General features: G+C 74.8%; 54 protein-coding genes and 1 pseudogene (2 of these 55 running past the window's edge). 24 read left to right on the top strand and 31 right to left on the bottom strand.

Annotation, left to right across the window (positions count from 1 at the left end; genetic code table 11):
• The 15 genes from EBO35_RS07875 to mraZ all read right to left on the bottom strand — a co-directional run.
• Positions 1-690: the 5' portion of a YggS family pyridoxal phosphate-dependent enzyme gene (locus EBO35_RS07875; protein WP_122817231.1), read on the bottom strand. 42 nt of this gene lie to the left of the window's left edge; the window shows 690 of its 732 coding nt (coding positions 1-690); its start codon is at positions 688-690; the stop codon falls past the left edge of the window.
• The gene (pgeF, locus tag EBO35_RS07870; RefSeq protein WP_122817230.1) at positions 687-1,403 is read right to left on the bottom strand and encodes a peptidoglycan editing factor PgeF; all 717 of its coding nucleotides are present in this window, start codon (positions 1,401-1,403) and stop codon (positions 687-689) included. The genes EBO35_RS07875 and pgeF overlap by 4 nt, the downstream gene beginning before the upstream one ends.
• 4 nt (positions 1,404-1,407) lie before the next feature.
• Positions 1,408-2,712, bottom strand: coding sequence for a cell division protein FtsZ (ftsZ, locus tag EBO35_RS07865; protein WP_122817229.1), 1,305 nt, complete (start codon positions 2,710-2,712; stop codon positions 1,408-1,410).
• Between the two features lie 170 nt (positions 2,713-2,882).
• Positions 2,883-3,650: a cell division protein FtsQ/DivIB gene (locus tag EBO35_RS07860; protein ID WP_241153916.1), complete on the bottom strand. Its 768-nt coding sequence runs from the start codon at positions 3,648-3,650 to the stop codon at positions 2,883-2,885.
• Positions 3,634-5,061: a UDP-N-acetylmuramate--L-alanine ligase gene (murC, locus tag EBO35_RS07855; protein WP_122817227.1), complete on the bottom strand. Its 1,428-nt coding sequence runs from the start codon at positions 5,059-5,061 to the stop codon at positions 3,634-3,636. The genes EBO35_RS07860 and murC overlap by 17 nt, the downstream gene beginning before the upstream one ends.
• Positions 5,058-6,170 (bottom strand): undecaprenyldiphospho-muramoylpentapeptide beta-N-acetylglucosaminyltransferase, encoded by a 1,113-nt coding sequence (gene murG / locus EBO35_RS07850; protein ID WP_122817226.1) that lies wholly within the window; start codon positions 6,168-6,170, stop codon positions 5,058-5,060. The genes murC and murG overlap by 4 nt, the downstream gene beginning before the upstream one ends.
• A 10-nt stretch (positions 6,171-6,180) precedes the next feature.
• Positions 6,181-7,455: a putative lipid II flippase FtsW gene (ftsW, locus tag EBO35_RS07845; RefSeq protein ID WP_164477861.1), complete on the bottom strand. Its 1,275-nt coding sequence runs from the start codon at positions 7,453-7,455 to the stop codon at positions 6,181-6,183.
• Between the two features lie 87 nt (positions 7,456-7,542).
• A complete protein-coding gene (locus EBO35_RS07840) occupies positions 7,543-8,583 on the bottom strand; it encodes a Mur ligase family protein (RefSeq protein ID WP_122817225.1) in 1,041 nt (346 codons plus the stop codon).
• Positions 8,584-8,602: 19 nt separating this feature from the next.
• A complete protein-coding gene (gene mraY, locus EBO35_RS07835; RefSeq protein WP_122817224.1) occupies positions 8,603-9,679 on the bottom strand; it encodes a phospho-N-acetylmuramoyl-pentapeptide-transferase in 1,077 nt (358 codons plus the stop codon).
• A 124-nt stretch (positions 9,680-9,803) separates the two neighbouring features.
• Positions 9,804-11,279 (bottom strand): UDP-N-acetylmuramoyl-L-alanyl-D-glutamate--2,6-diaminopimelate ligase, encoded by a 1,476-nt coding sequence (locus EBO35_RS07830; protein WP_241153915.1) that lies wholly within the window; start codon positions 11,277-11,279, stop codon positions 9,804-9,806.
• Between the two features lie 87 nt (positions 11,280-11,366).
• A complete protein-coding gene (locus EBO35_RS07825; protein WP_241153914.1) occupies positions 11,367-13,160 on the bottom strand; it encodes a peptidoglycan D,D-transpeptidase FtsI family protein in 1,794 nt (597 codons plus the stop codon).
• 62 nt (positions 13,161-13,222) lie between these two features.
• Positions 13,223-13,885, bottom strand: a complete 663-nt coding sequence (locus EBO35_RS07820; protein WP_122817222.1) for a hypothetical protein — start codon at positions 13,883-13,885, stop codon at positions 13,223-13,225.
• Positions 13,882-14,847 carry a 16S rRNA (cytosine(1402)-N(4))-methyltransferase RsmH gene (gene rsmH / locus EBO35_RS07815; RefSeq protein WP_122817221.1) on the bottom strand — a complete coding sequence of 322 codons (966 nt, stop codon included), beginning with the start codon at positions 14,845-14,847 and terminating at the stop codon, positions 13,882-13,884. Before rsmH ends, EBO35_RS07820 begins: the two co-directional genes overlap by 4 nt.
• Positions 14,848-14,855: 8 nt before the next feature.
• Positions 14,856-15,038 (bottom strand): hypothetical protein, encoded by a 183-nt coding sequence (locus EBO35_RS07810; protein ID WP_127480406.1) that lies wholly within the window; start codon positions 15,036-15,038, stop codon positions 14,856-14,858.
• A gap of 200 nt (positions 15,039-15,238) precedes the next feature.
• Positions 15,239-15,667, bottom strand: coding sequence for a division/cell wall cluster transcriptional repressor MraZ (gene mraZ, locus EBO35_RS07805; RefSeq protein WP_122817219.1), 429 nt, complete (start codon positions 15,665-15,667; stop codon positions 15,239-15,241).
• A 414-nt stretch (positions 15,668-16,081) separates the two neighbouring features.
• Here mraZ and EBO35_RS07800 point away from each other — a divergent pair, with 414 nt between their 5' ends.
• The 3 genes from EBO35_RS07800 to EBO35_RS07790 are packed head-to-tail and all read left to right on the top strand — an operon-like array spanning position 16,082 to position 20,680.
• Positions 16,082-17,065 carry an AAA family ATPase gene (locus EBO35_RS07800; RefSeq protein WP_122817218.1) on the top strand — a complete coding sequence of 328 codons (984 nt, stop codon included), beginning with the start codon at positions 16,082-16,084 and terminating at the stop codon, positions 17,063-17,065.
• A 7-nt stretch (positions 17,066-17,072) separates the two neighbouring features.
• Positions 17,073-18,365, top strand: coding sequence for a DUF58 domain-containing protein (locus EBO35_RS07795; protein WP_122817217.1), 1,293 nt, complete (start codon positions 17,073-17,075; stop codon positions 18,363-18,365).
• Positions 18,362-20,680, top strand: a complete 2,319-nt coding sequence (locus EBO35_RS07790) for a transglutaminase TgpA family protein (RefSeq protein WP_122817216.1) — start codon at positions 18,362-18,364, stop codon at positions 20,678-20,680. Before EBO35_RS07795 ends, EBO35_RS07790 begins: the two co-directional genes overlap by 4 nt.
• Before the next feature lie 54 nt (positions 20,681-20,734).
• On the opposite strand, the gene EBO35_RS07785 is transcribed toward EBO35_RS07790, so the two are convergent.
• From EBO35_RS07785 to EBO35_RS07770, 4 genes are all read right to left on the bottom strand, one after another.
• Complete coding sequence (locus EBO35_RS07785; protein WP_122817215.1) at positions 20,735-21,178, bottom strand: DUF3040 domain-containing protein; 444 nt, start codon at positions 21,176-21,178, stop codon at positions 20,735-20,737.
• Between the two features lie 211 nt (positions 21,179-21,389).
• A complete protein-coding gene (locus EBO35_RS07780; RefSeq protein ID WP_122817214.1) occupies positions 21,390-22,100 on the bottom strand; it encodes a methyltransferase domain-containing protein in 711 nt (236 codons plus the stop codon).
• Between the two features lie 45 nt (positions 22,101-22,145).
• Complete coding sequence (locus tag EBO35_RS07775; RefSeq protein ID WP_122817213.1) at positions 22,146-22,601, bottom strand: SAV_6107 family HEPN domain-containing protein; 456 nt, start codon at positions 22,599-22,601, stop codon at positions 22,146-22,148.
• A 175-nt stretch (positions 22,602-22,776) separates the two neighbouring features.
• The gene (locus EBO35_RS07770) at positions 22,777-23,286 is read right to left on the bottom strand and encodes a hypothetical protein (RefSeq protein ID WP_122817212.1); all 510 of its coding nucleotides are present in this window, start codon (positions 23,284-23,286) and stop codon (positions 22,777-22,779) included.
• A 57-nt stretch (positions 23,287-23,343) separates the two neighbouring features.
• Between EBO35_RS07770 and EBO35_RS07765 the strand changes: the two genes are divergently transcribed.
• The 3 genes from EBO35_RS07765 to EBO35_RS07755 are packed head-to-tail and all read left to right on the top strand — an operon-like array spanning position 23,344 to position 25,493.
• Complete coding sequence (locus tag EBO35_RS07765; protein WP_122817211.1) at positions 23,344-23,817, top strand: YbaK/EbsC family protein; 474 nt, start codon at positions 23,344-23,346, stop codon at positions 23,815-23,817.
• The gene (locus EBO35_RS07760) at positions 23,814-24,179 is read left to right on the top strand and encodes an ArsC/Spx/MgsR family protein (RefSeq protein WP_241153913.1); all 366 of its coding nucleotides are present in this window, start codon (positions 23,814-23,816) and stop codon (positions 24,177-24,179) included. Before EBO35_RS07765 ends, EBO35_RS07760 begins: the two co-directional genes overlap by 4 nt.
• On the top strand, positions 24,180-25,493 hold the full coding sequence (locus tag EBO35_RS07755) for a phytoene desaturase family protein (RefSeq protein ID WP_122817209.1): 1,314 nt from the start codon (positions 24,180-24,182) through the stop codon (positions 25,491-25,493).
• A gap of 14 nt (positions 25,494-25,507) precedes the next feature.
• Here the strand turns inward: EBO35_RS07755 and metF are convergent, their stop codons facing one another.
• Positions 25,508-26,398, bottom strand: a complete 891-nt coding sequence (gene metF, locus EBO35_RS07750; protein WP_122817208.1) for a methylenetetrahydrofolate reductase [NAD(P)H] — start codon at positions 26,396-26,398, stop codon at positions 25,508-25,510.
• 62 nt (positions 26,399-26,460) lie between these two features.
• On the opposite strand from metF, the gene EBO35_RS07745 reads away from it, so the two are divergent.
• Positions 26,461-27,552, top strand: coding sequence for a polyprenyl synthetase family protein (locus EBO35_RS07745; protein WP_241153912.1), 1,092 nt, complete (start codon positions 26,461-26,463; stop codon positions 27,550-27,552).
• Positions 27,553-27,617: 65 nt separating this feature from the next.
• Here the strand turns inward: EBO35_RS07745 and EBO35_RS07740 are convergent, their stop codons facing one another.
• Entirely contained in the window at positions 27,618-27,839 is a 222-nt protein-coding gene (locus tag EBO35_RS07740) for a hypothetical protein (protein WP_122817206.1), read from the bottom strand.
• Between the two features lie 112 nt (positions 27,840-27,951).
• A complete protein-coding gene (locus tag EBO35_RS07735) occupies positions 27,952-28,323 on the bottom strand; it encodes an Rv2175c family DNA-binding protein (protein ID WP_122817205.1) in 372 nt (123 codons plus the stop codon).
• 216 nt (positions 28,324-28,539) lie between these two features.
• Here EBO35_RS07735 and pknB point away from each other — a divergent pair.
• The 7 genes and pseudogenes from pknB to EBO35_RS19945 form a co-directional block, all read left to right on the top strand.
• Positions 28,540-30,336 (top strand): annotated as a pseudogene (pknB, locus tag EBO35_RS07730) (Stk1 family PASTA domain-containing Ser/Thr kinase); the annotation flags it as partial.
• Between the two features lie 3 nt (positions 30,337-30,339).
• Positions 30,340-30,549 (top strand): PASTA domain-containing protein, encoded by a 210-nt coding sequence (locus tag EBO35_RS20415; protein ID WP_455429450.1) that lies wholly within the window; start codon positions 30,340-30,342, stop codon positions 30,547-30,549.
• A 19-nt stretch (positions 30,550-30,568) separates the two neighbouring features.
• Positions 30,569-31,483: a deoxyribonuclease IV gene (locus EBO35_RS07725; protein ID WP_122817203.1), complete on the top strand. Its 915-nt coding sequence runs from the start codon at positions 30,569-30,571 to the stop codon at positions 31,481-31,483.
• Positions 31,484-31,546: 63 nt separating this feature from the next.
• Positions 31,547-33,235 (top strand): alpha/beta-hydrolase family protein, encoded by a 1,689-nt coding sequence (locus tag EBO35_RS07720; RefSeq protein ID WP_122817202.1) that lies wholly within the window; start codon positions 31,547-31,549, stop codon positions 33,233-33,235.
• A 132-nt stretch (positions 33,236-33,367) separates the two neighbouring features.
• Positions 33,368-34,414 (top strand): 3-deoxy-7-phosphoheptulonate synthase, encoded by a 1,047-nt coding sequence (gene aroF, locus EBO35_RS07715; protein ID WP_122817201.1) that lies wholly within the window; start codon positions 33,368-33,370, stop codon positions 34,412-34,414.
• A 385-nt stretch (positions 34,415-34,799) separates the two neighbouring features.
• Positions 34,800-35,600, top strand: a complete 801-nt coding sequence (locus EBO35_RS07710) for an NADase-type glycan-binding domain-containing protein (protein ID WP_164477860.1) — start codon at positions 34,800-34,802, stop codon at positions 35,598-35,600.
• Positions 35,601-35,718: 118 nt separating this feature from the next.
• The gene (locus EBO35_RS19945; protein ID WP_122817199.1) at positions 35,719-37,269 is read left to right on the top strand and encodes a methyl-accepting chemotaxis protein; all 1,551 of its coding nucleotides are present in this window, start codon (positions 35,719-35,721) and stop codon (positions 37,267-37,269) included.
• 51 nt (positions 37,270-37,320) lie between these two features.
• Here EBO35_RS19945 and EBO35_RS07700 read toward each other — a convergent pair whose 3' ends face one another.
• The 4 genes from EBO35_RS07700 to EBO35_RS07685 form a co-directional block, all read right to left on the bottom strand.
• The gene (locus EBO35_RS07700) at positions 37,321-38,007 is read right to left on the bottom strand and encodes a helix-hairpin-helix domain-containing protein (protein ID WP_164477859.1); all 687 of its coding nucleotides are present in this window, start codon (positions 38,005-38,007) and stop codon (positions 37,321-37,323) included.
• Positions 38,008-38,348: 341 nt separating this feature from the next.
• Positions 38,349-39,341 carry a threonine aldolase family protein gene (locus EBO35_RS07695; protein ID WP_122817197.1) on the bottom strand — a complete coding sequence of 331 codons (993 nt, stop codon included), beginning with the start codon at positions 39,339-39,341 and terminating at the stop codon, positions 38,349-38,351.
• A complete protein-coding gene (locus tag EBO35_RS07690) occupies positions 39,338-40,681 on the bottom strand; it encodes a class II 3-deoxy-7-phosphoheptulonate synthase (RefSeq protein WP_263457645.1) in 1,344 nt (447 codons plus the stop codon). Before EBO35_RS07690 ends, EBO35_RS07695 begins: the two co-directional genes overlap by 4 nt.
• Positions 40,682-40,764: 83 nt before the next feature.
• On the bottom strand, positions 40,765-42,225 hold the full coding sequence (locus EBO35_RS07685; protein WP_122817196.1) for an APC family permease: 1,461 nt from the start codon (positions 42,223-42,225) through the stop codon (positions 40,765-40,767).
• Between the two features lie 91 nt (positions 42,226-42,316).
• On the opposite strand from EBO35_RS07685, the gene EBO35_RS07680 reads away from it, so the two are divergent.
• From EBO35_RS07680 to EBO35_RS07670, 3 genes are read left to right on the top strand one after another with little or no spacing between them, the layout of a single operon-like run.
• Complete coding sequence (locus EBO35_RS07680; RefSeq protein WP_122817195.1) at positions 42,317-43,657, top strand: hypothetical protein; 1,341 nt, start codon at positions 42,317-42,319, stop codon at positions 43,655-43,657.
• Complete coding sequence (gene murD, locus EBO35_RS07675; RefSeq protein ID WP_122817194.1) at positions 43,644-44,978, top strand: UDP-N-acetylmuramoyl-L-alanine--D-glutamate ligase; 1,335 nt, start codon at positions 43,644-43,646, stop codon at positions 44,976-44,978. The genes EBO35_RS07680 and murD overlap by 14 nt, the downstream gene beginning before the upstream one ends.
• Positions 44,975-45,706 (top strand): hypothetical protein, encoded by a 732-nt coding sequence (locus EBO35_RS07670; RefSeq protein ID WP_122817193.1) that lies wholly within the window; start codon positions 44,975-44,977, stop codon positions 45,704-45,706. The genes murD and EBO35_RS07670 overlap by 4 nt, the downstream gene beginning before the upstream one ends.
• A 19-nt stretch (positions 45,707-45,725) precedes the next feature.
• On the opposite strand, the gene EBO35_RS07665 is transcribed toward EBO35_RS07670, so the two are convergent.
• From EBO35_RS07665 to EBO35_RS07655, 3 genes are all read right to left on the bottom strand, one after another.
• On the bottom strand, positions 45,726-46,754 hold the full coding sequence (locus tag EBO35_RS07665; RefSeq protein WP_122817192.1) for a 6-phosphofructokinase: 1,029 nt from the start codon (positions 46,752-46,754) through the stop codon (positions 45,726-45,728).
• An 82-nt stretch (positions 46,755-46,836) separates the two neighbouring features.
• Positions 46,837-47,496, bottom strand: a complete 660-nt coding sequence (locus tag EBO35_RS07660) for a hypothetical protein (protein WP_122817191.1) — start codon at positions 47,494-47,496, stop codon at positions 46,837-46,839.
• Between the two features lie 30 nt (positions 47,497-47,526).
• Complete coding sequence (locus tag EBO35_RS07655) at positions 47,527-48,798, bottom strand: MFS transporter (protein WP_241153911.1); 1,272 nt, start codon at positions 48,796-48,798, stop codon at positions 47,527-47,529.
• Positions 48,799-48,870: 72 nt separating this feature from the next.
• Between EBO35_RS07655 and EBO35_RS07650 the strand changes: the two genes are divergently transcribed.
• Together EBO35_RS07650 and glpK are read left to right on the top strand one after the other, a co-directional pair.
• Positions 48,871-49,692 (top strand): DUF1028 domain-containing protein, encoded by an 822-nt coding sequence (locus EBO35_RS07650; protein WP_122817190.1) that lies wholly within the window; start codon positions 48,871-48,873, stop codon positions 49,690-49,692.
• Entirely contained in the window at positions 49,689-51,164 is a 1,476-nt protein-coding gene (gene glpK, locus EBO35_RS07645) for a glycerol kinase GlpK (protein WP_122817189.1), read from the top strand. The genes EBO35_RS07650 and glpK overlap by 4 nt, the downstream gene beginning before the upstream one ends.
• A gap of 37 nt (positions 51,165-51,201) precedes the next feature.
• Here glpK and EBO35_RS07640 read toward each other — a convergent pair whose 3' ends face one another.
• Complete coding sequence (locus EBO35_RS07640; protein ID WP_122817188.1) at positions 51,202-51,561, bottom strand: TfoX/Sxy family protein; 360 nt, start codon at positions 51,559-51,561, stop codon at positions 51,202-51,204.
• 103 nt (positions 51,562-51,664) lie between these two features.
• Here EBO35_RS07640 and EBO35_RS07635 point away from each other — a divergent pair, with 103 nt between their 5' ends.
• The 4 genes from EBO35_RS07635 to EBO35_RS07615 all read left to right on the top strand — a co-directional run bounded on the left by EBO35_RS07635 (position 51,665) and on the right by EBO35_RS07615 (position 54,646).
• A complete protein-coding gene (locus tag EBO35_RS07635; RefSeq protein ID WP_122817187.1) occupies positions 51,665-52,354 on the top strand; it encodes an NADPH-dependent F420 reductase in 690 nt (229 codons plus the stop codon).
• Between the two features lie 164 nt (positions 52,355-52,518).
• Positions 52,519-52,986, top strand: a complete 468-nt coding sequence (locus EBO35_RS07630; protein WP_164477858.1) for a hypothetical protein — start codon at positions 52,519-52,521, stop codon at positions 52,984-52,986.
• Between the two features lie 192 nt (positions 52,987-53,178).
• Positions 53,179-53,754, top strand: a complete 576-nt coding sequence (locus tag EBO35_RS07620) for a carboxymuconolactone decarboxylase family protein (protein WP_122817184.1) — start codon at positions 53,179-53,181, stop codon at positions 53,752-53,754.
• A 10-nt stretch (positions 53,755-53,764) separates the two neighbouring features.
• Complete coding sequence (locus EBO35_RS07615) at positions 53,765-54,646, top strand: RNA polymerase sigma-70 factor (protein ID WP_122817183.1); 882 nt, start codon at positions 53,765-53,767, stop codon at positions 54,644-54,646.
• 4 nt (positions 54,647-54,650) lie between these two features.
• On the opposite strand, the gene EBO35_RS07610 is transcribed toward EBO35_RS07615, so the two are convergent.
• Complete coding sequence (locus EBO35_RS07610) at positions 54,651-55,427, bottom strand: MOSC domain-containing protein (RefSeq protein ID WP_164477857.1); 777 nt, start codon at positions 55,425-55,427, stop codon at positions 54,651-54,653.
• Between the two features lie 236 nt (positions 55,428-55,663).
• Here EBO35_RS07610 and EBO35_RS07605 point away from each other — a divergent pair, with 236 nt between their 5' ends.
• On the top strand, positions 55,664-56,237 hold the start of the coding sequence (locus tag EBO35_RS07605) for an HNH endonuclease signature motif containing protein (RefSeq protein WP_122817181.1). 674 nt of this gene lie beyond the right edge of the window; only the first 574 of its 1,248 coding nucleotides appear in the window; the start codon lies at positions 55,664-55,666; its stop codon lies beyond the right edge, outside the window.

Genomic DNA, 56,237 nt, shown 5'->3' with positions numbered 1-56,237 from the left:
GCGGACGTGTGTCGCACCGGCGCGCACGGCCTGCTCCAGGTCCCCGCTCATCCCGGCCGAGAGCCAGGTGGCGTCCGGGAAGGTGGCGCGCAGGTCGCGGTGCACCTGCGCGAGCCGGCCGAACGCCGCCTCCGGGTCGCCCCCGAGCGGCGCGACGCCCATCAGTCCGCGCAGCCGGAGCGCGGGCGCCTCGGCGACGGAGGCCGCGAGCGCCGGCACGTCGGCCGGGTCGGCCCCGGCACGGCCGACCGCCCCGGGCGGGTCGAGGCTCACCTGGAGCAGCACGTCCACCGGGGCGTCCCGGCCCTGGGCGCCCCGGTCCAGCGGGCGCACGAGCTTCGAGCGGTCGACCGACTCCACCACCTGGGCGTACGCCGCGACCGCCGCGGCCTTGTTGCTCTGCAGGCCGCCGATGAAGTGCCAGGTCAGACCCAAGTCGGCGCACTCGGCAGCCTTCGCCTCGGCCTCCTGGTGGCGGTTCTCCCCCACGTGGCGCACGCCGAGGTCGGCGAGCAGCCGCACGTCGGAGGCGGGGAAGAACTTGGTGACGACGACCAGGGTCACCTCGTCGGCGTCGCGGCCGGCGTCCGCGCACGCGCGGGCGATCCGCTCGCGCACGGCGGCGAGGTTGGCCGCCAGCTCCTGGCGTCGCTCCGCGGTGCTGACGTGCCCCTGCGGTCCGGTGCTCATGCACGCCTCCGGATGAGCGCTGCGAGCCGGCCGGCACGAGCGCCGTCGCGGCGGTGAGAGTAGAGGTCCGGGGACTCGCGGGTGCAGCGCGCCGCGTCGACGACCGTGACCCCGTCCCGCTCGAGCTGGGCGCGCACCCCTGCCCCCAGGTCCAGGGCCGGTGTCCCCCACGAGGTCGTCGCCGCGGCGGCCGGCTCGAGAGCGACGATCTCGGCCGCCAGCTCCGTCGGCACCTCGTAGCACGAGCCGCACACGTGCGGACCGATCCAGGCCGTCACGGCCCGCGCACCCCGCTCCCGCATCGCCCGCACCGTCGCCGGCACGACACCGGCGGCGACGCCGGCCCGACCGGCATGGGCCGCCGCGACGACCCCGGCGTCGGGGTCGGCCAGCAGCACCGGGACGCAGTCGGCCACCCGGACCAGGAGCACCACGCCGGCTCGGTCGGTGACCAGCGCGTCGCCGGCGGGCCGCTGCGGCGGGGTCGCGCCGACGGCGACCACCTCGCGCCCGTGCACCTGGCGCAGCTCGGCCAGCCGGTCGCCGGGGGCGAAGTCCTTGAGGACGCGGCGCAGGTTCTCGGCGCGGGCCTGCGGGTCGTCGTCGCCGACGAGAGCGAGGTTGAGGGAGTCGAAGGGGTCGGCGCTGACCCCGCCGGACCGGTCGGTGAAGGCCAGGTCGACGGGGCCGAGGGAGGCGCGGAAGGAGTACAAGCGACTACTTCAGGAAGTCCGGGACGTCCAGGTCGTCGTCGTCGAACTGCACCGGTCGTGGGGCGGACCTCGGCGCCGGGTGGGTCGGCTGGGCCGACGGGGCAGCAGGGCTGCCCTGGCCGGCCTGACTCCCCTGTCCGGCCTGCCCGGCCTGTCCGGCCTGGCCGGACTGGCTCGACTGGCCGGCCGGCGCGGACCGACCGTTCTCGCCCGAGGTCGGCTGGCCCGCCCCGGCACCCGCGGGCACCCGCTCGGCGCGCGGCGCCCGCTCCTCGCGACCCGGCATCGCGGGCCGGGCCTCCTCGACCGCCCGCGGCTTGGTCTCGCGGCGCAGCACGGTCCCCTCGTCGCGGCGCTTGGGGGTGCCGCCGTCGAAGCCGGCGGCGATGACGGTCACGCGGACCTCGTCGCCCAGGGCGTCGTCGATCGTGGCGCCGAAGATGATGTTGGCGTCGGGGTGGACGGCCTCGGCCACCAGCGCGGCGGCCTCGTTGATCTCGAACAGCCCGAGGTCCGAGCCACCAGCGATCGAGAGCAGCACACCGTGGGCACCCTCGATGGAGGCCTCGAGGAGCGGGCTGGAGACGGCCACCTCGGCCGCGGCCACGGCGCGGTCCTCGCCACGCGCGGAGCCGATGCCCATCAGCGCGGAGCCGGCATTGGCCATCACCGACTTCACGTCGGCGAAGTCGAGGTTGATCAGGCCCGGGGTCGTGATCAGGTCGGTGATGCCGGAGACGCCCTGGAGCAGCACCTGGTCGGCCTGCTTGAACGCGTCGAGCACCGAGACGTTGCGGTCGCTGATCGAGAGCAGCCGGTCGTTGGGGATCACGATCAGCGTGTCGACCTCCTCGCGGAGCCCGGCGATGCCCTCCTCCGCGGAGTTCGCGCGGCGGCGTCCCTCGAAGGCGAACGGACGGGTCACCACGCCGATGGTCAGGGCGCCCAGCGACCGGGCGATCCGGGCCACGACGGGTGCACCGCCGGTGCCGGTGCCGCCACCCTCACCAGCGGTCACGAACACCATGTCGGCGCCCTTGATGACCTCTTCGATCTCCTCGGCGTGGTCCTCGGCGGCGCGAGCACCGACATCGGGGTTCGCGCCGGCACCGAGCCCGCGGGTCAGCTCCCGCCCGATGTCCAGCTTGACGTCGGCGTCGCTCATCAGCAGCGCCTGAGCGTCGGTGTTGATCGCGATGAACTCGACGCCCTTGAGGCCGACCTCGATCATTCGGTTGACGGCGTTCACGCCGCCGCCACCGATGCCCACGACCTTGATGATGGCCAGGTAGTTCTGCGCTGCTGCCACGGCGAATTGCCTCTCGCTGCTCGGGTCCGGGTCGACGGGCGGGAACTCTGACCCTCAGGCTGAGGGTTATAGTTATGTCAACCTCGTCGTGACTACGACCCTAGGCAGCAGTACGCCGTCACGGCGTCCGACACGCCGGTCGCGCCGCGTCCGAGAAAAGTTCTCGGACCTCAGTCGCGGGTGGTCGGCCGTCCCGGGACGCTGACGTCGTAGGTCCGCGCCCGGCGGGAGATCAGCCGCTCCAGCACGTCGGCCTTGCGGGCGGAGTCCTCGGCGCTCCCCCACACCACCCGGCGCCCGTCGCGCAGGACCAGCGCGATGCGGTCCACGGTGCCGACCTGCACGTGGTCGATGCGCACGGCCAGGTCGTCCGGGAGCGCGGCCACCACCTGGGCGCTCTCGGTGAGCGCCTCGGCGTCGATGACGCCGACCGCCTCCACCCGCGGTACGCCGGCCGGGGCCCGTCGGTAGGTGCGGAAGACGACGCCGTCCTCGTCCATGCCTCGCACGGTCCCGCCCAGCTCCACGACCGCCACGGTCTCGCGCTCCTCGACCTCGACCAGCACGCCGTCGGGCCACTGGCGGGTCACGGTGGCGGAGGCCACCGCGGCGAGGGCCTCGACCCGGGCCTCGACGGCCGGCAGGTCGACGGTCGCGAGCGCGGTCCCGTCCGGGACGTCCGCGGCCGCGCGGACGGCGTCCGCGGTGAGCACCTCCACGCCGCGCACCCGCACCTCGGAGACCGCGAGCCAGGAGGAGAACCACACGGCGTAGCCGCCGCCTGCCAGGACCGCCAGCACCAGGACGCCGACCCCGACCCGACGCCACGCCAGCCAGCGCCGGCGCCACTGGCGCCGGGCGAACGCGCGCCGGGTCCGCTCGGCGGCGGCGGTGTCGGCGCGGTCGGCGGGGTCCGGCCGCTCAGTCCTGGTCGGCACCCGCGCCTCCCAGGAGCTCGAGGACCCGGGGACCGACAGTGGTCACGTCGCCTGCGCCGAGAGTCAGCACCAGGTCTCCGGGACGGGCCCGGGCCGCCAGCTCGCGGGCGGCGTCCTCGAGACCGGACGCGAACGCCACGCGCTGCGGCGGGAGCGGCACCGCGGACGCCACCAGCTCGCCGGTGACCGCGGGGTCGGCCTCCTCGCGGGCCAGGTAGACGTCGAGGACCACTACCTCGTCGGCAGCGCCCAGGGCCTCGCCCATGGCCGTGCCGAAGATCCTGGTCCGGGAGACCAGGTGCGGCTGGAAGGCGACGATCAGGCGTCCCTCCCCCGCGACGGCCCGGCCGGCCTGCAGGTCCCCGGCGATCTCGACGGGGTGGTGGGCGTAGCTGTCGTAGACCCGGACCCCGGCGGCCTCGCCCTTGCGCTCCATCCGGCGGCGGGTGCCGGTGAAGCCCTCGAGCCCGGCCCGCAGGCCCTCGAACGACAGCCCGAGGCGGAGCCCGGCGGCCAGGGCGGCCAGCGCGTCCAGCACGTAGTGGCGGCCCGGGATCTGCAGGGTGACCCGGCCCAGCTCGACGTCGCCGTCGAGCACCGTGAACGCGGACGTCGTGCCGACCAGCTCCAGGTCGATCGCCCGCACGTCGGCGTCGGCGGACTCGCCGACCGTGACCACTGTCCGGCCGCGGGCCCGGGTGGCGCGGGCCAGGTCGGCCGCGCCCTCGTCGTCGACGACGCAGACCAGGAACCCGGCGGGGTCGACGTGCTCGGCGAACTCGGTGAACGCCGCCCGGTAGGCCTCCTCGGTGCCCCAGTTGTCGAGGTGGTCGGCCTCGACGTTGGTGACGATCGCCGCCCACGGGCGGTAGACCAGGAAGGCGCCGTCGCTCTCGTCGGCCTCGGCGACGAAGAGGTCGCCCGTGCCCTCGCCGGCGTTGCGGCCGGTCTGGGCGAGGTCACCGCCCACGGCGTACGTCGGGTCCGCGCCGGCGGCCTGCAGGGCGACTGTCAGCAGCGAGGTGGTCGTGGTCTTGCCGTGGGTGCCGGCGACCGCCAGCACCCGGCGCCCGGCCATCAGCGAGGCGAGCGCCGCCGAGCGCGGCAGCACCCGCAGGCCTCGCCGGACGGCCTCGAGGTACTCGGGGTTGTCCTCACGGACCGCCGTGGAGACCACCACCGTGTCCGCGTCGCCCAGCTGGTCGGCCGCGTGCCCGGCGTGAACCCGGGCGCCGAGCGCCCGCAGCCCCTCCAGCGTCGGGGAGTCCACCCCGTCGCTGCCGCTGACCGGGATGCCGCGCGCCAGCATGATCCGGGCGATCCCGGACAGGCCGGCGCCGCCGATGCCGACGAAGTGCACCCGGCCGAGCCGGTCGGCGGGCAGGATCTCCTCGGGAACCGCGACCTTCACCGGGCCGCCTCCACGATCATCGCGGCGAGCCGGTCGTCGGCGTCGCGCGGGACCAGCCCGGCGGCGGCCACGCTCATCGCGTGCAGCCGGTCGGGGTCGGTGAGCAGGCCGGGGACGTTCGCGACCACCCACTCCGTGGTCAGCTCGGCGTCGGGGACCAGCAGGCCGCCGCCGGCGGCCACGACCGGGCGGGCGTTGCGCTCCTGCTCGCCGTTGCCGATCGGCAGCGGCACGAAGACCGCCGGCAGGCCGACCGCGGCCGCCTCGCTGACGCTGCTGGCGCCGGCGCGGCAGACCACCAGGTCGGCCGCGGCGTAGGCGAGGTCCATCCGGTCGATGTAGTCGAGCACGACGTACGGCACGACGTTCGCCACGACGTCCGAGGCCGGGTTCGCCGCGGAGCCCACGGGCAGCGCGGGCTCGGCTCCCCCGTGCTTGCCCTGGGCGTGCAGCACCTGGGCCCCGGCCTCGGCCAGGGCTCCGGCGGCGCCGGAGACTGCCTGGTTCAGCCGCCGGGCGCCCTGGGAGCCGCCGGTGACCAGCAGCGTCGGGCGCTCGGCGTCCAGGCCGAAGAACTCGCGCGCCTCGGCGCGGCGGGCGGGCCGGTCCAGCCGGGAGATCATCGTGCGGATCGGCAGCCCGACGTACTCGGCGCCGTGCAGCGGGGTGTCCGGGAAGCTGACAGCGACCCGGGCGGCTGATCGGGACCCGACCCGGTTGGCCAGGCCCGGCACGGCGTTCTGCTCGTGGATGACGTAGGGGATGCCCCGCTTGCGCGCGGTGAGGTACGCCGGCAGCGAGACGTAGCCGCCGTAGCCGACGAGGACGTCGGGCCGGACCCGGTCGAAGACCGCCTCCGTCGCCCGGCGCGCCTCCTGGAGCCGGCGCGGCACGGTCAGCAGGTCCTTGCCCAGCCGCCGCGGCAGCGGGACCGGCGGGATCAGCTCCAGCGGGTAGCCCGCGGCCGGGACCACCGTGTTCTCCAGCCCCCGCGGGGTGCCGAGGCAGGTGATCGCCACGTCGGGGTCGAGGCGACGCAGGGCGTCGGCCGTGGCGAGCAGGGGCGAGGTGTGGCCGGCGGTGCCGCCGCCGGCGAGGAGTACGCGCATCGGACCAACTCTAGGGATTCGTCGAACCGGACCGACCGGCGGACAGGCCCGCCGACCGGGACCGCTTGCGCTGGGCCAGCGCCCGGGCCGCCCCGGGCTCGCGCCGGGCGAAGCCGACGAGCAGGCCGAGCGCGACCAGGGACGGCAGCAGCGAGGAGCCGCCGTAGGAGATCAGCGGCAGCGGGATGCCGATCACCGGCAGCAGCGCCAGGACCATCCCGACGTTGATCATCATCTGGCCGACCAGCCAGACAACGATGCCGAAGCTGGCGTAGCGCACGAACGGGTCGGCGGTCTCGCGGGCCAGCCGCAGCGCCGCGTAGGCGATCGTGAGGAAGAGCACGACGACCAGGAGCGTGCCGACCAGGCCGAGCTCCTCGCCGAGCACCGCGAAGATGAAGTCGGTGTGCGCCTCGGGCAGGTCGCCCCACTTCTGCTGGCTGGCGCCGATGCCCTCGCCGAACCAGCCGCCGCTGGAGAGCGCGTAGAGGCCGTGGGCCGGCTGCCAGCCGGTGTCGTGGTAGTCCTTGAACGGATCCACGAAGTTCGTGAGCCGGGCCATCCGCTCCGCGTCCAGGGCCGCGAAGCTGAGCACGACGGCGCCGATCGCGAGGATGCCGATCGTGAAGAACCGCCGGGGCGCACCGACCACGAACAGCAGGCCGACCAGGATCGTGGCGAAGACCAGGGTGGTGCCGAGGTCGCGACCCGCCATCACCAGGCCGGTCGCCGCGAGGAAGCCGGGCACGACCGGGACGATCAGGTGCATCAGGTCGCCGAGGCGGCGCTCCTTGACCGCGAACACGTGGGCCGCCCAGAGCACGATCGCCAGCTTGGCGATCTCCGAGGGCTGGATCGCGAGCGAGCCGACGCCGAGCCAGTTCTGGTTGCCGTTGACCTGCTTGCCGATGAAGACCGTGAGCAGCAGCAGCACCAGCGCGACGCCGAGGGCCGGATAGGTCAGGTTGCGGATCAGCCGCAGCGGGAGCCGGCTGGCGACCCACGCGGCGGGGAGGCCGACGGCGACCCAGAGGAGCTGGCGCTTGACGACTGCGTAGGAGTCGCCCTGCGTCTGGAAGGAGTAGACGCTCGAGGCGCTGAGGACCATGACCAGCCCGATGGTCAGCAGCAGGCCCGAGGCCCCGAGCAGCAGGTAGTACGCCGTGAGCGGACGGTCCAGGGCGTCCCGGGCGGTGGCCAGCCAGCGCAGCCGCGCGGGCCGGCCCGGTCCGGGGTCCGGGGTCCCCGAGGAGGCCGTGCGCTCCGGCCTCACGGTCGTCGTCACGCGTTCCCCTCCCGGCCCGTCGTCGAGGTACCAGTCTCGTCGGGAGGGGCCGTCGTACGGCGGATTGGCCGAAGGTGTGTTGCGGGCTCAGCGGCCCCGGCTGGCGCGCAGCCCGTCGCGGACGGCGTGCTGGCTCACCCCGTGGGCGCGCGCGAGGGCGGCGGCGGCGAGGGCGTGGCGCACCGGGTCCGGGTCAGCCTCGCCGTCGGCGTCCGGGTCCTGCCCGCCGGTGGGCGGCTGCGGGAGGACGTCGCCCAGCGATCCCAGCTCGGCGGCGCTGCTGGCCCGCTCGGCGATGAACGCGCGGTCGACGAGGAGGTCCTCGACCAGGCCCAGCATCCCCACGCCGGGCATCCCGAGGGTGATCCCGATCGCCCGGGCGCCCTCGGCGACGTCCGCCTCCCGGACCAGCTCCTCGGTGGCCGGCACCGCCGCGGCGTAGACGCAGGCGAGCCGCACGTGCTCGTAGACCCGGCCCAGGGCGGCGCGCTGCGCCGGGTCGGCAGGCACGTCCAGGACGACCGCGGACTCGGCGGCCAGGCCGCCGGCCCGGCGCAACTGGGCGGGGCTCAGCGCGACCGCCAGCACGTCGTACGACTCGGGGTCCATGACTGCCTCGACCAGCGGCAGGCCACCGTGACCGGCTCGGGCGCTGCGCAGCCCGGCCGCGCGCAGGACCTGGTCGAGCACGCGGGCGGTGCGGGCCGGGTCGGCCGGCCCGCCGGGCTCGCCGGCGGCGCACAGCCAGGGCGCCGGGTGGGCCGGATCCCGCAGCCGCCAGGCCAGGTCGACCTCGCCCCACAGCGGTACGCCGCGCCCGCGGGCCTCCTCGGGCAGCGGCGAGTCGTCCGGCCACTCGGGCGAGACGACGACCACGTCGACGGGCCCGCCCGGGAGCCGCGGCTCCACGCCCAGGCGCACGGTCGCGCCGAGGACCTCCAGCAGCTCGGCCCGCTCCGCGCGGCCGGCATCGCCGGCATCGGGGTCCAGCGCGAGGACCTCGGCGCCCAGGTGCAGCAGGTTGTCGGCCGCCGCGAAGCCCGCGGCACCGAAGCCGAGCACGACCGCACGCACCCCGGACCAGCTGTCCTGGCGCCCCAGCGAGTCGACGTCCACGGTCCCGCTCATCCCCTGCGTCGGCCGGCCATCAGGTGCCGGCCACCCATTCGGCGTAGAAGATCCCCAGCCCGGTGGCCACGCACAGGCCGGCGATGATCCAGAACCGGATCACGACAGTGACCTGCTCCCAGCCGAGCATCTCGAAGTGGTGGTGGACCGGAGCCATCCGGAAGATCCGTCGGCCCTTGGTGATCCGGAAGAACCCGACCTGCATCATCACCGACACGGTCTCCACGACGAACAGGCCGCCGAGGATGACCAGCAGCACCTCGGTGCGGGTCAGGATCGCGAACCCGGCCAGCGCGCTGCCCAGGGCCAGCGAGCCGGTGTCGCCCATGAAGATCTGGGCCGGCGAGGCGTTCCACCACAGGAAGCCGAAGCAGGCGCCGGTGATCGCCGCGGCGATCACGGCGAGGTCCAGCGGGTCGCGGACCTCATAGCACTTGCCGTAGGTGATGTCGGACTGGCCGCACCACTGGTTGTTCTGCCAGATGTTGACCAGGGTGTAGGCGCCGAAGACCATCGTGGCCGCGCCGGCGGCGAGCCCGTCGAGCCCGTCGGTGAGGTTCACGGCGTTGCTGGTGGCGGTGACGATGACCCAGATCAGGGCGAGCACCACGATCACCGGCAGCGTCCAGCTGTCGAAGTCGCGGATGAACGAGATGTGCCGCGAGGCCGGGGTCTCGCCCCGGTCGTCCTCGAGGAACGGCGAGAGCGCCAGCACGCCGAAGACGATCGCGATCACGGTCTGGCCGACGATCTTGGCCTTGCTGCGCAGGCCCAGGCTGCGCTGCTTGTAGATCTTGATGAAGTCGTCGAGGAAGCCGACCAGGCCCATGCCCACGAACAGGAACAGCAGCAGCAGCGCGGACGCCGAGGGCACGTCCCGGGTCAGCAGCTTCGCGGTGAAGTAGCCGATGACGGCAGCCAGGATGATGACGACGCCGCCCATCGTGGGCGTGCCCCGCTTGGTGTGGTGGCTGGTCGGCCCGTCGTCGCGGATCTCCTGCCCGTAGCCCCAGCGGGTGAACTGCCGGATCGCCACCTTCGTGCCGAGCAGCGAGATCAGCAGGGCCAGTCCCCCGCCGATCAGGATCGCTCTCATCGCTGCCCCTCGTCGCGCCGTTTCCCATGCCGGCGGCCCGTTCGCGCGCCGTACCCGTCGGCCCGGCATTCTTCCGCACCGGGGCCGGTCCCTCCTGCGCGCCCCGCCGGGGGCGTACTTCTCCTCACACCAGCTCCCCGAGCAGCTCGCGCACCACGACCCGGTCGTCGAAGGGGTGCACGACGCCGTCGATCTCCTGGCCGGTCTCGTGGCCCTTCCCTGCGACCAGCACGATGTCGCCCGGGCCGGCCAGCCGCAGCGCCTCCCGGATGGCCGCGCGGCGGTCGCCGACCTCGTGGACCTCGGCCGCTCCCCCGCGGGTCCCGGCCAGCACGGCCGCGCGGATCTCGGCGGGGTCCTCGCTGCGCGGGTTGTCGTCGGTCACGACCAGCACGTCGGCGAGCCGGGCGGCGATCTCCCCCATCACCGGGCGCTTGCCGCGGTCGCGGTCGCCGCCGGCGCCGAGCACGACGACCAGCCGGCCGTCGGTGAGCGGGCGCAGCGTGCGCAGCGTCGCCTCGACGGCGTCGGGCTTGTGGGCGTAGTCGACGACGACCTCGAAGTCCTGACCGGCGCTGACCCGCTCCAGGCGGCCCGGTACGCCGGCGCCGGCGGCCATCGCCGCGGCGATCGGCGCCGGGTCCAGCCCGGCCTCCGCGCAGGCCGCGATCGCCGCGAGCGCGTTGGCCACGTTGAAGTCGCCGGGCAGCGGCACGCCGGCGGGCAGGCGCAGCCCGTCGGGGCCGGCGACCGTGAACCGGGAGCCGCCGGGCTCGAGCACCACGTCCAGCGCCCGCCAGTCCGCCTCCGCGCCGGCCGCCGAGAACGTCCGCACCGGCACCGGGGCCTCGCCGGCCAGCCGGCGCCCGTGCTCGTCGTCGACGTTGACCAGCGCCCGGCGGGCCCGCTCGGGGGTGAACAGCGAGGCCTTGGCGCGGTAGTAATCCTCCACGTCGCCGTGGAAGTCGAGGTGGTCGCGGCCGAGGTTGAGGAAGACCGCCACGTCGAAGACGACCCCGTCGACCCGGCCCATCACCAGCGCGTGGCTGGAGACCTCCATCGCGCAGGCGGTCACGCCGCGCTCGCGCATCAGCGCGAACAGCCCGTGCAGGTCGGGCGCCTCCGGGGTGGTCAGCGTGGTGCGGATGTCCGCACCGTCGACCCGGGTGCCGACGGTGCCGACCACCGCGGCCCGGACCCCGGAGCCCTGGAGGCCGCTCTCGGCGAGCCGGGTGGTCGTGGTCTTGCCCTGGGTGCCGGTCACGCCGATCATCCGCAGCGCCGCCGCGGGCTCGCCGTACACGTGGGCGGCCAGCCGGCCCAGCAGCGCCCGCGGCCGCTCCACGACCAGCACGGGGACGCCGTCCGGGACCCGCGCAGCGCCGTCGGGGTCGGTCAGCACCGCCACCGCACCGGCCGCGAGGGCCGCCGGGGCGAAGTCCGCGCCGTGGGCGCGGGCGCCGGGCAGCGCGGCGTACAGGTCGCCGGGGCCGACCCGCTGGGAGCTGAGCGAGACGCCGGTCACCACGACGTCCGCGAGGTCGCCGCGGGTGCTGGTCGTGGGATCGGCGTGGGCGGTCCACGCGGCCAGCTCGGTCAACGGGACCGGCCGGGGCCGCAGCGGCCGGGTCAGGGGGTCACCTCGGTCACCGGGTGAGATTACCGTCGGCCGGGCCCGGCTCCGACCTCACCACTCCACGGGGAGGGTGGAGGGCTCGGTGCCGGTCGGCGGCACGCCGTAGCGCCGCAGCGTGTAGCTCATCAGCTTGGCGAACGCCGGGCCCGTCACCGAGCCACCGCCGCCGCCGTTGCGCGGGTCCTGGACCACCACGTAGATCGTGAACCGGGGGTCGTCGGCCGGGGCGAACCCGGCGAAGGAGACGGTGAAGCTGCCGTCGTAGCAGCCGCACTCCTCGCCCACCCGCTGGGCGGTGCCGGTCTTGCCGGCTACCCGGTAGCCAGGTACGGCGGCCTGCGGCGCGACGCCGGCCTCGGGGTCGACCACGCGCTCCATCATCCGGGCGGTCTGCTCGGCGGCGCGCTCGCTGATCACCCGGCGCGTCGTGGTGTGCTCGGTACCGACCCGGTCGCCGTCGTTGGTCGTGGCGCTGCCCTGAACCAGGCTGGGATCGACCCGGACCCCGCCGTTGGCGATCGTGTTGACCGCCGCCGCCATCTGCACGGCGTTGACCGACAGGGACTGGCCGAAGGCGATCCGGTCCTGGGCCTGGCTGGTCCACAGCGACTCCGTGGGCAGGATGCCGGAGGTCTCGCCGAGCACGCCGATGCCGGTGCGCCGGCCCAGGCCGAAGCCCTCCAGGTAGCCGCGCAGCTCGCCGTCGTCGTACTTGTCGGCGGCGAGGACGGTGCCGATGTTGGAGGACTTCGCGAGCACACCGGTGAGGGTGAGCCGGATCGTCTCGTGGTCGAACCAGTCGCCGATCGGCCGGTCCTGGCGCTCCAGTCGCGGCGGGACCGTGATCTTGGTGCGCGGTGTGACCTTGCCGGCGTCGAGGAGCCCGCCCATCGTGAGCACCTTCTGCACCGACCCGGGCTCGTAGACGTCACTGAGGGCACGGGAGATCCGGTCCGCCTTCGGCGCCTCCGCGGGCTTGTTCGCGTCGAAGGTGGGGTCGTCGGCCACCGCCAGCAGCTCGCCGGTGCGCCGGTCCATGATCACGACGAAGCCGGACTCGGCACCGGAGTCCTCGACGGTCTGGCGCAGCACCCGCTGGGTGTACCACTGCAGGTCGCGGTCGATGGTGGTGCGCAGGTCGCTGCCGTCGACGGCGTCGACCGTCGCGCTCTCGCCGAGCGGCAGCCGGTTGCCGGCGCCGACCTCGTAGCGCGCCGAGCCGTCCTTGCCGGCCAGCTGCTGGTCGAAGGCGAGCTCGAGGCCGGCCAGCGGCTGGTCGCCCTTCTCGGGGTCCGGGGTCCCGAGGAAGCCCACGAGGTTCGCGGCGACGTCGCCGGCGGGATAGGACCGCACCGGGTCGCGGCGCACGATCAGCCCGTCGAAGCCCTCCTCCCGAGCCTTGTCGACCGCGGCGGCCGCGCGGGTGGCCGGCACCTGCCGGGCGACGTACTCGTAGCGGCTGCCCTGCTCGCGCAGCCGCTCCAGCACCGTGAAGTAGTCGACGCCGAGCTCGGTGGCCAGCAGCGTGGCCAGCTCCGGCGCGTCGTCGCGGGTGAGCTGCGGGTCGGCGATCACCATCGACCCCTCGACCGACTCCGCGAGCGGGTCGCCGTTGCGGTCGAGGATGTCGCCGCGCTCGGCCGGGAGGACGACCTCGCGCAGGCCCTCGGCGGCCGCCATCGCGGCGTACGACTTGGGGTCGAAGCCCTGCAGCTGCACCAGCCGGGCCCCGAAGAGCGAGAGCACCATCGCGATCAGCACGAACCCGATCCGCAGCCGCAGGTGCGGCGAGCCGCGCAGGCTGCCGCGGGGACGCGGCGGCGGGGTTCGCGGGGTACGCGGCACGGTGGAGCTCCGGGAGGGTCGACTGGGTCTGGCTGGGACTGCTGGGTTCGGCTGGCTCCGGGTCAGCGCTGGCTGCGGCGGGCTTGCCGGGCCGCGGTGTCCCGGCCCCCATTCCTACCCTCCGCGGCGGTCCCCGCGGCGGCGCCCGCGCCGGTGTCGGCCGAGGAATCCGCGGCGGCGCCCGGGCCGGTCGCCCCGGCGTCGGTGGAGGGCAGGTCGGGCTGGGCGGGTGCCGGGACCACGACCACCCGGGCCGGCGGGTCGAGCGCGGCGGGCAGGCCCTGGGGGCGGGGGTTGACCCGCTCGCCGTCCTGCGCCGCGGCCGGCGCGGGGTTGCCCGAGACCGTGCCGTCGGCGTGCAGGAACGCGGGCGCCGGCGGGGTGCGCATGCCCTGCTTGCGGGCCGCGACCGCGAGACGCTGCGGGTTGCGCAGCTCCTCGAGCTGCGCGGTGAGCTCCTGCTCGCGGGCCTGCAGGTTCGCCGCGCGCTCCTGCAGCGTCGTCGCGGTGAAGGAGGCCTGCTGCATGGAGGTGTTGAACATCAGCAGGCCGACGACTCCCCCGAGCAGCAGGGCGCTGACCAGCAGCACGAACGGAACCCGGGCCGCCCGGGCCGCGCGGGCCCGGGGGACGACGGTGAGCCGGGCCCGCTCGACGGCGTCCCCCGCGATCCGGGGGACGCGGGACCGGGCGGCGCTGGTGGGGCTTACTGCGGGACTGCTCATGACGCCGCTCCGGTGGAAGGCAGGTGGACTCGTTCGACGGCCCGCAGCCGCACGGAGGCGGCGCGGGGGTTCTGGGCGATCTCCTCGGCGTTGGCCTTCTCGGCGCCGCGGGTGACCGTCTTGAAGGGCGGCTCGCTGCCGGCCGGGACGAATGGCAGGTCCGGCGGCACCTCGCTGCGGGTGACGGCGGTGAATGCCTGCTTGACCAGCCGGTCCTCCAGCGAGTGGTACGCCTCGACCACCACGCGCCCGCCGACGCCGACCGCGTCCAGCGCCGCCGGGAGCGCGCGCCGCAGCACGGCGAGCTCGTCGTTGACCTCCATGCGCAGCGCCTGGAAGGTGCGCTTCGCCGGATGGCCGCCGGTACGACGGGCGGGCGCGGGGATCTCGGCGTAGAGCAGCTCGACGAGGCGGGCGGAGCTCGTGAACGGCTCCTTCTCCCGCTCGCGGACCACCGCGCCGGCGATCTTCTTGGCGAACTTCTCCTCGCCGTAGTCGCGCAGCACCCGGGTCAGCTCGGCGTGGGAGTAGGTGTTGAGGACCTCGGCCGCGGTCAGCCCGGTGCTCCCCATCCGCATGTCCAGCGGCGCGTCCTCGGCGTACGCGAAGCCGCGCTCGCGCACGTCGAGCTGCATCGAGGACACGCCCAGGTCGAAGAGCACCGCGTCGACGCGGTCCAGGCCCAGCTCCGCGAGCACGTCGGGCAGCTCGTCGTAGACGGCCTGGACGCCGGTGAACCGGTCGCCGTACGCCGCGAGGCGGGCGCCCGCGAGCTCGAGGGCCGCCGGGTCGCGGTCGACGCCGACCACGCGCGCCCGGCCGAGGCGCTCCAGGACCGCCTCGGAGTGGCCGCCGAGCCCGAGGGTGCAGTCGACGAGCACGGCGCCGTCGTGGTCGAGGGCGGGCGCCAGCAGCGCGACGACCCGGTCGAGCAGGACGGGGACGTGGCGGGGGTTGGCCATCGCGCCGGTCAGCTTCCGAGCCGGAACAGCGCGAGGAGGACGAGGGCCAGGAGCCCCGAGGTCGCAGCCGAGAACGCCATCAGCGCGAGCCGCTCGCGGGCCTGCTGGCGGACCCGGGGTGTCGTCGCGGGCGCGCCCGGGACATCGCGGACGCGACCGACGTCCGCTGCTGTCACCGGTGTGCTGCTCATCTGCTCGACCCCACTCATGTGACTCATGTGCTGCTGCGTGACCTGATCCGGACTCTGGTGCTCGTGCTGGTGCTGGGCCGGATCCGCAGGTCCAGGTCCCTGCCCGCTCCCGGGGAAGTGCCGCCTGGAACCGGGGAAGTTGTCCCAGGGGGCGGGGAGCGGGCTCGAGACCTCGTCCTGCGGGTCCGTGGTGCTGGTGACTAGTTGCTGCTGGGTTCCTCGTCGAGCTCGGCGAACTTGACCTGGGCACCGGTGGAGTACTCCCGCCAGCGGGCCGGGTCCCAGATCTCGATCCGGTCCATCACGCCGATCACGACGACGTCCTTGTCGAGCCCGGCGTAGTCCCGCAGCGGGGCGGGGATGCCGATGCGGCCCTGCTTGTCCAGCGAGCCCTCGTCGGCGCCGGCGAAGAGGATCCGGGCGTACTCCCGGGCGCTCTTGACGGTCATCGGCGTGGCCCGGGCCCGCTGGGCCTCCTCCATGAAGACGTCCGTGGGCCACACGACCAGGCAGTTCTCCTGTCCCTGCGTCACCACGAGCCCCTCCGCGAGTCGATCCCTGAACTTCGCCGGGAGGAAGAGCCGGCCCTTGTCATCGAGCCGCGGCGTGTACGTGCCCATGAAGAACATCGGGCACCTCCAGCCGGTTCATCCCTCCACTTTCCACCACTCTACTCCACTCTCCCCCACCGTCAACCACCGAACGGCTCCTGCGCGCCGGTTTCCGGGGGTTTGGCGTCGCTCGCAGCGGTGAGGCGGGGCCGGGCGCACCCTGCCGCGTCCGAACCGGGCACGGCCGCATCGATGCAGGTCAGAGCGGGAGCGCCGCTCCCCCAGCCCGGCGGCGGGATCGCAACCGGGGGGTGGAGTGGGGGGAGGTGGGGGACGACGGCGCCCAGGTGGGGCGCCGGTGGAGGAACGGAAGCGACGGACGGCGGGCGCAGGCATGCGTAGGTTGAGCGCAGGCCCTACCGTGGGGTCAGTGCTGGGCGCACCCGCGAGGGCGCTCCCCGACAGGTCGCGCTAGACAGGGGAGGACCCGACGTGAGCAACCCGACTCCTGGGGGAGCCGACCTGGAGACCGTGGCCCGGGTCGTGGCCCGGGTCCGCGCGAACATCGAGCGGGTCATCGAGGGCAAGCCCCAGGTGGTGACCTCGGCCCTCGTGGTCCTGCTCGCCGAGGGCCACCTCCTCATCGAGGACGTCCCGGGCGTCGGGAAGACGATGCTCAGCAAGGCGCTGGCGCGCAGCATCGACTGCACGGTGCGCCGGATCCAGTTCACGCCCGACCTGCTGCCCTCCGACGTCACCGGGGTCTCGGTCTTCAACCAGGACACCCGCGAGTTCGAGTTCCGCCCCGGCGGCGTCTTCGCCAACATCGTGGTCGGCGACGAGATCAACCGCGCCTCGCCGAAGACCCAGTCCGCGCTGCTGGAGTGCATGGAGGAGCGCCAGGTCACCGTCGACAGCGCGACCTACCACCTCGATGCGCCGTTCATGGTGATCGCCACCCAGAACCCCGTCGAGATGGAGGGCACCTACACGCTCCCCGAGGCCCAGCGCGACCGCTTCATGGCCCGGGTCTCGGTCGGCTACCCGGTCGAGGCGGCCGAGATCGCGATGATCGGGTCCCACACCGGCGCGAGCCCGCTCGACGACCTGGAGCCGGTCACCGACGCCGCCGAGATCCGCAAGCTCACCTCGATCGTCGGTCAGGTGCACCTCTCCCCCGCCGTGCAGCGCTACGCGGTGGCCCTGACCGGGGCCACCCGCCGCACCGACGACCTCACGCTCGGCGCCTCGCCGCGGGCGACCCTGCACCTGGTCCGCGCCGCCCGGGCGTACGCCGCACTCCAGGGCCGCGACTACGTGCTCCCCGACGACCTGCAGGCACTGGCCCAGCCGGTGCTCGCGCACCGGCTGCTGCCGAGCGTCGAGGCCGCGATGGGCGGGCGGACCGCCCGCGTGGTCCTGGACGGGCTGCTGGCCTCCGTGCCGGTCCCGGACGGGCAGCGGACCGGGGGCTGAGGCGGCCATGCGAGAGGCGCTGGGCGGGCTCACGGTGCGAGGACGGTCCTTCGTGGCCGGCGGGGTCACCGCGATCGTCTGCGCGGTCCTGCTCGGCCAGCCGGCCCTGACCCGGATCGGTGTGCTGGTGCTCGCCCTGCCGCTGGTGACGGCGTACGTCGTGGGGCGCGGGCGGTACCGCCTCGCCCTGGTGCGCACGGTCTCCCCGCAGCTGGTCGCGGCCGGCCAGCCCGCGCAGGTGACGCTGACCCTGACCAACGAGGGACGCACCCCCAGCGGCGTGCTGCGCCTGGAGGACCAGGTCCCCTACGTCCTCGGCACCCGACCGCGGTTCGTCCTCGACGGCATCGGACACGGCTGGCACCGCACCGTGACCTACCAGGTCCGCTCCGACGTGCGGGGCCGCTACGAGGTGGGGCCGATGACCGTGCGCGCCAGCGACCCGTTCGGGATGGTCGAGCTCGGGCGGGCCTTCCGGACCTGCACCCCGCTCATGGTCACCCCGCCCACGGTGGCGCTGCCGTCGATCCCGCTCGGCGGGTCCTGGACCGGCTCCGGCGACGCCCGGGCCCGGGCCTTCGCGATCGGCTCGGCCGAGGACGTGACAGTGCGCGAGTACCGCCGCGGCGACGACCTGCGCCGGGTGCACTGGCGCAGCTCCGCCCGCGTCGGGGAGCTGATGGTGCGCCGCGAGGAGCAGCCCTGGCAGTCCCGGGCCACCCTGTTCCTCGACAACCGGGCCCGGGCCCACCGCGGGCAGGGCATCGCCTCCTCGCTGGAGGCGGCGGTCGCTGCCGCCGCCTCGATCGCCGTGCACCTGACCAGGCGCGGCTTCGCCGTCCGCCTGGTCACCGCCACCGGCGAGGACGCGGCCACCACCTGGCACGAGGCCGGGTCCGACCTCAACGCCGGCCCGACACTGGAGGCCCTCGCGGTCGTCGCGCCGACCACCGCGGCCCGCCTCAGCGTGGCCGGGTCCGGGGAGCACGGCCCCGGCGGCCTCACCGTCGCCGTCCTCGGCGCCGTCGACCCCGGCGACCTCCCCGCGCTGCGCCGCATGCACCACCACTCCGGTGGGGCGCTGGCCGTCGTGCTCGACGTGCGCGCCTGGGCGGATCCGCAGGCGAGCGATGCCGAGACCGTGCCGCTGCTGGGCCAGCAGGGCTGGCGGGCCGCGCAGCTGCGGCCCCGCGACCGGCTCGAGACCGTCTGGCAGGAGCTCGGCCGGGTCCAGGCGCACCGCCCGGCCCCCACGTCCGCCACCACAGCACCCGCTCCGGCACCGGGAGCGGCCCGATGAGCCGGGCCCGCGGCAGCCTGGCCGCACCGCTCACCGTGGCCGCGGCCGCCGCCGGCACCACCTGGGTCTCGACGCTGTCCTGGCGCGGGCTGACCGAGAGCCCCTCCCTGTTCCTGGGGCCGCTGCTGGTGCTCGCGGCCCTGGTGGCCGGCGTCGGCGCGGTGACCCGCTGGTGGCGCTGGCCGGGCGCGGCGGTGGTCGCCACCCAGACCGTGGTCTCGGTGCTGGTCGCGTCCTGGATGCTGGTCGGGACGCCGCTGCCGGTCGGCGCCGGGTGGCAGCTGCTGGTCGCCGACTTCGACGCGGCCACCGCCAGCGCGCGGACGTACGTCGCGCCGGTGCCCGCGAGCGTGCCGAGCGTGGCTCCGCTGCTGGTCGCCGGCGGCCTGGGCTGCCTGCTGCTGGTGGACCTGCTGGCCTGCACGCTGCGCCGGGTGACCCTGGCCGGCCTGCCGCTGCTCGCCGTGCACAGCGTCCCGCTGGGGGTCCTCGACGGCGGCCTCTCCTGGTGGGTCTTCGCCGCGAGCGCCGCGGGGTTCCTGCTGATGCTGTTCCTGCACGAGGACGAGCACCTCGCCCGCTGGGGGCGCCGCCTGGGTCCGGCCGCGGGGACCGGTGGCCGATCCGGCTCCGGGCGCACCAACGCGGGCCTGATCGGCGGCACCGCGACCGCGCTCGCGATCGCCGTCCCGCTGGCCGTGCCGACCCTGGACCTGCACGTCTTCGACGTCGGCCCGGGCACCGGGACCGGAGCCGAGATCGACCTCGAGAACCCGATGACCGACATGCGCCGCGACCTCAAGCGCGGCGCCGACGTCCCGCTGGTCCGGGTGCGCACCGACGACCCCGACCCGGCGTACCTGCGGATCGCGGTGCTGAACCGCTTCTCGGCCGAGCGGTGGACCTCGGGCGACCGCGACATCCCTGCCGACCAGGAGCCGGACGGCCCGATGCCGCCGTTGGAGGGGGTCGGGGCCGGGGTGCCCCGGGTCCAGCACGACTACGCCGTCCAGGTGCTCGACGGCTTCCGCTCGACGTGGCTGCCCACCCAGGCGCCGATCAACGCGATCGAGGCACCGGGCGAGTGGCGCTACGACGCAGGGACCATGGACTTCATCGCCGCCGACGACGGGCTCGACACCGCCGGCATCGGCTACCGGATGACGGCGGTGGAGCTCGAGCGCGACCCGAACGCGATGCTGGCCGCCCCCTCCGGCACCGGCGACGTGGGCCAGGAGTACGTCGAGCTCCCCAGCGACACCCCCGGCCTGGTCCGCGAGCTGGCGACGTCGGTGACCGGCAGCGCCACCAGCCGCTTCGAGAAGGCCGTCGCCCTGCAAAACTGGTTCCGCCGGGACGGCGGCTTCACCTACGACCTCGGGGTCGACCTCGGCAGCGGCGGGGACGACCTCGTCGCGTTCCTCTCCGAGGGCGGGCGCACGGGGTACTGCGAGCAGTTCGCCTCCGCGATGGCGGTGATGGCCCGCGCGGTCGGGATCCCGGCCCGGGTGGCCGTCGGCTTCCTGGCACCGGAGCGGGTCGGCGACCAGGCCTACGAGTACAGCTCCCACGACCTGCACTCCTGGCCCGAGCTGTTCATCCCCGGCGCCGGCTGGACGCCGTTCGAGCCGACCCCCGCGGACCGGGCCAGCGGCGTGCCGGAGTACACCCGCAATGTGGTGGCGGGCGGCCCGGAGGTCCCGCTGCCGAGCGCGTCCGCCGCTCCCGAGGACACCCCCGACCGCGGGGCCGACGCCAGCACGGCGCCCGAGCCGGCGCCGGAGGAGGACCCGGGCGCCGAGGCCGAGGCGGAGCCCGGGTTCCCGTGGCAGGTGCTGCTCGGCGTGCTGGCCGGGGCCGCCGTGCTGGTGCTCGCCCTGCTCAGCCCGCGCCGGGTGCGCCGAGCCCGCCGGGAGCGGCGGCTGGGCGGCCCGAACGGCACCGTGGAGGACGCCTGGCAGGAGCTGCTGGACACGGCCGTCGACCTCGCGGTCCCGTGGCCGCCGGACCGCACGCCGCGGGAGACGACCGGCGTGCTGCGCGAGCACGGCGCCCCCGCTGCCGCGCTGGACGTCCTGGTCGGGGCGGTGGAGCGGGACCGCTATGGCCGGCCCGGCGAGACCGCCGCGGCCGGGCCGGAGGTCCAGGACGCGGCCCGCACCTGCGTGAGCGCCCTGATGGAGGCGGCGTCGCCGCGGGTCCAGCGGCGTGCCCGGTGGTGGCCCCGCTCGGTGGTCGGGCGCGGCCGTCGTACGACGCGGCGGGCGTCGTCGGTGGAGTCGACGCCGAGCGGCGTGGTCGACCACGTCGGCTGACCCGCGAGGATCCGCGGGCGCTCGCCCGCGGGGATCCGCGGGCGCTGGTGGGACCTAGAAGCCGCCGTTCTGCTCGCGGCGGTGGCGCCAGCGCTCGTCCATGCGCTCCATGAAGGAGCCGGAGGAGGTCCGGCGCTGGCGGCGGGCGCGGGGGCGCTTGCCGCCCTCGTGGACGGTGAACCCGTGGGAGGGATGGCCCGCGGTGCGGCCGTTCGCGGCGGCGGCGACCTGCTGGCCGCGGGCGGCGTTCAGGGCCACGGTGGCGGAGCCGAGCATCACGCCGAAGCCGACGATGCCGACCGCCCAGGTGTTCGTGATCGCGCCGGTCATCAGCACCGCGACACCGACCACGAAGATCGCGGAGGCCACGATCGCTCGGCGGCGTGCGGAGCGGCGCAGCGTGGTGCCGCGCAGCGTGGACGCGAACTTGGGGTCCTCCTGAAGGAGGGCACGCTCCATCTGCTCGAGCAGTCGCAGCTCCTCTTCCGAGAGTGGCACCGTTTCCTCCAACAGTCCGCGCCGACCGGCCGATCCCGTGCCCGCTGTGGCAAGTCTAGGCAGCCGCTCTCGTTGAGGGTAGGCGAGATCGACAAAACCTCCGCACGGGTCTCAGCGAGCAGCACCCCCGCCCCCGCGGGGCGACCCTGACGGCGCCCCTGACGACGCCCCTGACGACGACAGCGACCGGGCCCCGGCGCGATCCTCGGGCTCAGCGGGCGAGCACGTGGAGCTGGGTCGCGAGCGGCAGGAACTCCGAGCGTGCGGCGACGGCGTGCTCCAGGTCGACCAGCGCCGCGGTGCTGCCGGGCTCGAGGTCGAGCAGGGAGCCGGGCACCAGGTCGGCGAAGACCCGGACGCCGTGGCGGCTGGCGACCTCGAAGCCGGCGTCGGCCAGCAGGTCGTCGAGCTCCTCCTGGGAGAACCGGCGCCCGGAGCGGCCCGCCGGGGCCTCGCCCTCGAGGAGCTGGAGGGCCTGGCGGAAGTGGCCCGCCAGGGCCCGCGCCACCACGGCGGCGTGCCGCTGGGCGACCAGGAGGCTGAGGTGCCCGCCCGGGCGGAGCACCTCGCGGATGGTGGCCAGCGCGGCGGCCGGGTCGTCGACGACCTCGAGCACCCCGTGGCAGAGCACGACGTCGGCGCCGTCGGGCCCCGGGACGTCGCTCAGCGTGCCGACGTCGCCCTGGTGGCCGGCGACCTCGACGCCGACCTCGCGCGCACGGCGGGCCAGGGACGCGAGCGCGTCGGGGCTCGGGTCGACGACGGTGACGCGGTGTCCGAGCTCCGCGACCCGCACGGCGGAGACGCCGGTGCCGCCTCCCAGGTCGAGCACGTCACCGGGTCCGCGGTCCAGGACCGGCCGCAGGACCTCCCAGACGACAGTCGTGCGGGCAGCCGCGCCGCGGCGCTCACTGATGGGCATGGGGCCACACTAAGGGGACCCCGCCCCGCCCGAGGGACCCGACCGTCACCCGGCCAGGCCGGACCGGAGGACGTGCTGCTGCGCCGGGACGTGGGGCGCCAGCCCGAGCACCTGCTCGACCAGGGCGACGAATCGCTCGGCGTCGCGCACCAGGTCGTCGGCCTCCCGCTCGGTGACGGCGTGGGTCGAGCCGGCCTCGGCCGCCGCCCGCTTGGCGGCGCCGGCGGCGAAGAACTGGGCCCACTCCCCCAGCTCGGGGGCCACCTCGGTCAGCAGCACCCAGGCGTTGCGCTGGGGCCGGCGGCGCACCGGCGCCGGACGCGCCCGCGCCGCCAGCAGGGCGGCAGCGGCCCGCAGCGCGGCGACGTGGGCGCACGCGTAGCGGGCCGGCACGTCGCGGGCGGCCCGCGCCTCGCTCAGCGACTCCGCGGCGCGGTCGAGGTAGGAATGGGTCGTCGCCGGCAGGGCGTACGGGTGCGGTGTCAGGCTGGTCTCGGACATGGGCACGACTGCTCCTTCGCGGTTCACCGACCCCGGGAGGCCCGGCGGGGACGGGGGTCGAGGTCGCCCCCACCGGACCAGTTCGAACGCTTGTTCGAACTCCGGTCAGGCTACACCCCGCCACCGACCAGTCAAGACCCTCGGGCTCCGCCTCGTCCGGGCCCGTCCGGGCCCGTCAGGCGTGCGGCTGCGGCTCCGGCGCGGGCGCGGCGTGGAGGTAGGCGCTGGTATCGCGGTGCAGGAGGAAGAACAGCAGCACGGCCTCGAGCACCAGGGCCAGCACGCCGAGCGCCACGAAGATGGCCGGCGGACCGGTGCGGATGGCCGCGACCACCGCGATCGCGACCAGGACCAGCAGCACGGCCAGCGAGATCCGGGCCCACTCGTGGCCGGCACGCACGAAGATCGCCAGCAGCCACACCAGGCCCGCAATGACGAGGAACAGCACAGCTGCGACCATCACGAACTCCGGCACCTGCACCGGCCCCTCGCGCACGGCGTCCAGGCCGCCGCTGGCCAGCCGCTCCCGTGCGGTCGCGTTGCCCTCGGCCCAGGAGCGCACCAGGTCGTCCTCGAGGACCCAGGTGAGCACGGTGGCGACCGCGCCGACCGCGAGGAACGCCCAGATCACCTGCATCATCCGGTCCAGCGAGCGCGGTCGCGACACGACCTCGGGGCCTGTCATGGATCCTCCTGATGTCTGGTTCCTGCGCCGCCGTCGGGCTGGCTAGGGTCTGTCGCCATGGACACCGAGCATCCGGCGATCACCCGCTTCCGTGAGCATCACGCCGGCCGCGGTGGTGTCGGTGAGATCGTCATTCTGCCGGATGCCGTGCACACGGCAGCACTCGCCGCCGCGGCCCTGGGCTGCGAGGTCGGCGCGATCGCCAACAGCCTGCTCTTCGAGTCGGGCGGCGAGCCGGTGCTGATCCTGACCTCGGGCGGCCACCGGGTCGACACCGCGGGGGTCGCCGGGCGGCTCGGCCTGGCGCCGCTGCGGCGAGCGACGCCGGAGTTCGTCCGGCTGCACACCGGGCAGGTGATCGGCGGGGTCTCCCCGCTCGGCCACCCGGCGCCGGTGCCGACGTACCTGGACTCCTGGCTGCGGCACCACGAGGTCGTCTGGGCAGCGGCGGGGCACCCGGCGGCGGTGTTCTCGACGACGTTCGAGGAGCTGCAGGCGCTGACCGGCGCGCGCGAGATCGAGGTGGCGTGAGCGTGGAGATCTGGCTGAACCCGGAGTGCTCGAAGTGCCGCGCCGCCGTCGCCGCGCTCGAGGACGCCGGCGTGTCGTACACGGTGCGCCGCTACCTCGAGGATCCGCCGAGCGCGGCGGAGATCGCCGACCTGGTCGCGCGGCTCGGCGTCGAGCCCTGGGACCTGGCCCGCCCCCGGGAGACCCGGGAGGCGGGCATCGACCTGCCGCGCGAGCCCGCCGCCCGCGACGCGTGGCTGGCCGCGCTGGCCGAGCACCCCCGGGCGCTGCAGCGGCCGGTGCTGACGGCGACCGACGGCACCACTGTCGTCGGCCGCGACGCCGAGGCTCTCACCAGAGTCCTCGCCCACGAGGAGCGCTGAGTGGCCCGCGTCGTCGTGGTCGGCGGCGGCCTCGGCGGCACCGCGACCGCCGCCCGGCTGGCCAAGCTGGGCCACGAGGTCACGCTCGTCGAGCGCTCCGCCGGTCTCGGCGGGGCGCTCGGCACCGTCGCCGCCGACGGCTTCCGCTGGGAGTCCGGGCCCACCTCGACGCTGCTGCCCGCCGTGCTGCGCGACCTGTTCCGCAAGTCCGGCCGGCCCCTGGAGCGCGAGCTGGAGCTGGTGCCCCTCGACGTCGTGCGCGAGCACCGCTTCGAGGACCGGACCTCGGTGCGGCTGCCGGGCGGATCCCGCGCCGCACAGCTCGCGGCGTTCGACGAGCTGGCCCCGGGGCTGGGCCGGATGTGGGTCGACCACGTCGCCACCTTCGCCGAGGACTGGGAGGTGCTGCGCCGCCACTACCTCGAGGTGCCCTGGCGTCCCGACGACCTGCCCCGCGAGGTCGCGGCCCGGCTCGACGGCCGGGAGAGCCTGCGCCGGCGGCTGCGCCGCACCCTGCGCGACGAGCGGCTGCGGATGGTCGCCGCGCACCCGTTCGTCGTCGCCGGCCACCAGCCGCGCGACGTGCCCGGCTGGGCCGGGATGGAGGCCTACGTCGAGCAGCGCTTCGGCGCCTGGACGGTCGCGGGCGGCATGCACCGCGTCGCCGAGGCCCTCGAGAACCGGCTCGCCACCCGGAAGGTGAGCGTGCTGACCGGCACCGAGGCCCGCGACGTCGTCGTGCGCTCGGGGCGCGCGGTCGCCGTCCGCACCGACGCCGGCGACCTGGACGCCGACGTGGTCGTCTGCGCCGTCGATCCCCGGCGGCTGCCCGCCCTCGCGCCGTACGTCGCCCGGACCATGCCGGCGATCCCGCCGGTCGTGTGCCACGTCGGGATCGAGGGCGAGCTGCCCGGCGGGCTGCCCGACGCGCCGTACGACGTGGTCGTGCACGGCGACCCGCTGCTCGTGGTCCGCACCGGCGGCACCGCACCGGACGGGCACCACGCGGTCACCGTCCACGGCCGGGGACACCTGGCCGAGGACCTGCTGGTCGCGCTGGCCCGACGCGGGGTGGACCTGCGCCGCCAGCTCGTCGCCCGGGTGGACCGCTCGCCCCGCGAGCAGGTGCTGGAGTGGGGCGGCTCCCCGCTCGGGGTGCTCTGGCAGGGCCGGCGCACCGTCCGGCGCCGCCTCGGGCCGCGCACCCCCGTCCCCGGCGTGTACGCCGCCGGCGCCCACGCCACCCCCGGCAGCGGGCTGCCGTTCGTCGGTCTCTCCGCCGCCCTGGTCGCCGCCGAGGTGGGGCCCGCCTGAGCGGCCGGCCGGGATCAGACGGTCATGTTGAGCGCGGCGAAGATCTCCAGTGTCGCCTTCGAGCGGTTCAGCGTGTAGAAGTGCAGGCCGGGTGCGCCGCCGGCGAGCAGCTCCTCGCACAGCTCCGCGGCGACCGCGATGCCCTCGGCCCGCAGGGCGACCGGGTCGCCCTCGTGGGCGGAGATCCGGGCCACCACGTCGGCGGGGACGTCGCAGCCGATCAGCTCACCCTGGCGCTGGATCGCGTTGAGGTTCAGGATCGGCATGATCCCGGGCAGCACCGGCATGTCGACGCCGCGGGCACGGACCCGCTCGACGAGCCCGAAGTAGTCCTCGGCCCGGAAGAACATCTGGGTGACCGCGAACTGGGCGCCGGCGCGGGCCTTGGCCACCAGGACGTCCGCGTCGTGGTCCAGGGACGCCGCGGTCGGGTGCCCCTCCGGGAACGCGGCGACGCCGACGGTGAAGTCGCCCCGGGAGCGGGCCAGCTCGACCAGCTCCGAGGCGTAGGTGAGCCCGCCCTGCGTCGCCTGCCAGGGCGCCCGCGGGCCGTCGGCGGGGTCGCCGCGCAGCGCCATCACGTTGTGGATGCCGGCCTCGGCGTAGCTGTCCAGGATGCCCTCGAGCTCCGCACGGGTGTGGCCCACGCAGGTCAGGTGCGCCATCGCGGTCATCGTGGTCTCGCGGGCGATCCGGGAGGTGACCCGCACCGTCGTGTCGCGGCTGGACCCGCCGGCGCCGTACGTCACCGAGACGAACGTGGGCCGGTACGGCTCCAGCGCGCTGATCGCGCGCCACAGCTGCTCCTCCCCCGCCTCGTCCTTCGGGGGGAAGAACTCGAAGGAGAACGACCGCCCGCCCTCGCGCACGAGATCGGCGATGCTCCGGATCCGGTCCTCAGCCATGCCGGGAGTCTAGGTCCGGGGTGATCCCAAGTCCGCACTGTCCACTGGATAGCCTCGTGCCCGTGACGGGCAGCGGATGGGACTCGACCGGCTTCCGCGATCGCGTGGAGCACGCGCTCGAGGACTTCCTCGCCGAGCAGGAGGTCCGGCTCGCGCCGCTGGGCCCGGACGCCGGCCGACTGCTGAGCGAGGCTCGCGCCGCGGTCCGCGGCGGCAAGCGCCTGCGCGCGGCGTTCTGCTACTGGGGCTTCCGGGCGCTGCGGCCCGCGCCGGAGCCGGTGGATCCCCAGGACCCGGAGGAGGCGGCCCTGGTGCGGGCCTGCGCCGCGCTGGAGCTGCTGCACGCCAGCGCGCTGGTCCACGACGACTACATGGACGCCTCCGACACCCGCCGCGGCCGGCCGGCGACGCACCGCGCCTTCGCGGCCGAGCACCGCGCCGACGGGTGGCGCGGCGACCCCGAGCAGTACGGCGCCGCCGCGGCGATCCTGCTGGGCGACCTGCTGCTGAGCTGGTCCGACGAGCTGCTGCGCCGCTGCGGCCTCCCGCTGGAGCAGGTGGCGCCGGCGCTGACAGTGCTGGACCTGTGCCGCTCGGAGGTGATCGCCGGGCAGTTCCTCGACGTCTCGGTGCAGGCGCGCGGGCGCGCGGACGTCGAGACCGCGATGACGGTGCTGCGCTACAAGTCCGCGAAGTACTCCATCGAGCGCCCGCTGCACATCGGCGCGGCGCTGGCCGGGGCCGGCGAGGAGCAGCTGGCCGCGCTCTCGGCGTACGGCCTGCCGCTCGGCGAGGGCTTCCAGCTCCGCGACGACCTGCTGGGGGTCTTCGGCGACCCCGAGGCCACCGGCAAGCCCGCCGGCGACGACCTGGTCGAGGGCAAGCGGACCGTGCTGGTCGCGCTGGCGCTCGACGCCGCGCCGGACGCGGAGGCGGCGCTCCTGGACGCGCTGCTCGGCACCGCGCTGACGCCGGCCCAGGTGACCCGGCTGCGGGCGGTCATCGAGGAGTCCGGAGCGGCCGGGCAGGTCGAGGACGTCATCGGCCAGCTCGGCGAGCGCGCCGTCGCGGCGCTGCACCGGGGCGGGTTCGACCCGCACGCGAGCGTCGTGCTCGAGGAGCTCGCGGCCGCCGCCACCCAGCGCGTGGTCTAGCCCGGCCGGCTCCCCCGAGGGGGCCGACCGCCGATCGACCGGGTCAAGGCCCGGTCAGGAACCGGTCAGAGCAGGGTCATCTTGGCGAACGGGCTGGTGATGCGCACGGTCTTGTCGCGGAAGTCGACCGACACGGCTGCGCTCTCCACCCCCACGACCCGCCCCACGCCGTAGGAGTCGTGCGAGACCAGGTCGTCGACCGCGTACTGCACGATCGTCGGCTCCGGCTTGGGCTGGAAGGGGCTGCTCGCCAGGTGTCGCGGCCGGGCTCCGGGTCGTGTCGTCATCTCCAGCAGTATGCGCGCGTTCGGGCCCAGGTGACGAACCCGCGCCACTCCTCGGGCACGTGGCGCGGCCCGAGGATGAGCCAGACGAGCGTCCGCGCAGTGTCGCGGAGGGTCAGAGCGCCATCGCCTGGGCGCGGCGCTTGGCCTCGGACCCGCGGTTCTCGCGCAGCGCGTCGATGGGCCGGCCCGGCAGGTCGGGCTGCTCGGTGTAGAGCCACGCGATGCACTCGCGGTCGTCGTAGCGGCCGTCGTGCAGCATCGTGAGCAGGCCCGGCAGGCCCTTGACCGGCAGGCCGTCCTGGATCAGGTCGGCCGGGATCTGCTGCCCGGCGCCGGGGGTAGGGACCGCGGCGGCGAGCTGGTGGTCGCGGATCATCGTGCGCACCTTGCCCACGCTCACGCCGAGCTGGCGGGCCGCCTCGGCCCAGTCGATCCAGTCGGGGACGAGGGCCGCGAGATCGGCGTCGGCGAGTCGGTCGGTCATGGGTCCATCGTCCCATCCGCCGACCGCTGGCCGAAACCCGGCGGGCTCGCGGCGGCCCCGCCGGGGCGCCCGCCCGGCCGGCACGCCACGCCGGACGCCGCCGAGCACGCGCCCCGAGGGCGCGGATCCGTACGATTGGGCCGACCGGATCCTTCCCCGTCCGGTCGCAGGAGGGTCGACGTGCACACCGATCGCCATGCCCAGTCGGGCTCGGGCGTGCCTGCGCGCGCCCGGAGCGCGGACGCGCTGACCGGGCGGCTGCTCGACGGCCGCTACCGCGTCGGGTCCCGCATCGCCCGCGGCGGCATGGCCAGCGTCTACGAGGCCACCGACATCCGCCTGGACCGCACGGTCGCGGTGAAGGTGATGCACCCGGGCCTCGGCGACGACGACGAGTTCGCGGCCCGGTTCGTGCGCGAGGCCCGGGCCGCGGCCCGGCTCTCGCACCCGAACGTCGTGGCGGTGCACGACCAGGGCCAGGACGAGGGGGTCGTCTTCCTCGCCATGGAGCTGGTCCCGGGCCACACCCTGCGCGACACGATCGCCAAGGAGAGCCCGATGCCGCCGGCGCGGGCGCTGGCGCTGCTGGAGCCGGTGCTGTCCGCGCTCGCCGCCGCGCACCGGGCCGGACTGGTGCACCGCGACGTGAAGCCCGAGAACGTGCTGATCGCCGACGACGGCCGGGTCAAGGTCGCCGACTTCGGACTCGCGAAGGCCGTCAGCACCGAGACCCAGCACACCACCGCCGGCGTGCTCATCGGGACCGTCTCCTACCTGGCCCCCGAGCTGGTCGTCGACGGCCGGGCCGACGCCCGCGCCGACGTCTACGCCGCCGGCGTCCTGCTCTACGAGCTGCTCACCGGCCGTAAGCCGCACGAGGGCGAGACCCCGATCCAGGTGGCCTACAAGCACGTCCACCACGACATCCCGCCGCCGTCGACCGCGGTCCCCGGGCTGCCCGGGTACGTCGACGCGCTCGTCGCCCGCGCGACCGCACGCGACCGCGGCCAGCGGCCGGCCGACGCCGGCGTGCTGCTGCACCACGTGCACCGGGTGGGCCACGCCCTCGCCGACGGCGTCACCGAGGACCCCGACCTGACAGCAGACCTCCAGCCGCGGGCGGTGGTCCACGACATCGGTGCCGACAGCGGCCAGCTGATCGAGCCGACCGCGCCGTACCAGCTGCTGGACCCCGACCTGCGGCCCGATCCCGGCGGCCGTGCCCCGGACTCGCCACCGACGTCCCGGCTGCCGGTCGCTCCGCGGGGCCGCCCCGAGCCCACCTCGATCCACGAGCTCGGGGACCCGGCCCCGGGCGCATCGCGGGCGCCCCGGCGCCGACGCCGAGGCCTGGCAGTGCTGCTCGCGGCGCTGCTGCTCGCCGGCGGCCTGGGCGCCGGCGCCTGGTGGTTCGGCTGGGCGCGCTACACCGACGTCCCGGCGGTGGTCAGCCTCGAGCAGGCCGCCGCGACGACCAAGCTGGAGGACGCCGGCCTCGAGGTCGAGCTCGGCGACCCGGCGTACTCGGAGACCGTCGAGCCGGGCCTGGTCATCGCCGCGGACCCGGGGGCCGGCTCCCGGGTCCTCGACGGCGGCACCGTCACGCTGACGGTCTCGCTCGGCAAGGAGCGCTACGAGCTGCCGAAGCTGGCCGGGAGCCCGCAGGCCGAGGCCGAGCAGCTGCTCGCGGAGCGGAAGCTCGCGGCCGGCACCGTGGTCTCCCGCTGGTCGGAGACCGTCCCGGAGGGCGTCGTGATCCGCAGCACCCCGAAGCCCGGCACCGTGCTCTCCCCCGGCGCCAGCGTGGACCTGGTCGTCAGCAAGGGCCGCCGGCCGATCAAGGTCGGCGACTGGGTCGGCCGTCCCTACGACGACGCCCGCGAGACCCTCGCCGAGCGCGGCCTGGAGAGCACCGTCAGCGGCGAGGAGCACTCCGACACGGTGCCGAAGGGCCGGGTGATCAGCCAGCAGCCCCGCGGCGGCACCCTGTTCCGCGGCGACCCGGTCTCCTTCGTCGTGTCCCAGGGCCCCGAGCTGGTCGCGGTGCCCGGCGGCCTGGTCGCCTCCGGTGTCGACGACGCCGTGGCCGCGCTGGAGGGCGCCGGGTTCGAGGTCGAGATCAAGAAGTCGCCGACCTACATCGGGCTGCGCTACGTCCTGCGGGTCGACCCCGGCTCGGGCACCGAGGTCCCCAAGGGCAGCACGATCACGATCTACCTGGTCTGAGCCGGTAGCCTCCTCGCTCGTGCTCGAGACCGCCCTGCGCAACCCGATCGGAACCCACGTCCAGGTCGGCAAGGGACTGGTGGCCGGCGCCCTCGCCTCCGCGGAGTCGCTCGGCTGCGAGACCCTCCAGGTCTTCGTCGGCAACCCGCGCGGCTGGGCGCTCTCGCCCGGGAAGCCCGCCGAGGACGCCGCCTTCCGCGAGGCCACCGCCGAACGCGGGATCCGGACCTTCATCCACGCGCCGTACCTGGTGAACCTGGGCTCGCCGACGCCCGCCACCTACGAGAGGTCGGTGGCCGTGGTCGCCCACAACCTCCAGCGCGCGGTCGCGATCGGCGCGGAGGGCGTGGTCGTGCACACCGGCTCGTTCGTCGACAGCACCCCCGGCGAGAGCGAGGCGCGGTACGCCGCGGCGATGCGGCAGGTGCGCGAGGGCCTGCTGCCGGTGCTCGAGACCCTCGAGGGCGACGGAGCCGACGGAGCCGACGGAGCCGACGGGGCCCCGTGGCTGCTCCTCGAGCCCACCGCCGGCCAGGGCCGCTCGCTGTGCGCCGGCGTGGAGGACCTCACCGCCTACCTCGGGGCCCTGGACTTCCACCCGCGCGCCGGGATCTGCCTGGACACCTGCCACGTCTTCGCCGCCGGCGCGCCGCTCGACGAGCCCGGTGGCGCGAGCGCGACCGTCGACCGGATCGTCGAGATCGGCGGGCCCGGACGGCTGCGGCTGATCCACGCCAACGACTCGATGGACGTGCGCGGCGCCTTCAAGGACCGGCACCAGCAGATCGGGCAGGGCCACATCGGCACCGAGGCCTTCGCCGAGCTGTTCGCGCACCCGGCGACGGCGGGCGTGCCGTTCGTGCTGGAGACGCCCGGCTCCCGCGACCCCGGCAACCCCGACCTCGCACTGCTCAAGAAGTTGCGCGACGCCTGAGCCCCCCGGGCACTAGGGTCCGAGACCCAGGGACGACCGGAGCAGCCCGGGAGCGAGGTCTCGATGTCGAGCAGTGCCGCCGCGACGCCGCTGCCGGGACCGGCGGCCCGGTGGGTGCGGGCCGCCCGGGCGCCGACGCTGCTGGGAGCCGTGCTCGGGGCCTACCTGCTCGTGCAGTCCTGGTCGCCCTCGCTGCTGGCCCGCGACTGGGTCTTCGAGGGCGTCGTCGGCGGCGTCGCGCTGGTCGTGGGCTACGCCGTCGGCACGCTGCTGACCCGGGCCGGCCACCTGGCGCGCCGGCGCAGGGGGTGGGGCTGGGCCCCGTTCGAGGAGCGCACCGACCTGCGGGTCCGGGCCGCGCTGGCGCTGGTGCTGGTCGGCCTCGCCTGCTGGGCGGCGGTCCGGGCCGTCGACGCGCACCGGTGGACCTGGGAGCGCCTCGGCTACGAGCCGGAGTCCTGGTGGCTGCTCTACGGCGGCACCCTCGCCGTCACCGCGCTGGTCGCGACGGTGCTGTTCCTGGCCGGCTGGGCCCTGCGGCTGGTCCGGGCGCGACTGGCCCGGCTGGGCCGGCGCTGGCTGCCGGCCTGGGTCGCCGGCACCCTCGCGCTGGTCCTCGTGACCTGGGTGGTGCTGGCCTCCCTGAACAACTACGTGCTCCAGCGCAGCCTGGGCGGCTTCAACGCCACCTTCGAGGCCGGTGACCTCGACGTCGGGAACGGTCCGGCACCACCCACCTCCCCGCTCCGCTCGGGGGGCCCGCGCTCGGCGGTGCGGTGGGACGAGGTCGGCGACCAGGGGCGGCGCTTCCTGACCCGGGGGCCGTCGGCCGACGAGATCGCCGAGCTCGCGCCCGCGGCGTCCTTGGAGCCGGTCCGCGTCTTCGTCGGCCGGGCCGCCGCCGACGACCTCGGCACCCGGGTCCGCCTGGCGATGGCCGAGCTGGAGCGCTACGGGGCCTTCGAGCGTGCGGCGGTGCTCGTGGTGGTCCCGACCGGCACCGGCTGGGTCAACGAGCAGATCGTGCAGCCGGTGGAGTACCTGCACTCCGGGGACGCCGCCACGGTCGCCGTCCAGTACTCCCACCTGCCCAGCCCGCTGGCCTACCTCGCCGAGCAGGAGGCGGCCGGCGACACCGGGCGGGCGCTGGTCCGGGCCGTCCGCGAGCGCCTCGACGAGATCCCGGCGGCGCGTCGCCCGGCCCTGCTCGTCGCCGGCGAGAGCCTCGGGTCCACCGGCGGCGCCGCGGCGTTCACGTCCCTGCCCGACCTGCTCGCCAGCACCGACGGGTCGGTGTGGGTCGGGCCGCCGGAGACGATGCACCTGCGCCGCGAGGCCGAGCGGTCCCGCCGGCCGGGGTCGCCGCAGGTGCGCCCGGTGGTCGGGGACGGCGGGGACGTGGTCTTCGCCAACCGGGCCTCCGACCTCGACGGGACGGCGCCGCGGTCGGTCTTCCTCCAGCAGGGCGACGACCCGATCGTGTGGTGGGACTGGGAGACGGCCCTGGAGAGGCCGGACTGGCTCGAGGAGCCGCTGGACTCCTCGGTCAACCCGGACCTGACCTGGACCCCGCTGACGACGTTCCTCAACCTCGCCGTCGACATGGCCGTCAGCAACGACTTCGACGAGGACCACGGGCACCGCTACGGGACCCAGCCGCTGGCGGCGTGGCGGGCGATCCTGCACCCGGCCGGCTGGGACGACGCCCGGGTCGAGGCGCTGCGCTCCCGGCTGGCCGACGTGTCGCGCTGACGCCGGCCGGTCCACGATCCGAAACCACTCGCGGGCGCCGGGACCCCTGGACTAGCGTCCGGAACGCACGCCCCCGGCCGCGGCTCGGGGCGTGTCGTCCGTCCGGGGCGGACGGGAACAGGAGGAAGCGCCATGGTCGTCGTGATGTCACCGGACGCCAGCGACGAGGACGTCGCGAACGTCGTCAGCCGGGTCGAGGGCGTCGGCGGGTCCGCCTTCGTCAGCAAGGGCGTGGTGCGCACGATCATCGGCCTGGTCGGGGACATCGACTCCTTCCACCACCTCAACCTGCGCACGCTGCGCGGCGTCGCCGACGTGCACCGGATCTCCGACCCCTACAAGCTGGTCAGCCGCCAGCACCACCCGGACCGCTCGACGGTCTGGGTGGGACGCGAGGGCGCCCGGGTCCCGATCGGCCCGGACACGTTCACGCTCCTGGCCGGCCCGTGCGCGGTCGAGACCGCGGAGCAGACCCTCGCGGCGGCGCAGATGGCCAAGTCGGCCGGCGCCACGATCCTGCGCGGCGGCGCGTTCAAGCCGCGGACCTCGCCGTACGCCTTCCAGGGCCTGGGCGTGCGCGGGCTGGAGATCCTCGGCCAGGTGCGCGCCGCGACCGGGCTCCCCGTCGTGACCGAGGTCGTCGACGCCCGCGACGTGCCCGTCGTCGCCGAGCACGCGGACATGCTCCAGATCGGCACCCGCAACATGGCCAACTTCGGGCTGCTGCAGGCGGTCGGCGACGCCGGCAAGCCGGTCCTCCTCAAGCGCGGCATGACCGCGACGATCGAGGAGTGGCTGATGGCGGCGGAGTACGTCGCCCAGCGCGGCAACCTCGAGATCGTGCTGTGCGAGCGCGGCATCCGCACCTTCGAGCCGGCGACCCGCAACACCCTGGACATCTCGGCAGTCCCGGTCGTCCAGGCCGCCAGCCACCTCCCGGTGATCGTGGACCCCTCCCACGCCGCGGGCCGCAAGGACCTGGTCGTGCCGCTGTCGCGGGCGGCGATCGCTGTCGGCGCCGACGGCATCATCGTCGACGTGCACCCGGACCCCGAGACCGCCCTGTGCGACGGGCCGCAGGCGCTGCTGGGCAGCGACCTGCGTGAGCTCGCCCAGGCGGTGCGCCGGCTGCCGCCCGTGCTCGGACGCGTGGACGCCGGCCAGCTCGCGCGGCGCTGACCGGGCTCCGCGGCGGCGCCGGTCGTCGCCGCCGGGGTGGGCATCGCCTACCCTGTGCGTCGCAGAGCAACGAGGGAGCAGCATGCAGCACGCGGCGGGACACGGCGACAGGAACTGCCAGGGGTGCGGGTCCGAGCTCGGCGCCGGCCGGTACTGCGCCCAGTGTGGGCGCCCGGTCGCCGGCGGGCCCCTCGGCGACCCCGGCCAGGCGCCGGCCGCCCCGCCGTCGGCTCCCCCGCTCGAGCCGCCGGACCCGCGCACCGACACCGTCGTGCGCGCGCTGCCGCCGATCCCCGCCGGCCGGCCGCCGGCCCCACCGACCGCCCCACCCACCGGCCCCCCGGCTGGCCCACCGACGGCCTCGCCGTCGCTTCCGCCGCCGCCCGTGCTGCCTCCGCCCCCGTCGGCGGCCCGCTACCCGCTCTTCGCCGACGACGCGCCGCACCTGACCGGGAGCACCGGCGCTCCCGCTCCGAGCGAGCCGGCCCACCGGTCCCGGAGCTGGCTGCCCTGGCTGGCGGTGCCGCTGGTGCTGCTGCTGGTCGCGGGCCTGGGCGGCGCGCTGCTGCTCTCCGGCGGCGAGGAGCCGACCGAGGAGGCCGCGGCCACCACGGCCCCGACCCCGCAGCCGGAGCCGCCCGCCTCGGCGCCGGTCTCCCCGACCACGCCGGCCGCCGAGCCCGCGAAGCCGGAGGAGCCCGCGGACCTGGCCCGGCTCGCGGCGGTCAGTGCGCCGGTGACCGCGCCGGCGAGCACCGACACCGAGGGCAACGTGACCCGCTACGAGGCCGGCAACCTGCTCGACGGGGTCGAGACCACCTGCTGGCGGATGCCCGGCGACGGCAGCGGCACCGAGATCGTCTTCACCCTCGACGGGCCCACCGAGATCAGCACCGTGGGCCTGATCAACGGCTACGCCAAGACCGTCGGCTCCGGCCCCCGCGCCCTCGACTGGTACGCCGGCAACCGGCGGGTCGGCGCGGTCGAGTGGGTCTTCGACGACGGGACCGTGGTCCCCCAGGAGCTCGAGGAGATCCGCACGATGCAGGCCACCGAGGTCGACCCGGTGACCACGACCACTGTCACGCTGCGCCTGGTCGAGGTCAGCGCCCCGGGCCAGGGCCGGGCGCGGCGCGACTTCACAGCGCTCAGCGACGTCACGCTGGTCGGCGTACCACTCCCCTGACCGCCCGGGGCCGGCACCGCAGGGCGGCCGTTTGCGCTCAGGTCGTCCGCGCCGCTGCCGATCCTGTGGCAGCCCGCGCCGTCAGCGGGCTCGCCGAGGAACGGGACGGACCACCCCCATGCACCTGCTGTCGCCCGCGCGCCTGACTCCGCTGCTCGGGACGGCCGCGCTGCTCCAGCTGCTCGTCGCGGCGCTGGGCCTGGACGCCACCGGCCCCCGGCTCGCGCTGCTGCTCGCCGCGCTGCTGACGGTGCTGGCCGCCGTGGCGGTGCGGACCGCCGTCGCCGGTCCTCTGGCAGCGGCGGCCGAGCACGCCCGCCGGCTGGCTCGCGGCGACCTGTCGGCGGCCCCGGAGGCCGCCGCCGACCCGCTCCTGCGTGCCGTCGCCGACGCGGGCGCGCGCACCCGCACGGCGATGCGCGACGTCGTCGACTCCTCGGCGGCGCTGCACGGCACCGCGGACGCCGTGGCCGCCGCGGCGGAGTCGATGACCACCGCCTTCGCGGAGACCTCGGAGCGCGCGGCGGCGGTGAGCGCCGCGGCGGGCACTGTCTCCCACGGCGTCACTGTCGTCTCGACCGGCGCAGCGGAGCTGCGCGACTCGGTCTCCGAGATCGCCCGGACGGTCACCGAGGCGGTCGACGTCGCCGGGCAGGCGGTGACCATGGCCGGGGAGACGACCGGGGTGATGGCCGAGCTGGGGACCGCCAGCGAGGAGATCGGCAACGTCGTCCGCCTGATCACCGCCATCGCCGAGCAGACGAACCTGCTGGCGCTGAACGCCACCATCGAGGCGTCCCGGGCCGGCGAGGCCGGCCGAGGGTTCGCGGTCGTCGCGGGCGAGGTGAAGACCCTGGCCCAGGAGACCGCGCGCGCCACCGAGGACATCACCTCGCGGGTCCAGACCCTGCAGCGGGGCACCCGGGAGGCGATCTCCTCCATCGAGCGCACCCGCGGCGTCATCGAGCGCTTCTCGGTCTACCAGGGCACCATCGCCAGCGCGGTCGAGGAGCAGAGCGCCACCACCGCCGAGATGAGCCGGAGCCTCGACGAGGCCGCCGACGGCAGCCGGGCGATCGCCGAGACGGTCAGCGCGGTCGCCTCCGCGACCGCCCTGGCTCTGGAGGAGCTGACCCGGACCCGGCACGCGGCTCGCGAGCTGGCCGGCCTGGCCGGCGACCTCGGCTCGATCGCCGGCCGCTTCGAGGTGCCGCGCCGGGAGGTCGTCGTGCACGAGACCGGCCCGGAGGGCGGCGTCGCGCTCGAGGTGGAGGGGGCGGTCACCGTCTCCCACGTCCCGGCCCTGGACGCGGTGGTCGTGCGCTGGCTGCGGCACGCCGACGACGCGGTCAAGCCGGCGCTCGGCAAGCAGCTGGAGCTGATCCGCACCCACGGCCTGAGCACTGTCATCGTCGACTCCAGCGAGGCGGTCGGCGCCTACTCCACCGAGATCAACCAGTGGATCGGGCAGGAGTTCGTGCCGCAGCTGGGGCGCACCAGCCTGCGCGGCTTCGTCACGGTCGTCCCGCGCAGCGCGGTCGCCGACCTGGCGAACAAGGGCTGGCAGGAGCAGGACGGCTCGCTCGGCTTCTCGATGGTCGAGGTCGCCACGCCCGCGGAGGCCGAGCGGCTCGCCCGGGAGCTGCGCGACCGGGTCGCCGCGCGCTGAGGCGACCCTCCACCGTCAGGCCGAGCCGGGCCGTCAGGCCGAGCCGGGCCGTCAGAAGACGATCGCCCGCTCGCGCAGCGACGTCATGGTGGTCTCGGGCAGGTCGGCGTAGACGGCGACCTCCTCGAGGCTCGTGAACCGGCCCAGCTGCCGTCGGGCGTCGGCGACGCGGCCCGCCTCCTCGGCCGAGAGCCCGGCGAGCGGCCCGAGCCGGTCCTCCGGGATCGCGTTCAGGTCCACCAGGCCCCCGTCGTCCAGGTGGCGGGGCAGGTCCGGCCGGCCGATCCGCATGCTGCGCCCGAGCGCCGGGTCGCCGGTGGCGAGCTGCCGGTACTGCTCGCGCAGCCGGCGCCTCGCCAGCTCCTCGGCGACCCCGGGCAGCTCCGCGCCGACGTCGGCCTTGCGCACCAGCACCGCGACCGTGATCGCGAGGACCAGGTTCAGGAACATCAGCATCCCGCTGAGGTCACCGGACAGCCCGACTCCGACGCCCGTGGCGTCCTCCTCGGCGATCGAGGCCACTGTCATCGCCGTGACCGTCAGCGCGAGCAGACCGCCTGCCACGGCGTACATCCGCCGGCGGAACGCGGCGTCGTGCGGGCGCTGCCGGGCCGCCCAGAGCGGCGGCACGAACCCCGCCAGCCCGCAGGACCCGGCCGCCACCGCGACCATCGCCGTGCCGCGGCTGCGGGACTGCTGGGTCGCCGTCCACGGGGTCCCCGCCGTCCCCGCAGTCAAGGGAGGTGCCGGATATGCCGGAGCGGCGAACGCGGTCGGGCCCGTGACCCACAGCTGCCACCCGGGCGGCGCGGGACCCCACGACGGATCGGGCCGCCAGCCCGGCGGCGGCGTCCACCCCGCGGGCGGGACCGGCCAGTTCGGCGGCGGGTTGAACCGCATGCTCATCGCCGGCTCACGCTGGCGCAGGCTCCGTCGAAACGACCGTGGGCGACGGTCAGCCGGCGCGGGCGGGGAGGAACGCTGGGCACGAGGCGAGGATCGCACGAACCACCGTGCGTGTCACCGGGGTGTACCGGGTGCCGAACACCCACCGCAGGTCAGCCCACTCGTGGACCTGGTCAGCAGCGGGCGAGCACGGCCGCGGCCCGCTCCACGTCGACCCGGGACACGTCGAGGTGGGTCACCAGCCGCAGTGCGGTGGCCCCGACGGTGGAGACCAGGACCCCCTCGGCGCGAGCCTTCTCGACGACCTGCGCCGCGTCCGGCCGGTCCACGACGACGATGTTGGTCTCGACCGTGGCGGGGTCGGCGCCGCACGCCTCGGCGAGCAGCCGGGCGTGCTCGTGGTCCTCGGCCAGCCGCTCGAGGTGGTGGTCGAGCGCGTACAGCCCGGCCGCGGCGAGGATGCCGGTCTGGCGCATCCCGCCGCCGAGCCGCTTGCGGCGCACCCGGGACGAGGCGATGGCGTCGGCGGAGCCCACGACCAGCGACCCGACCGGGGCGCCGAGGCCCTTGGACAGGCAGACCGCGAGCACGTCCGCGATCGCACCGTACTCGCGCAGCGGGGTGCCGGTGGCGATGTGCGCGTTCCAGATCCGGGCCCCGTCGATGTGGACCGCCGTCCCGACCTCGGTCGCGAACTCGCGCAGGTCCAGCAGGTCCGCCAGCGGCAGCACCGCGCCGCCGGCGAAGTTGTGGCTGTTCTCCACCGAGATCGCCGCGGTCGGCACGAAGAACGGGCCCAGGTCGGGCGCGAACAGGCGACGGATCATCGCCATGTCGACCTGACCGCGCTCGGAGATCCAGGTGCGCATCGTCAGGCCGCTCACCGCGGCGTGCGCGCCGAGCTCGGCGCGCGCGATGTGCGCCCTCGACTCGCAGAGCACCTCCTGGCCGGGCTCGACCACCGCGGCGACGGCCAGCACGTTGGCCATCGACCCGGTCGGCGTGAACAGCGCCGCCTCGTGACCGAAGAGGTCAGCGACCCGCTCCTCCAGCGCGCGGACCGTGGGGTCCTCGCCGTACACGTCGTCGCCGACGTCGGCGCGCACCATCGCGGCGCGCATCGCCTCGGTCGGGCGGGTGACGGTGTCCGAGCGGAGGTCGATCATGCGACCTTGCGCAGCATCTCCGCGACCAGGAACGCCAGCTCGAGGGACTGGACCCGGTTCAGGCGCGGGTCGCAGACCGACTCGTAGCGGTTGCCGAGGTCGATCTCGGCGAGGTCCTCGCCGCCGCCGACGCACTCGGTGACGTCGTCACCGGTGAGCTCGACGTGCAGGCCGCCGGGCCAGGTGCCGAGCGAGCGGTGCACGTCGAAGAAGCCCTGGACCTCCTCGATGACGTCGCCGAACCGGCGGGTCTTGTAGCCCGAGCTGGCCTCGAAGGTGTTGCCGTGCATCGGGTCGCAGACCCAGGCGACGTTGACGCCCTCGGCGGTGACCTTCTCGACCAGCTGCGGCAGCCCGTCGCGGATCTTCTGGGCGCCGAAGCGGGTCACGAAGGTCAGCCGGCCCGGGATGTTGTCCGGGTTCAGCCGGGCGGCCAGCGCGAGCGCGTCGTCGGGGGACGTGGACGGCCCGAGCTTGACGCCGATCGGGTTGCGGATGTGGCGCAGCAGCTCCACGTGGGCGCCGTCGAGCTGGCGGGTGCGCTCGCCGATCCACACGAAGTGGCCGGAGACGTCGTACGGCTCGGCCGTGCGGGAGTCGATGCGGGTCATCGCGTGCTCGTACTCCAGCACCAGCGCCTCGTGGCTGGAGTAGAAGTCGACGCGGTGGAACTCGTCGGGGTCGGCGCCGATCGCCTGCATGAAGGTCAGCGCCCGCTCGATCTCGTTCGCGATCGCCTCGTACTGCTGGCCGAACGGGGAGCTGCGTACGAAGTCGGTGTTCCAGGTGTGCACCTGGCGCAGGTCGGCGTAGCCGCCGGTGGTGAACGCCCGCACCAGGTTCAGCGTGGAGGCCGAGGAGTGGTAGACCTCGACCAGCCGCTGCGGGTCGGGGGTGCGCGCGGCCTCGGTGAACTCGAAGCCGTTGACCGCGTCGCCGCGGTACGCCGGGAAGGTCACCCCGTCGCGGGTCTCGGAGTCGCTGGAGCGGGGCTTGGCGTACTGGCCGGCGAGGCGGCCGACCTTGACCACCGGCACCGACGCGGCGTACGTGAGCACGACCGCCATCTGCAGCAGCACCCGCAGCTTGTTGCGGACGTTGTCGGCGGTGACGCCGGCGAACGTCTCGGCGCAGTCGCCGCCCTGGAGCAGGAACGCCTCGCCGCGGCTGACGGCCGCGAGCTTGGCGGTCAGCTCGTCGCACTCGCCGGCGAAGACCAGCGGGGGCATGGTGCGCAGGCGGGACACGGCCGCGTCGACCGCCGCCCGGTCGGGGTAGCTCGGCTGCTGCGCGGCACCCATCGCGTGCAGGGCGGAGAGGGAGGGGACGTCGGTGCTCACCGTTCCAGGGTACGCGGGTGCGGGGGGCCGCCCCGATTCGGCGTCCACGGCTCGGCCACCGTGGCGGAAGCCGCCGGGCGCGCTCACTCCCCCAGGTGGTCGATGTCGCGGAAGCCGGTCTTCTTGGCCCGCACCCCACGGTTCGTCAGCCAGGTGAGCAGCCACAGCACGATGCCGAGCACGAGCAGCCCGGCGGCGATCTGGTACTGCACCCAGTCGTCGCGGTCGCGCGCCCACGGGCCGACGAGGAACAGGCAGGTCAGGGCGCCGGCGACCGGGACCCAGGTGGGGGCGCGGAAGGCCTGCTCCGGCGCCGACTCGCGGCGCAGCACCAGGCAGGAGACGTTGACGACCGCGAACACGCACAGCAGCAGCAGCGAGGTGGTGCCGGACAGCGCGTCGATGACAGTGGTCCCGGACAGGAACGTGACAGCGACGATCAGGCACAGCGCGAGCAGCGTCGAGAAGCCGATGCTCGCCCACGGAGTGCGCCGCCGCGGCAGCACCGAGCCGAGGCTGCGCGGCAGCACGTCCTGGCGGGCCAGGCCGTAGAGGAGCCGGCTGGCCATCAGCATGTTGATCAGCGCCGTGTTGGCGACCGCGAAGACGGTCAGGAACGGGAAGATCTTGTCCACGGGGAGTCCCGGGGCGCCGATGGTGACGACCTCCAGGAGCACCTTGCCCTCACCCTGGGCGACCCGCTGCACCTCGCCGGTCGGGATCACCGCGATCACCGAGATCGCCACCAGGACGTAGAAGACGACGGCGATCCCGAGGCCGGTGAACATGATCCGCGGGAAGACCTTCTCCGGGTCCTTGGTCTCCTCGACCATGTTCACCGAGTCCTCGAAGCCGATCATCGCGAAGAACGCGATCGCGGTGGCGACCGTGACGGCCAGGAACAGGCCTCGGTCGCCGCCGGACTCGAAGACCACGATCCGGCCCAGGTCGGCGTCGCCCTTGCCGACCACGTACAGCCCGATGCCGATCACGATCACCAGGGCCGTCATCTCGATGATCGTGAGCACGACGTTGAACTTCACGCTCTCGCCGACCCCGCGCAGGTTGATCCCGGCCAGCAGCACCATGAATCCCATCGCGACGCCGGTGATCGTGGCCTCCCCCGCCGGCAGGTCCCAGCCGAGCCCGTCCAGCCCGGCGAGCAGGTTGGTCCCGACCAGGTTCGCGGCGGTCGAGGCGCTGGTGATGCCCGAGGAGATCACCGCGAACGCCACCAGGAACGTGACGAAGTGGATGCCGAACGCCTTGTGCGTGTACAGCGCGGCGCCGGCCGCCTGCGGGTGCTTGGTGACCAGCTCCAGGTAGGAGAACGCGGTGAGCGTCGCGACGCCGAACGCCACGAGGAACGGCAGCCACACGATGCCGCCGACCTCCAGCGCCATCTGACCGGTCACCGCGTAGATGCCGGCACCCAGGATGTCGCCGACGATGAACAGCAGCAGCAGGCCGGGCCCGAGCGTGCGCTTGAGGGTGTGCTCGTCCGCGGTCGGCGTGGTCGACGCGGCGGGCTCGGAGGTGGTCATGGGAGGCAGGTTCCCGGTGGGGCGCCCCGGCCAAACCCCGTCGCGGCCTCCGGGTCGCCGGCGCCGCCCGGGGCCTCCCTAGGATGGGGGGGTGCCGGACCTGCTCGACGTACCCCGCGAGGACCTCGTCCTCGTCCCCGAGGAGCCCCTCCTCACCGACCGCGGAGAGGTCGAGCTGCGCTTCCGGATCGAGGGCGGCGGGGCGTGCCACCGGTTCACCGAGCGGATCGTCCTCCCCGAGGTCCCCGACCCGCGGCCCGTCGGCGACGACGCCCGGCTGGTCGCCCGCCTGCTCTCCCTGGTCGCGGGGCTCAGCTACTACAAGACAGTCGTGCCGCCGGCGATCGACACCTCCGAGCTCGGCGCCGGCCCGGCCGAGCGGGAGTTCCTGGCCGAGGTCGTCCGCGGCGGGCTCGGCGAGTTCGCCTACCGCAACGACGTGCCCGACGCGCTGCGCCCGGAGGTCCGCGGGTCCGGTCGGGACCTGGCCGGCTCCGGGCACGAGCCGGACCTCGGGCGCGCCCTGGTCGCGGTCGGCGGCGGCAAGGACTCCATCGTCACCATCGAGGCCCTGCGCGCCGCCGGCCTGGACGTCACGCTGTTCTCGGTCAACACCTACGACCCGATCACCCGGACCGCCGAGGTCGCCGGGCTGCCGCTGCTCACCGCCCGCCGGGTCCTCGACCCCGGGCTGCGTGCCCTCAACGAGGCCGGCGCGCTCAACGGGCACGTGCCGGTGACCGCCGTGAACTCGCTGATCGCCTGCCTGGTCGCGCTCCGCGCGGGCTTCGGCCGGGTGGTGTTCAGCAACGAGCGGAGCTCCTCGGCGGGCAACCTCACCTGGCAGGGCCTGGAGATCAACCACCAGTGGTCGAAGGGCCTGGGGTTCGAGCGGCTGCTGCGCGACCGGCTGGCCGACGTCCCCGTCGACTACGTCTCGTTCCTGCGGCCGCTCTCGGAGCTGGCGATCATGCGCCGCTTCGCGAGCCACTCGGCGTACCACCGGGCGTTCACCAGCTGCAACCGCTCGTTCCACCTCGACCCCGCCAAGCGCACCGAGTGGTGCGGGCACTGCGACAAGTGCCGGTTCGTGTTCCTCACCCTGGCCCCGTTCCTGCCGCGCGCCGAGCTGCTGGCGATCTACGCCGGCCGCGACCTGCTCGCCGACGAGGACCAGCGCGACGACTTCCTGGACCTGCTCGGCACCGGGCCGCACCACAAGCCGTTCGAGTGCGTCGGCGAGCCCGAGGAGTGCCAGGTGGCCGTCGAGCTGCTGCGCCGCCACCCGGAGTGGAAGGACCACCCGTTCCTGGCCGCCCCGGGCGTCGCGGAGCTCGTGGTCCCGGCCGCCCAGGAGGAGGCCGCGTTCGACTTCTCCCCCGAGCACTGCCTCTCGGACGTTCTGGAGCAGGCCGCCCGTGCGGTTCTCTGACCTCCCCGACCACGGGGTCGTCGTGTGGGGCTACGGCCGCGAGGGCTCGGCGGTGGCCGGGGAGCTGGCCCGCCGCGGCCTCGACGCCGTCGTCGCCCTGCCCGAGGCCGACCCGTCGCAGGCCCCCGTCGAGGCTCCCCTGCCGGTGCTGGTGGGCGACGACGCGCTCGCCGCGCTGCGCGCCGCGTCGGCGGTCGTGAAGTCCCCGGGCATCCCCGCGACCTCGCCGCTGTACGTCGAGCTGGCCGCGGCCGGCGTCGCGCTGACCAGCCTCACCGACCTGTGGCTCAGCGAGCACGCCGCCCGCACCATCGCGGTCACCGGCACCAAGGGCAAGAGCACGACCGCCTCGCTGGTGGCGCACGTGTGCGTGGCCGCGGGGCTGCGCTCGGCCGTCGTCGGCAACGTGGGCGCCGCGGCGCTCTCCGTCGACGCGGACGCCTTGGACGTGGTCGCGCTGGAGGTCTCGAGCTACCAGGCCCAGTCGCTGACCGTGTCCCCGCGGGTGGCCGTGGTCACCTCGCTGTTCGCCGAGCACCTCCCCTGGCACGGCTCCTTCGAGCAGTACGCCGCCGACAAGCTCCGGCTGGTCGCCCACGGCCCCGAGCACGTCGTCCTGCCGCGCGCCGACCCCGCGCTGCGCGAGCGGGTGCAGGCGGTCCTCGACGGACGCACCACCGTCCACCTCACCGACCCCGAGCACGTCCACGTCTCCGCCGCCGGCGACCTGGTGTGGCCCGGCGTCGGCACGGTGTCCCGGGCCGAGCTGCCCCTCGCCGGCCGGCACAACGCCGAGAACATCGCGCTGGCGCTGCTCGCCGTCGACGTCGCCGGGCTGCTGGACGGCGACGACCACCGGGCCCGCGCCCTGGCCGCCGTCCGCACCTTCGCGCCGCTGGAGCACCGGCTCCAGCCGGTCCCGTCCGCGGACGGGCGGCACTGGGTCGACGACAGCCTGGCCACCGCGCCGGAGGCCGTGGTCGCGGCCCTGGAGGTCTGGGCCGAGGAGCCGGTCGCGCTGCTCTTCGGCGGCTCCGACCGCGGCCTGGACCTGGGCCCCCTGCTCGCCTACCTCGCCGAGCGGAAGGCCCCGGTCACGGTCTTCGCGTGCGGCGCGGCCGGCGCCCGGCTGGCCGCCGGGTTCCCGAGCGGTACGCCGCACACCGTGCTCGCCCACCCGACCTTCGGCGACGCCGTGCGCGCCGCGCTCGCGGCGGCGGAGCCCGCCGGCACCGTGCTCTTCTCCCCCGGCGCCCCCAGCTTCGACGAGTACGCCGACTACCGGGACCGGGCCGCGGCACTGCGGGCCCTGCTCCGATGAGCGCGCGCACCTGGCACGACGGGACGCCCACCGACCTCTCGGGCGCTGCGTGGAACCGGCTGGTGCCCGACTTCCTCGGCGTCGGCTTCCGGCTGCGGATCGCCGCCGGCGCCGAGGCGCTCGCGCACGCCGAGGCCGGCGCACGTCGGGTGGCGCAGGTCGTCGGCGCCAGGTTCGACCCGGTCCCGTGGGCCGACCTGGCGGCCGGCTCCGGCCCGGTCGAGGTGGTCGGCGGCTGGGAGCGGCACCTGGTCCACGGCCTGGGCGCACCCTGGACGCGGGCCACCACCGTCTCGCTCCAGCCCGACCGTGCCACTGCCGCGCGGACCCTGCCGTGGCCCTGGCCCGAGTCGCCCACTGCCGGCCTGCCGACGATCTCGCGGCTCGCCGACACCCAGGCCGAGCGCGAGCTGGACCGCAGCGGTCACGGCCTGGGCCTGTGGCTGGACGGCTCCGGTGTCGTGCGGGCCGGCACCGCGGGAACGCCGGTGGTCCGGCTGTCCGACGGCACCTGGGTGCGCGCCGCGGGCGGGCCGTGGCCGGGGTGGCCGGTCCTCGCGCTGCCGGCCGCGGTGATCTCACCCGACGTGCTCGCCGCCACGACCGCCCTGGCCGCTGTCTCGGACCTCGGCGAGGTCGTGCTGGCGCGCTCGCTGGACGGCCGGACCCTCGCGGGCAGCGCCCTCGGCCCCGGCTCGCTGCGGGCCGCGCTGCGCCGGGCGGACTGACGCCGCGGCGCCCCGGGCCTCAGCCGAAGAAGACCTGCGCCTCGGCGTACTCGGCGGGGCTGACCAGCTTGAGCTCGCCGGTGCCCTCGCTCAGCGGAACCCGGTCGATGCGGGTGCCGCGCAGCGCCATCATCGTGCCGAAGTCGCCCTCGGCGACCGCGTCGATGGCCTGGAGCCCGAATCGGGTGGCCAGCCAGCGGTCGAACGCCGACGGGGTGCCGCCGCGCTGCACGTGGCCCAGCACGACCGCCCGGGCCTCCTTGCCGGTGCGGTGCTCGATCTCGCTGGCGATCCGGTCGCCGATGCCGCCGAGGCGGACGTGGCCGAAGGCGTCGACAGCGCCGGACTGCAGGGTCATCGACCCGCCCTCGGCCGGGACCGCACCCTCGGAGACCACGATGATCGGGGCGTACTCGGACTGGAAGCGGGTCTCGACGTGGGCGCACACCGCGGCGATGTCGAAGGGCTGCTCGGGGATCAGCACCACGCTCGCCCCGCCGGCGATGCCGGCGTGCAGCGCGATCCAGCCGGCGTGCCGGCCCATCACCTCCACGACCAGGGCCCGGTGGTGGGACTCGGCGGTCGTGTGCAGCCGGTCGATGGCCTCGACCGCGATGTTGACGGCCGTGTCGAAGCCGAAGGTGAAGTCGGTGCCGGACAGGTCGTTGTCGATGGTCTTCGGTACGCCGACCACCTGCACGCCGAGGTCGGCGAGCTTGGTGGCCACCCCGAGGGTGTCCTCGCCCCCGATCGCGATCAGCGCCCCGACGCCGTCGCCGGCCAGGTTGTCCTTGATCCGCTCCACGCCGCCGTCGATCTTGAACGGGTTGGTCCGCGAGGACCCCAGGATGGTGCCGCCGCGGGGCAGGATGCCGCGGCACTGCTCGATGCCGAGCTCCATGGTCTGGCCCTCGAGCGGGCCCCGCCAGCCGTCGCGGTAGCCGACGAAGTCGAACCCGTGCTCGCGCACGCCCTTGCGCACGACGGCGCGGATGACGGCGTTCAGGCCGGGGCAGTCCCCGCCTCCGGTGAGCACTCCGACACGCATGGATCCTCCTAGGTCGACCTTGGATCGTTCCAACGTCGACCCTAGCCAGGGCGGCGGCGCGCGGCCACCCTGACGCGCCCGCTCAGGAGACCAGGCGCATCAGCGCGAAGCCGAGCAGGGCGCCCGCCACGAGCCCGGCCAGGGCGTGGCCCGCGACCGGCCACCAGCCGCCGACGACGCTGCCGTCGGTCGGGAGCGGCCCCGACCAGCGGGGGTCCCGGGCGGAGGCGGCGACGTCGGCGGGGCCGACCCGGTCGTCGAGGACTGCCACCTCCGGACGCTCCGGGTGCACCGCCACGACGAGCGGGGCGTCGCGCCGCTGCAGGGCGGGCACCGGGGCGGCGAGGACACCCACCCGACGTGCCGACCCCGGGCCCACCACCGTCACCGCCATCGCCAGGCTCGGCCCCTCCCGGCGCCCCCCGGCCAGGCCGAAGTGCGGGCGCCGGCGCAGCACCCGGTGCCGGACCACCCGGGCCGGCACGGAGGTGGTCCGGACCGTGCCGGCCAGGATCTCCTCGGAGCCCGTGCTGACCTCGTCCCAGATCCGGCCGTCCAGTCGGCGCCCGCTGATCGTCCTCCAGAGCAGCCAGCCGGGCTGGCTCAGCGCCGCGACCAGGAGGAGCACCAGGCCCGCCCCCGTCACCGTCCGCATTCCCACCAGCGCGCCGATCAGCACACCGGGTCCGAGGGTCTGGAGCATCGTCGTGAGCCGGGTCCACCGGGACAGGTCGTTGAGCACGGCGCACACCGTAGCGGGGCCGGGCCGCGCTCATCCGAGCTTCGCGTCCGCTCCGCTGTCCCGCTGCTCCAGCACCGCCGGGTCCTGGCCGACGCCGAGCCGGGCGAGCGGCAGCACCGCCGGCAGCCGCAGGGACACCAGCGCCGCGAGCACCGAGACCACCGCCAGCACCGCCCAGATCGGGGCCGGCCCGCGGTCCAGCAGCCACGCGAAGCCGACCGGCGCCACCGTGCTCGCGACGTTCCAGGTCAGCTGCACCAGGCTCAGGTAGCGCCCGCGCAGGTGCGCCGGCGCCGCTTCGGCGGTCAGCGCCGAGAGCACCGGGCCGCCGAGCAGCTCCCCGACGGTGTAGACGATCGCGCCGATCAGCACCACGGCGGTCGCGACCGCCACGCCCAGCGCGCTCGCGCCGAGCAGCACCAGGAACGACGCCGCGAAGGCCAGGTTCGCCACGACCAGCACCCGCCAGCGGCGCCGGCCGGTCGCCGCGGTCACCACCAGCCCCTGGCCCAGCCCGATCATCAGGGTGTTGACAGTGAACACCGCGCCGGTCACCCAGCCCGGCAGCCCCAGCACCGTCGTGGCGTAGACAGGGATCGCGACGTTGAGCACCATCATCGCCACCGAGTACGCCAGCTGCACCGTCAGCAGCGTCCGGTAGGGCCGGTCGCGGAGCACGTCGCCCCAGGACCCGGGCCGGGCCCGGTCCGCGGGTGCCGGCCGGGCGGCGTCGGGCACCGCGAGCAGCAGCACCAGCGCCACGCCGTAGGAGACCGCGTTGAGCACGACGACGGCTGCGTACGCCGCCTCGGTGTCCAGGGAGACCACGACCCCGGCGGCCAGGCCGCCGACCGCGAACCCGACATTGCGCATCGCGCCGAGGAAGCCGAACCAGCGCTCCCGCTCCCCCGGCGCGGAGATCGCGGTGACGATCGGCGCGAACGCGCCCCAGAAGGCCGTCCGCCCGACCGTGACCACCAGCGTCCACAGGGTCACGACCCAGAACGAGTCGCTGACCAGGTACGCCGCGAAGCCCAGGCCCTGCACGCCGTTGCTGGCCAGCAGCACCGGCTTCGCGCCGTACCGGTCCACGAGGCCGCCGACCAGCGGACCGCTCGGCAGCGCGATCAGCGAGGCCAGCGACAGCGCCGCGCCGACCTGCACCAGCGACAGCTCGGTGGTGGCGAGGAAGTAGAGCATCGAGACCGGCATGAAGACGCCGCTGCCGATCGCGTCGATGGCGGTGGCGGTGACGAATCGACGGTGGGGGCCGATGGCGGGGAACCCGAGACGCTGGAGCACCCGCGAAGTCTGCAACCTCGACCAGGGTCGAGGGCAAGCAGGAAACGGACGCAGCGTGGATACCCTGCCGCCATGACGTTCTCGATCGTGGCCAGGTCCGCCGACGCAGAGTCCTGGGGAGTGGCGGTCGCCTCGCGGTTCCTGGCGGTCGGGTCGGCGGTCCCGGCGGCGGTGGCGCAGGTCGGCGCGATCGCCACCCAGGCCGACGCCAATGTGGCCTGGAAGGGCCTCGGGCTGGCCCACCTCGACGAGGGCGCGACCGCGTCGGTGGCCATCGACCGGCTGGTCCGGGAGGACGAGAAGCCCGACCAGCGACAGGTCGGCATCGTCGACTCCGACGGCGGCGCGGCGACGTACACCGGGCGCGCGTGCGTGCACTGGGCCGGCGGCGTCACCGGCGAGGGCTACGCCATCCAGGGCAACTGCCTGACCGGGCCCGAGGTGGTCGAGGCGATGCAGGCCGCCTGGGAGGCCTCGGACCCCGACGCGCCGCACGGGCACCGGCTGCTCGCGGCCCTGGCCGCGGGCGACGAGGCGGGCGGCGACTTCCGCGGCCGCCAGTCGGCGGCGCTGCTGGTGGTCCGCGACGGTGCCGGGTACGCCGGCCTCGACGACCTCGCGGTCGACCTGCGCGTCGACGACCACACCACGCCGATCCCGGAGCTGGAGCGGCTGCTCGGGCTGCACGACCTCTACCTCACCGCCTCGACCGAGGAGGAGAAGGTGCCGGTCACCCCCGAGCTGGAGCGGACCCTCGAGGAGCACGCCCGGGCCGCGGGCCACCCGGACTTCCGGACCTGGGTGGGCGTGGAGAACCTCGAGATGCGGGTCGCCGAGGACCTCTCCTGGGTGGACCGGCGGGTCCTGGCGATCGTCCGCGGGGACGCGTCGTGACGGTCCTGGCCATCGACGCCGGCACCACCGGCGTCACCGCGGTCGTGGTGACGCCCGAGGGCAGCGTCGAGGCGACCGCCTCCCAGGAGTTCCGCCAGCACTTCCCCCGGCCCGGCTGGGTGGAGCACGCGCCCGAGGAGATCTGGCAGGCCACGTTGGAGGCGGTCCGCGACGTGCTGGCGATGGTCGACGCCAGCCTGCTGACAGCTGTCGGCCTGACCAACCAGCGCGAGACCGTGCTGCTGTGGGACCGCGAGACGCTGGGCTCCCCGCGCCGCGCGATCGTGTGGCAGGACCGCCGTACCGCCGACATCTGCACGCGGCTGCGCGAGGAGGGCCACGAGAAGCGCGTCACCGAGCTGACCGGCCTGCGCCTGGACCCGTACTTCTCCGGCACCAAGCTGACCTGGCTCGCCGAGCACGAGCCCCGCACCTGGGGTCTCGTGGAGTCCGGGCGGTACGCCGTGGGGACCGTCGACTCCTACCTGATCGCCCGGATGACCCGGGGCCTGCACCACGTCACCGACGTCTCCAACGCCTCGCGCACGCTGCTGTTCGACCTCGCCGCGGGCGACTGGTCCGAGGAGCTGTGCACGCTGTTCGGGGTGCCCCGCGACGCCCTGCCGGAGCTGGTGCCGAACTGGGGCGAGGTGGCGACGACCGACCCGCGCTCGTTCCTCGACCTCGAGCTGCCGATCGCCGGGATCGCCGGCGACCAGCAGTCAGCGCTGTTCGGCCAGACCTGCTTCGACGTCGGCGACTCCAAGTGCACCTACGGCACCGGCTCGTTCATCCTCACCAACACCGGTCCCACGCTGGAGCGCTCCGAGGCCGGGCTGCTCTCGACCGCCGCGTGGCGCTCCCCCGCCGGCGAGCTGACCTACGCCCTGGAGGGCTCGATCTTCGTCACCGGGGCGGCCGTGCAGTGGCTGCGCGACGGGCTGCAGATCGTCGGCTCCGCCGCCGAGACCGAGGCCATCGCCGCCACCGTGCCGTCCTCGGAGGGCGTCGTCTTCGTGCCCGCGCTCACCGGCCTGGGCGCCCCGCACTGGGACCCGCACGCGCGCGGGCTGATCGTCGGCATCACCCGCGGCACCACCCGCGCACACCTGGTCCGCGCCACGCTCGAGGCGATCGCCTTCGAGGTCCGCGACGTGCTGGAGACGCTGCCGGCGGCGCTGTCCTCGCTGCGGGTCGACGGCGGGGCCGCCGCCAACGACCTGCTCTGCCAGATCCAGGCCGACCAGATCGGCGTGCCGGTCGAGCGGCCCCGGACGATCGAGACCACCGCGCTCGGCGCGGCGTTCCTCGCCGGCCTCGGCACCGGGGTGTGGGACTCCACCGACGAGCTGCGCGAGACCTGGAGCCTGGACCGGGCCTTCACCCCCGCCGCCGCGCGCGCCGACGCCGACGCCGACCACCGCCGCTGGCTCGCGGCCGTGGAGCGTACGAAGGGGTGGGCGGAGCTCTGAGCCGGGGTGGACCCCGGCGGCGGTGACGGACCGGCGCTCAGGCGCCGGGCGAGCTCTTCGGCCTTTTCGGCGGCTTCGCCAGCGCCCGCTCGACCGCGGGGCCGACCCAGGCAGCCAGGGTGTCGGCGTCCGGAACGTCCGCCGCCGAGACCAGGACGACGCCACCCATCGTCCGCTCCCCCATCGTCGCCGGGCGGGCGCCGTCCTCGAGCGCCGCGTCGACGCCGTCCTTGCCGACGTGGACCATCAGGTTGTCGGCACCGGCACCGACCGCCATGTGCGTGTTGACGGTCCAGCAGAGGCCGCCGAACATCGCGATCTCGCGATAGCCGGCCGGTCCGGCGGCCTCGTCGACGGCGGCGCGGATCCTGGCGGCCAGGGTCGCGTCGTACGTCATCGGGGCCTCCAGCCACGGATCCGGCGCATCGCGGTGAGCGTAACGCTCGAAGCCGTGTCGTCGGTGCCGGAATCCTTCCGCCGTGGCGGCTGTTCAGACGGACATGACCATCGGACTCATCGGCAGTGGAAACATCGGCAGCACCCTCGCCCGCCTCGCAGTGGATGCGGGCCACGACGTCGTCCTCAGCAACCGACGCGGTCCGGACACGCTCGCCGAGCTCGTCGCGGAGCTGGGACCGCGGGCGCGGGCGGCCACGCCGACCGAGGCCGGCGAGGCCGGTGACCTGGTCATCGTGACCGTTCCCCTGCGCGCCTACCGCGACGTGCCGGCCGAGCCGCTGCGGGGCAAGGTGGTCATCGACACCAACAACTACTACCCCGACCGCGACGGTCACATCGCCGAGCTCGATGACGAGTCGACGACGACCAGCGAGCTGCTGCAGGCCCACCTGCCCGAGTCGCGCGTGGTCAAGGCGTTCAACAACATCTACGTCGACCACCTCGCCGTGCTGCACCGGCCCACCGGCGCCCCCGACCGCACGGTCCTGCCCATCGCCGGGGACGACGAGGAGGCCAAGCGGCGGGTGACCGAGTTCCTCGACTCGATCGGGTACGACGCCCTCGACGTCGGCCCGTTGTCGGAGGGCTGGCGGTTCCAGCGCGACACCGCGGCCTACGTGCAGCCGTACGCCGAGCCGGGCACCGCGTACCCGACCTGGTCGGCACGCCCGGCGACTGCCGAGATGCTGCGAGAGGCCCTGCAGGCGGCGCAGCGCTACCGCGACAGGTGACCTCGCCCCGGCGATGTCACCTGTCGCCCGGGCGGCGTCTTCATGTCGTAGCGATCCGCACAGGAGGACGACATGACCGGAACGACACGGGCCCGATCTTCGTACTCGGCATGGGACGCCACGAGCGGCGCCGGCGTCGCGACGGGGCGTTCTAGTCTCGGCTCGTGGCGATCTCGTTGAAGTACGCAGTGGTCGAGCGCGAACGGCGCTACCGGGTGGCCGGCATCCCCGAGGGCGTGGTCGGTACGTCGCAGATCGTCGACCGGTACGTCACGGGAACGAGGATGCGGCTGCGCGAGGTCCGCGACCGGGACGGGACCGTGACGCGGAAGCTCGGTCACAAGGTGCGGCTCACGGACGGGCCGGCCGCGGTGGCCTGCACCAATCTCTACCTGGACGAGGAGGAGTGGGCCCTGCTCGTCACCCTGCCCGCGACGGTGCTGAGGAAGACCCGGCACCTCGTGGAGCGCGACGGACTGCGGGTCGCGCTCGACGAGCACGAGGACGGCACGTTGGTCGCCGAGATCGACGACGGCGACCACCCGTCCTCGCTCGTCCCGGAGTGGCTCGACGTGATCGAGAACGTGACCCGGGACGAGGCGTGGACGGGGGCGCGGCTCGCCTCGCGGTGAGCGCAGGTCACGACGTCGTGCTCGGCAACCGGCGGGGGCCGCAGACCCTGGCCGAGGCCGCCGAGGGGTTGCAGGAGGCCCTGCAGACGGAGCGCTACCGCGACAGGTGAGCTCGCCCCACTCCCCCTGAGATGTCACAGATGCGGCCCGGCCGGCGTCTTGATGTCGTAGCGATCCGCACAGGAGGACGACATGACCGGAACGACACGCATCCCCGCCGCCGAGATCTCCGGGTTCAAGGGCTCGTTGGTCAAGCGCTTCGCCCGACGGACCCTGGGCCAGGTCCCGAGCTCGATCGGCGTCTACTGGCACCACCCGAAGGTCCTCATGGACATGGGCTCCCTCGGCGGCAAGGTCCAGAAGTGGGATCGCTGCGACGAGCAGCTGAAGTCGTACGCGCATATGGCGGTCGCCTCCCAGGTCGGCTGCACCTGGTGCCTGGACTTCAACTACTTCCAGGCCCACAACAGGGACCTCGACCTGACCAAGGCCCGCGACATCCCCCGCTGGCGCGAGTCGGACCTGTTCTCCCCGCTCGAGCGCGAGGTGCTCGCGTACGCCGAGGCGATGACCGAGACCCAGCCGAGCGTGACCGATGAGATGGTCGCGTCGCTGCGGGGCCGGCTCGGCGACGCTGCGCTGGTCGAGCTGACAGCAGTGATCGCGTTCGCGAACTTCACCACCCGGCCGAACGTCGCGCTCGGCATCGAGTCCGACGGCTTCGCTGCCGCCTGCGGGCTCGCGCCGCTGGCGCCGCGGTCGCCGTAGGGTCGTGGCCGTGTCCGAGGACCCGTTCGTCACCCACCGCGGGCTGCTGTTCACGGCCGCCTACGAGATGCTCGGCTCTGCCTCCGAGGCGGAGGACGTCGTGCAGGAGACGTGGATCCGCTGGGACGCCATCGGCGAGGCGGCCCGCGGTGAGGTCCGGGACCCGCGTGCGTTCCTGATGCGGATGCTCACCCGCAAGGCGCTCGACCAGCTGCGGACCACCGCGCGGCGCCGTGAGCAGTACGTCGGCGAGTGGCTGCCCGAGCCGCTGCTCACCGCGCCGGACGTCGCCCACGACGTCGAGCTGGCGGAGAGCGTCTCGTTCGCGATGCTCACGGTGCTGGAGACCCTCACCCCGACCGAGCGCGCGGTCTTCGTCCTGCGCGAGGTCTTCGATCTGCCGTACGCCGAGATCGCGGACGCCGTCGGCAAGTCCGCCGCGGCCACCCGCCAGATCGGCCACCGGGCTCGGGAGCACGTCGCGGCCAGGCGACCCCGGGTCGAGGTGAGCCCCCGTCAGCAGCAGGAGGTCGTCGACCGGTTCGTCGCCGCGGTGACCGGCGGCGACCTCCAGGGCCTGCTGGACGTCCTCGCCCCGCAGGTGGTCCTCGTGGCGGACGGTGGTGGGATCGCCCAAGCGGCCGCCAAACCGGTCGTGGGGGCGAAGAAGGTGGCCAACCTGCTGGGCGCCTTCCCGAAGTTCGGAGCCCGCGCGCGGATCCTGCCGGTCCTGCTCAACGGAGCGCCCGGTGCCAGGATCGTCGACGTCGCGGACGGCTACGACACCGCGATCAGCTTCGCCGTCGAGGACGGCCGGATCAGCCGGATCTTCGCCGTACGCAATCCCGCGAAGCTCGGCGGGCTCGACGTCGAGGCGACCCTGAGACGTTGAGACGCTAGGAGGGCCGGGCTGACCCGGCCGCCGCGAGCGAGGCCCGATCCCCGACGGCGACCGACCCGGGCTCCGAGACACCAGCCCACACCCCCAGCCGGCCGCCGTGATGGCGGGCGAGGGTGCGGAAGACCTCCACGTCGGCGTCCAGCCCCGGCTGGGCACGGGTGACCATCGTGCAGCGGACGCACTGCTGGGTCGGGAGCACGCCCACCCCGCCCAGACGCAGCGCGTGTCCGACCCATGCGTCCTCGAGCCACCCCTCGCCGTCGAGGTCGACCAGCACGTTGGGCCGAAACCGCCGAGGGTCCCAGTCCCCGCCGGGATGGACCCGCGCGGCGGCGCGCAGGGAGGCGGTGGTGAGCACGAGGACGGGCGCCGCGTCGACGTACCGACCCGCCGGCATCGTCCACTCGACCGGCTCGCTGGTGTCGTCGGTCGCGTCGCGGAAGAACTCGGCCCGTCCGGGCCCCGTCGTGGCCGCCGGCACCAGCGAGACCGGACCACCCAGCCAGTCGGACAGCTCCCGGTCGGTCTCGGCGCCGGGTCCGGCCAGGGCCCGCCCGTCCGGGAGGGTGATCGACGGCCCGTGGTCGCCGTACGCCGCGGTGGCGGCGAGCAGCTCGGGACGACGGCGCGCGGTCAGGATCCGACCCGTGCGCTCATCGCGGATCCCCCACCGCCGGTCGCCGAGGAGCCCGTCCTCCTCGAACCGTGCGCGGGCGACCGGCTCCCCCTGCAGGGACTTCACCGGATAGCGCCACAGGCCCACGATCTCCACGGGTGTCTCCTCGTCTCGTCGACTCCCCCGAGCATCGGGCCGGCAGGCGCGTCTGTCGAGCGCCGCGCCGGCTGGCGCCGGGATTCGCGGAGGTCGCCGGGTGAGCAGAATCGCGCCGCCCGGGTTTATCCACAGATTCAAAGAATTAGTCGCGGACCCTCTTCTGCTAATTCGAACAGGCGTACGATTAGCGCAGTGGCAGAGGTTGCCACACCTCTGACCTTCCGGAGGCAGCGATGGCGATGACGGTCCACCCCTTTCTGGCGGGTGCCGCGACGATCGAGGCTGTCCTGGACAAGCTGGTCGATTCCGAGCCGGTGTTCCTGCCGGTCGCCGAGAAGCGTGAGGCCCTGCTGACGCTGGCGCGGTTGTCCTCGCGCGTCGAGGCGCTGCAGGCGAAGCTGATCGCCTGCGCCGGGGAGGTCGCCGAGGCCGAGGGACACCGTGACGTGGCGGCCTGGGTGGCCGCCCGCACCCACGGCTCGGGCCCGGCCTGTCGTCGGGCCCAGCGCCTCGGGACCGCCTGCGACCGGCGCTGGCAGCACCTGGGCCGGTCCCTGGTCACCGGCGAGGTGAACGTCGACCAGGGCCACGTGATCGTCTCCGCGCTGGACGACCTGGCCTCGGCCGCCTCGCTCGTCTCCGTGGGCGCCGAGGAGTGGGGACGTGTCCTGGCGCGCGCCGAGCAGCACCTGGTCGAGCAGGCGGCGCACTTCGGGCCGCGCGAGCTGCGGCGGATGGGTGAGCGGATCCTCGAGGCGGTCGCGCCCGAGCTGGCCGATCAGCTGGAGGCCGACCAGCTCGAGGCCG

This window comes from Nocardioides pantholopis (assembly GCF_003710085.1).
Classification (GTDB): domain Bacteria; phylum Actinomycetota; class Actinomycetes; order Propionibacteriales; family Nocardioidaceae; genus Nocardioides; species Nocardioides pantholopis.
This window is presented reverse-complemented; position numbering and strand designations above follow the sequence as displayed.

What these genes read in the sequence shown, in the direction of transcription:
- murG (WP_122817226.1), bottom strand. Translation starts at nt 6,170, where the DNA reads ATGCGCGTACTCCTCGCCGGCGGCGGCACCGCCGGCCACACCTCGCCC.
- EBO35_RS07840 (WP_122817225.1), bottom strand. Translation starts at nt 8,583, where the DNA reads ATGAGCGGGACCGTGGACGTCGACTCGCTGGGGCGCCAGGACAGCTGG.
- mraY (WP_122817224.1), bottom strand. Translation starts at nt 9,679, where the DNA reads ATGAGAGCGATCCTGATCGGCGGGGGACTGGCCCTGCTGATCTCGCTG.
- EBO35_RS07820 (WP_122817222.1), bottom strand. Translation starts at nt 13,885, where the DNA reads ATGAGCAGTCCCGCAGTAAGCCCCACCAGCGCCGCCCGGTCCCGCGTC.
- rsmH (WP_122817221.1), bottom strand. Translation starts at nt 14,847, where the DNA reads ATGGCCAACCCCCGCCACGTCCCCGTCCTGCTCGACCGGGTCGTCGCG.
- EBO35_RS07810 (WP_127480406.1), bottom strand. Translation starts at nt 15,038, where the DNA reads ATGAGCAGCACACCGGTGACAGCAGCGGACGTCGGTCGCGTCCGCGAT.
- mraZ (WP_122817219.1), bottom strand. Translation starts at nt 15,667, where the DNA reads ATGTTCTTCATGGGCACGTACACGCCGCGGCTCGATGACAAGGGCCGG.
- EBO35_RS07795 (WP_122817217.1), top strand. Translation starts at nt 17,073, where the DNA reads ATGCGAGAGGCGCTGGGCGGGCTCACGGTGCGAGGACGGTCCTTCGTG.
- EBO35_RS07790 (WP_122817216.1), top strand. Translation starts at nt 18,362, where the DNA reads ATGAGCCGGGCCCGCGGCAGCCTGGCCGCACCGCTCACCGTGGCCGCG.
- EBO35_RS07780 (WP_122817214.1), bottom strand. Translation starts at nt 22,100, where the DNA reads ATGCCCATCAGTGAGCGCCGCGGCGCGGCTGCCCGCACGACTGTCGTC.
- EBO35_RS07775 (WP_122817213.1), bottom strand. Translation starts at nt 22,601, where the DNA reads ATGTCCGAGACCAGCCTGACACCGCACCCGTACGCCCTGCCGGCGACG.
- EBO35_RS07770 (WP_122817212.1), bottom strand. Translation starts at nt 23,286, where the DNA reads ATGACAGGCCCCGAGGTCGTGTCGCGACCGCGCTCGCTGGACCGGATG.
- EBO35_RS07765 (WP_122817211.1), top strand. Translation starts at nt 23,344, where the DNA reads ATGGACACCGAGCATCCGGCGATCACCCGCTTCCGTGAGCATCACGCC.
- metF (WP_122817208.1), bottom strand. Translation starts at nt 26,398, where the DNA reads ATGGCTGAGGACCGGATCCGGAGCATCGCCGATCTCGTGCGCGAGGGC.
- EBO35_RS07740 (WP_122817206.1), bottom strand. Translation starts at nt 27,839, where the DNA reads ATGACGACACGACCCGGAGCCCGGCCGCGACACCTGGCGAGCAGCCCC.
- EBO35_RS07735 (WP_122817205.1), bottom strand. Translation starts at nt 28,323, where the DNA reads ATGACCGACCGACTCGCCGACGCCGATCTCGCGGCCCTCGTCCCCGAC.
- EBO35_RS07720 (WP_122817202.1), top strand. Translation starts at nt 31,547, where the DNA reads ATGTCGAGCAGTGCCGCCGCGACGCCGCTGCCGGGACCGGCGGCCCGG.
- aroF (WP_122817201.1), top strand. Translation starts at nt 33,368, where the DNA reads ATGGTCGTCGTGATGTCACCGGACGCCAGCGACGAGGACGTCGCGAAC.
- EBO35_RS19945 (WP_122817199.1), top strand. Translation starts at nt 35,719, where the DNA reads ATGCACCTGCTGTCGCCCGCGCGCCTGACTCCGCTGCTCGGGACGGCC.
- EBO35_RS07695 (WP_122817197.1), bottom strand. Translation starts at nt 39,341, where the DNA reads ATGATCGACCTCCGCTCGGACACCGTCACCCGCCCGACCGAGGCGATG.
- EBO35_RS07685 (WP_122817196.1), bottom strand. Translation starts at nt 42,225, where the DNA reads ATGACCACCTCCGAGCCCGCCGCGTCGACCACGCCGACCGCGGACGAG.
- EBO35_RS07670 (WP_122817193.1), top strand. Translation starts at nt 44,975, where the DNA reads ATGAGCGCGCGCACCTGGCACGACGGGACGCCCACCGACCTCTCGGGC.
- EBO35_RS07665 (WP_122817192.1), bottom strand. Translation starts at nt 46,754, where the DNA reads ATGCGTGTCGGAGTGCTCACCGGAGGCGGGGACTGCCCCGGCCTGAAC.
- EBO35_RS07650 (WP_122817190.1), top strand. Translation starts at nt 48,871, where the DNA reads ATGACGTTCTCGATCGTGGCCAGGTCCGCCGACGCAGAGTCCTGGGGA.
- EBO35_RS07640 (WP_122817188.1), bottom strand. Translation starts at nt 51,561, where the DNA reads ATGACGTACGACGCGACCCTGGCCGCCAGGATCCGCGCCGCCGTCGAC.
- EBO35_RS07635 (WP_122817187.1), top strand. Translation starts at nt 51,665, where the DNA reads ATGACCATCGGACTCATCGGCAGTGGAAACATCGGCAGCACCCTCGCC.
- EBO35_RS07620 (WP_122817184.1), top strand. Translation starts at nt 53,179, where the DNA reads ATGACCGGAACGACACGCATCCCCGCCGCCGAGATCTCCGGGTTCAAG.